This is a genomic window from Pantoea trifolii (genome assembly GCF_024506435.1).
In the GTDB taxonomy this organism is placed as follows: Bacteria; Pseudomonadota; Gammaproteobacteria; order Enterobacterales; family Enterobacteriaceae; genus Pantoea; species Pantoea trifolii.
Map to the genome: position 1 here is coordinate 1092060 of NZ_JANIET010000001.1, position 56155 is coordinate 1148214.

A 56155-nucleotide genomic window follows, 5' to 3' on the forward strand; every position below is an offset into this window, starting at 1 on the left:
GGATTGATCATCCTGTCTTTCGTACTCACCGGGGTGGGCAACTACCTGATCGGTGGCGGCGGTGATTATGCTGCCAAAGTGAACGGCCACGAGATCAGTCGTGCAGAGCTGGAGCAGGGTTTTAACAACGAGCGCAATCGTCAGCAGCAGATGCTGGGCGATCAGTTCTCGCAGTTAGCCAGCAACGAAGGCTATATGCAGCAGATGCGTCAGCAGGCGCTGTCGCAGCTGATTGATCAGGCGTTACTTGATCAGTACATCAAAGATCTGCACATCGGCATCAGCGATGATCAGGTAAAACAGGCGATCTTCAATCAGAAAGCTTTCCAGACCAACGGTAAATTCGACAACGCCAAATATAGCGGCCTGATCACCAGCATGGGCTTCACGGCTGATCAGTATGCTGAAGCGCTGCGCAAGCAGCTGGCGACGCAGCAGCTGATTAATGCGATTGCTAACACTGATTTCATGCTGAAAGGCGAAACCAGCAAGCTGGTGGATCTGGTGTCCCAGCAGCGTGAAGTGCGTCAGGCGGTGATTGATGTCAACGCGCTTGCGGCCAAACAAACGGTCAGCGACGACGAAGTCAGCCAGTATTACCAGCAGCATCAGAATAGCTTCATGGCGCCTGAGCAGTTCCGCGTGAGCTATATCAAAATGGATGCCGCAAGCATGCAGGAAACGGCCAGCGAAGCAGACATTCAGAGCTGGTACGATCAACACAAAGCGGATTATTCACAGCCACAGCGTAATCGCTACAGCGTGATTCAGACTAAGACGGAAGCCGATGCTAACGCCGTGGTTGATGCATTGAAGAAAGGCGAAGATTTCGCCGCGCTGGCGAAAAGCAAATCTATCGACCCAATCTCAGCCCGCAAAGGTGGCGATATGGGTTGGCTGGAGCCGAGCACCACGCCAGACGAGCTGAAAAACGCCAATCTGACGCAGAAAGGCCAGCTTTCCGGTGCCATCAAATCATCGGTTGGCTACCTCGTGGTGCGTCTGGATGATATTCAGCCGGAGCAGGTTAAACCGCTGGCCGATGTTCATGACATCGTTGCCGATAAAGTGAAGCAAGAGAAAGCGGTTGATGCCTTCTACAAAATTCAGCAGAAAGTGAGCGAAGCAGCCAGCAACGATAACGAATCGTTGGCCGGCGCGGCGCAGGCTTCCGGCCTGAAAGTGGTAGAAACCAATTGGATCACCCGCGATAACCTGCCAGACGAGTTGAACTTCGATCAGGTTAAGCAAGCCATCTTCAACGGTGGTTTAGTGGGCCAGAATGGTGCGCCGGGTAACAACTCCGACATCATCTCTGTGGATGGCGATCGTGCCTTTGTGCTGCGTATCAGCGAGCACAAACCGGAAGCGGTGAAGCCGTTGGATCAGGTGAAAGCGCAGATCGTCGACTCGCTGAAGCATGATAAAGCAACGCAGCAGGCAAAAGCGCAGGCAGACAAACTGCTGGCCGATTTGAAAGCCGGTAAAGCAGATGCACTGAAGGCTGCAGGCTTAACGCTCAGCGCCAGCAAATCGTTTGATCGCAATGCGCAGGATCCGGTGGCTCAGTCGGCCTTCAATCTGCCGCAACCTGCCGACAATAAACCGTCGTGGGGCGTGAGTGAAGATATGCAGGGCAATGTGGTGCTGATCGCGCTGGATAAAGTGAGCGCGGGCAACATGCCGCAGGCGCAGATCGATGAGATGGTGAAAGGCGTAACGCAAAATAACGCGCAAATTGCCTTTGAAGCGCTGCTGGAAAACCTGCGTAAAGAGGCGAAGATTAAGTACGGCGCCGCCGCACAAAACCAGTAAGCCTCACAAAAAAAGTTAAACCACTGCAATACCCGAAAGGCCGCTTATGCGGCCTTTTCCATTTCTGTGATTGTCCTTTTGAGCGTTGAATTGAGCTGTGACACCCTGCTGGTGCTGTCAAACACAAGGAGAAACACAGCATGGTGAAATCAACGTTTCAAGCTCTCTGCATTACGCTGGCGCTGGGCGGCGCAGTTTATACCACCGGACTGGCGGCTGCCGAAAGTCCCAGTGAAACGCAGGCGACGCAAGTCTCCACGCCAAACGAAGGACAGGTCAGCATCAATTCAGCCACAGCCGAACAGCTCGCAGCCGGTATGAACGGCATCGGACTGAAGAAAGCGCAGGCCATTGTCAGTTATCGCGAACAATACGGCCCGTTTACCGCCATTGAACAACTCAAGGAGGTGCCGGGTATCGGTAGCGCACTGATTGAGCGCAACAGCGCTCGGCTTAAACTGTGAAGCGTCTCGCGACTTTGAAGGATTGAAAAAGCCCGGATTCAGGCTGTGCTATGCTCAACAGGTCTTACCAGTTGTCATTCTCAGCCTGAACAGGAGCAATAATGCAAACCACAATTAAAGTGCGCGGTTATCATCTGGATGTTTATCAGCACGTGAATAACGCGCGCTATCTGGAGTTTCTGGAAGAGGCGCGCTGGCAGTGGCTGGAGGATGTCGATGCGTTTCATTGGCTGATGGAGCAGCAGCTGGCGTTTGTGGTGGTGAATATCAACATCAACTATCGTCGTCCGGCGGTATTGGGCGACGTACTGAACATTGAAAGTGAAGTATCTCAGCTCGGCGGTAAAAGCGGCATCATTACGCAGCGTGTCTTGCTGGCGAGTGATAATTCGGTGGTGTCGGATGCCGCACTGACCTTTGTCTGTATCGATTTGCGCACGCAAAAAGCGGTGCCGTTGGAAGGGGAGTTACACCAGCGTCTGGCATCGTTGATGGTCGAAAATGAATAACTGGCGCCGATGACGCCAGTTTACCCTGCGGTCTGAATCAGTTGAGGCCGCTTTTCTCTTTCATCGCTGCCATCACCGCTGACGCATTCGCCTGATAATCTGCCAGGCCACGGGCGCGTAGATGGCAGGCCGCGCATTCACCGCAACCATCACCTTTTACGCCGTTGTAGCAGGTAAGCGTTTCAGCGCGTACCAGCGGCAGCTGCTGCCAGTAATCGGCCAGCGCCCAGGTTTCGGCTTTGTTCAGCCACATCAGCGGCGTTTCAAAGCGAATATTGCGCGCCATGCCGAGGCTGACCGCGCTATTGAGTGCTTTAACAAACTCATCTCGGCAATCCGGATAGCCTGAGAAGTCGGTTTCGCATACGCCGGTGATCACCGCTTCAGCTTCCACCTGATAGGCATAAATGGATGCCAGCGTCAGGAACAGAATATTGCGGCCCGGCACAAAGGTGCTCGGCAAACCGCTGGCATTCGGATCGTAAGTTGGCACGGGAATGTTGTCGCGCGTCAGGCTGCTGACGGCTAACTCATTGAGCAGCGTAACGTCGAGCACTTTGTGCGCCCGTGCGCCAAGCTTGTGTGACAGTTCTGCCGCAACTTCGATCTCTTCACGATGGCGCTGGCCGTAATCAAAAGTAACGCAATGCACTTCATCATAGTGTTGCAGCGCCTGAATCAAACAGGTGGTGGAGTCTTGTCCGCCACTGAATACCACAACGGCTCGTTTCATTTTTTCTTCCCCAAAAATCAGTGCGCTTATGGTACTGGCTCGGACGCAGGCTGAACAGCGCTAGCTGTGGTTGGCGGCGGAATCCAGGCGCGGGTGAAATCAAACCAGCCCAGGCTATTCAGCTGGATGCCTTCCACGCCGGGCGGGGCAAATACCTGATAGCGATAGTTAAACAGCGGCAGTAAATGGCCGTCGCACATCAGCTGCTGAAACAGTTGCTGAGTCAGTTCGCTACGCTGCAATGCATCAGGCTGTTGGGCAATGGCGCTCAGCGGCGTTTGCAGGACCTGTTCGCGCAGCGGATGCCAGACCGGATCGTTCTCCAGCCAGTTCACCAGCGTAAACAGCGGTGCATCGCCAATCAGCCGATCGCCCATCACCACATCGGCCTCACTGAGATCGATATCGTCGCGCCAGCTTTTTACGTCATGGAAGACGCAGGTGAGGGTGCAGCCGTGTTGTGCCAGCAGTGGAATCAACGCCTGCGCCATCACATGCAGTTCGACCGGCAGGTGGTAATGCAGCGTTAGCGTCGGCGGCAGTGAAATTCTCTCTCTTACTGCGCGCGGTACCGGCCAGCCAGGCAGCAGTTCATGGCTCGGTGTAATCAACCCCTCATCCAGTGGCAATTGCTGAATCACGCCGCTGCGCTGAATCAGGGCAATCAGCGATTGGGCCTGTTCGGCACTGAAGTGCGCCGAGATGCGTGGCGCCAGATAGCAAAATCCCAGGCTGATACTGCGATCAACCGGACGCAGCGAACCGAGCTCGTCAGGATCGCCAATGGCGATTTGTACCGGATGGCTACAGCTGGTGCCGAGATCACGATCAAACAGCTGCGGCGTGATCCAGTATTCCATACGCTGGATCAATGGGCGCTGCAGATGCCAGCGCGCATGGCTCTCCAGCCGCACCATTTCGGCGGTGAAATGCGTGAGTTTCCACGGCCCGCTACCGACATCGGCGAATTCAGGATGAGGTAACAGACTGAATTGGTGCGCCAGCCGCTGCGGCAGCCAGTAATCGCTTTCACGCAGTTGTATGTGTATCGCCAGCGGATGCGGCGCTTCAATCCGTTCAATCGCTGCCAGCAGCCGCGAGCCGCGCGGGGATAGCATGATCTGCTGCAACTGCTCAACCAACTGCGCCGCCTGCACCGGTTCATCGTTGTGCCAGCTAAGCTGCGGGCGCAGCCAAAAGTACCAGTCACGGCCGCTGGCATCGTGCTGCCAATGGTGAGCGATATCGCCTTCAACATCGTTATCGCGAAAGCGCGTAAGCCCCGAGAAAACCTGGCGCGCCAGATGTTGCTCGGCGCGTCCGGTTAGCTGTAGCGGACGCAGCGGCTCCATCGCGCGGTAATAAGGAATGCGCAGCACCGGCGATTGATTCTGCCACTGACCGCCCATTAGCGGCCGCAACATTTTCACTAATCGCTCGGGATGCAGATCCAGCACCTGCAATGCCTGTACCGCCTCGCCAGCATCGAGTTGCTGCGTTAACAGCTGCTGGCGCAGCTGCTCCGGCGACACCAGGAAAGTCAGCTCGCCCTGTTTACCACGCCCGGATTCTCCGCGCCAGTTCAGCCAGCCGGCATCCTGCCACTGCCGCAGCAGCGTGCGCACATGGCGCTCGCTGCAAAAGCAGTGTTGCGCCATCGCAGCGACGCTGAGGCGTTGCGTTTCGCCGTGGCTAAGTTGCCACAGGCGCTGGAATTGATTAACCCGATGAAGTTCGCGCATCGCTAAACCCGGAACAGTTTTTTAAAAGTATTCACTATTAGTTCCGTAATTACCAGGCGATATTAACTGCCTCACTCAGACAGGAGAATTCGCATGGCTCGCCTCGCGGCATTTGATATGGATGGCACGCTGTTACTGCCTTCGCACCGGTTAGGAAATGAAACGCTGACAAGCCTGCATGCGTTGCATCAGCTCGGTGTTACGTTGGCGTTTGCCACCGGGCGTCATCTTATGGATATGCGGCGAGTACGCGAACAAATCACCTTGCCTGCGTGGCTGATTACCGGCAACGGCACGCGCATTCACGATCTTGTAGGCAACCAACTTTACGGCTGCGATTTATCGCCATCAGTGGCGGAAGAGGTGATTCATACCCATTGGCAAACGCCCGCCTCGATTCATATTTTCAATGATGAAGGCTGGTTTACCGATAAACCGCTGATCGGTGCGCTGGAAGCGCATGCGATGAGCGGCTTCCACTATCAGCTGCGTAATTTGCGTCAGATGTCGGCGCATGAAGTCACCAAAATCTGTTTTATTGCGCCGCATGAAATGTTGCAGGTGTTAAGAAGTGAATTGCAGGATGCGTTAGGCGATCGGGCTAACATTTGTTTCTCAGCCTGGGATTGCCTGGAAGTGTTGCCGGTTGATTGCCATAAAGGCGCGGCGTTGGGACGTCTGTGCCAGCATCTTTCGCTGTCGCTGGCGGAGTGTATGGCGTTTGGCGATGCCATGAACGATCGCGAAATGCTGGAGCGCGTTGGCAGCGGTTTCATTATGGGCAACGCCATGAATCAACTGAAAGCGTCGTTGCCCCATTTACCGATTATCGGACATTGCGAGACACAGGCGGTGTCTCACTACCTTAATCACTGGATGACCACACCACACCTCGATTATTCCCCCGAATGCTGAGGCTTACAGTGAACCGGACAGGACGTCCGGTTTTTTATTGCAGTTCCCGCACCCAAGGCGCAATTTCGCCGATATTCTGCTCTACCCACTGCGCATTGTAATAGGTGTCCGGATAGCGCTCACCGCTGTCACACAGCAATGTCACCAGAGAACCCTGCTCGCCGTTTTCCCGCATGCGTTTTGCCACTTGCATCATGCCCCAGAAGTTGGTGCCGGTTGAGGCGCCAGGACGACGTCCAAGCACCTTTTCCAACTGCAGCATCGCGGCGATGGTCGCGCCATCCGGCACTTTCATCATCTCGTCAATAACGTCGGGTAGAAACGACGGTTCGACGCGCGGACGGCCAATGCCTTCTATCAGGCTGCCGCGTTCGCTGCGCAACGTTTTGTCGCGGCTGTGCCAGTAGTCAAAGAACACCGAATGTTGCGGATCGACCACCAGCAGGCGCGTGTCATGGCCCTGATAGCGGATATAGCGGCCCAGCGTTGCCGAGGTGCCGCCGGTACCGGCGCTCATGATTACCGTATGCGGCACCGGGAACGGTTCGTGTGACATCTGGCGGAAAATGCTTTCGGCGATATTGTTGTTGCCGCGCCAGTCAGTGGCGCGCTCGGCGTAGGTGAACTGGTCCATAAAGTGGCCATTCAGCTCACGCGCTAAACGCTCGGATTCGCTGTACAGCTGGCAGGGATCGGCAACGAAATGGCACTCGCCACCGTAAAAACCAATCATCTCGATTTTGCGTTTTGCGGTGCTGGCCGGCATTACGGCGATAAACGGCAAACCAAGCAGGCGCGCGAAGTAAGCTTCCGATACCGCAGTACTGCCGGAAGAGGCTTCAATTATTGGCGTATTTTCGTGGATCCAGCCGTTCGCCAGACCATAGAGAAACAGGGAACGCGCCAGGCGATGTTTTAAGCTGCCGCTGGGATGCGTGCTTTCATCTTTGAGATAGAAGTGAATGCCAGGAAAATCATCCAGCTTAAAGCGGATCAAATGCGTATCCGCCGAGCGCTGAAAATCGGCGTTAATTTCATTGATGGCGTGGCGAACCCAGGGCGTTTGCATGTGGTATTTCCGTAATCATTATTGCGCACAGTGTAAGGCACTGGCAGGAAAAAGAGGTTGCTAAAACCGCGCTATAATGGCGAGATTAGAGAAAAATTTTCTCCCGGAGTGGCAAATGTTAGATAAAACTGACCGCACGTTGCTGGCAATACTGCAGCAGGATTGCACCTTGTCGCTGCAGACGTTGGCCGATGCGGTGAACCTCACCACCACGCCGTGCTGGAAACGCCTGAAAAAACTGGAAGATGATGGCATTATTCGTGCGCGCGTGGCGCTGGTGGACGGCGAAAAAATCGGTCTGTCTCTCACTGCCTTTATGTTTGTCAAAACCCAGCAGCACAGCAGCGAGTGGTTTAAGCAATTTGTCGCCGTGGTGCAGCAAATGCCGGAAGTGATGGCGTTTTATCGCATGGCGGGCGAGTACGATTATTTGCTGCGCATTCAGGTCGCGGACATGAAGAGTTATGACAGCTTTTATAAGCGTCTGGTGAACGGCGTGCCAGGACTGATGGATGTGACCTCCAGTTTTGCCATGGAAGAGATTAAATACACCACCGCCTTGCCGGTAGCGCCCTAGCGGGCACAGAAAGAGACACGCTTGTGCAATTATTCAGCCAGTTAAGTTGGTATTTCCTGCGCGAGTGGCGGCGATATCTGGGCGCCGTCAGCTTGCTGATCGTTATTGCCTTACTGCAATTACTGCCACCGCATGTGGTTGGCGTGATTGTCGACGGCGTTACCCAGCATGATTTAAGCGCCGGGCAGATCTTTATGTGGATCGGCGTGATGCTGGTGACGGCGGTGATCGTCTATCTGCTGCGCTATGTCTGGCGCGTGCTGCTGTTTGGCGCATCCTACCAATTAGCCGTTGAGCTACGTGAAGATTTCTATCGTCAACTTAGTCGTCAGCATCCGGCATTTTATCTGCGCCATCGCACTGGCGATCTGATTGCCCGCGCCACCAATGATGTGGATCGCGTGGTGTTTGCCGCCGGTGAAGGCGTGCTGACGTTGGTGGATTCGCTGGTGATGGGATTGGTGGTGCTGATTGTGATGAGCACCCAAATCAGCTGGGAACTGACGTTACTGGCGCTGATCCCGATGCCGATTATGGCCTTCGCCATTCAGAAAGATGGCGCACGCCTGCATCAGCGCTTCAAAGTGGCGCAGGCGGCGTTCTCCAGCCTGAACGATCAAACCCAGGAAAGCCTGACCAGCATTCGCATGATCAAAGCCTTTGGCCTCGAAGATCATCAGTCGCAGCAGTTTGCTGGCATCGCTGCCGATACCGGCAAGAAAAACCTGCATGTGGCGCGCGTGGATGCGCGTTTTGATCCGATCATTTATATCGCCGTTGGCTTCTCCAACCTGCTGGCGATTGCCGGTGGCGGCTGGATGGTGTGGAACGGCAGCTTGACGCTCGGGCAGCTTACCAGCTTTGTGATGTACCTCGGCCTGATGATTTGGCCGATGCTGGCGCTGGCGTGGATGATCAACATCGTTGAGCGCGGCAGTGCGGCGTGGAGTCGTATCCGCTCCTTGCTGGCGGAAGCACCTGCAGTTGAAGATGGCGCGCAAGTGTTGCCACCCGAACCTGGCGCAATGCAGGTTGCCATTCGTGAGTTTCGCTATCCGGCCAGTTCTGGTCCGGTGCTGAGCCATGTTAACTTCCAGCTAAAACCGGGCCAGATGCTCGGCTTATGCGGGCCAACCGGCTGCGGCAAGAGCACGCTGCTAAGCCTGATTCAGCGCCACTTCGACATCGATCAGGGCGATATTCGCTACCACAATACGCCGCTGCCGCAATTGCGACTCGATAGCTGGCGCAGTCGGTTGGCGGTGGTCAGCCAGACGCCGTTCCTGTTCTCCGACACCATCGCCGCCAATCTGGCGCTGGGTCGCCCGAATGCGACGCAGCAAGAGCTGGAGCGCGTGGCAAGCATGGCCTGCGTCCACGACGATATTCTGCGTCTGCCACAAGGTTATGAGACCGAAGTGGGCGAGCGCGGCGTGATGTTATCGGGCGGACAGAAGCAGCGCATTGCGATTGCACGCGCGCTGCTGCTGAATGCGGAAATCCTGATTCTGGATGATGCGCTGTCGGCGGTTGATGGTCGCACTGAACATGACATCCTGCATAACCTGCGCCAATGGGGCAAAGGGCGCACCTTGATTATCAGCGCGCATCGTCTTTCGGCGCTCACCGAAGCTAGCGAAATTCTGGTGCTGCAGCAGGGCGCCGTGGCGCAGCGTGGCGATCATGACACTTTGGCGGCCAAAGAGGGCTGGTATCGCGATATGTATCGTTATCAGCAGCTGGAAGCCGCGCTGGATGACGATGAAGTGGCAGAAGGAGCAAGCCGTGGCTAAATCACAACGTTTATGGCCGACGCTGAAACGTCTACTGGCGTATGGCAAACCGTGGCGTAAATCGCTGTGGCTGGCGGTCGGCATGCTGTGGATTGCTGCGGCGGCCGAAGTGACCGGGCCGGTGTTGGTGAGCTACTTCATCGATAATCTGGTGGCGAAACATCAGATGCCGTGGGGCATCGTCGCCAGCCTGCTGGTGGGCTTTATCCTGCTGCAATTGCTGGCTGCAGGTTTGCACTATTTTCAGGCATTGCTGTTTAACCGCGCGGCGATTGGCGTGGTGCAGCAATTGCGCGTAGACGTGATGAACGCGGCGTTGCGCCAGCCGCTTAGCGCCTTCGATACGCAGCCGGTCGGACAAATTATCTCGCGCGTTACCAATGACACCGAGGTGATCAAAGATCTCTACGTTACCGTGGTAGCAACGGTGTTGCGCGCCGCCGCGTTGATTGGTGCGATGCTGGTGGCGATGTTCTCCCTCGACTGGCGCATGGCGCTGGTGGCGATCGTAATTTTCCCGCTGGTGCTGACGGTGATGCTGATTTATCAGCGCTTCAGTACGCCGATTGCGCGTCGCGTGCGCAGCTATCTGGCGGACATCAACAACGGCTTTAATGAAGTGATCAACGGCATGAGCGTGATCCAGCAGTTCCGCCAGCAGGCGCGCTTTGGTGAGCGCATGGGCGAAGCCAGCCGTTCGCACTATCTGGCGCGGATGGAAACGCTGCGGCTGGATGGTTTTTTATTGCGCCCGTTGCTGAGTCTGTTTTCGGCCATGATTTTGTGCGGTTTGCTGATGCTGTTTAGCTTCGCCACGCCGGGCGTGTTTGAAGTTGGCGTGCTCTACGCCTTTATTACCTATCTTGGCCGCCTCAATGAACCGCTGATTGAACTCACCACGCAGCAGTCGATGCTGCAACAAGCGGTGGTGTCTGGCGAGCGCATCTTCGAACTGATGGATGCAGAGCAGCAAGGTTACGGCAGCGATATTCAGCCGCTGGCCTCGGGCAGCATTTCGCTGCGCGATGTGAGCTTTGCCTATCGCGATAATCGCGATGTGCTCAGCAACATCAATCTTGAAGTGCCCGCGCGTCATTTTGTTGCGCTGGTGGGGCATACCGGCAGCGGGAAAAGTACGCTGGCGAATTTGCTGATGGGCTATTACCCGGTGACGCGCGGCAGCATTGAGCTGGATGGTCGCCCGCTGCCCCAGCTGTCGCACGCCGCCTTACGTCAAAGCGTTGCGATGGTGCAACAGGATCCGGTGGTGCTGGCGGATTCGCTACTGGCCAACGTGCGCTTAGGGCGCGATATCCCGGAAGAGCAAGTGTGGCAGGCGCTGGAGACGGTACAGTTGGCACCGCTGGCGCGCAGCATGGCGGACGGCATCCATACGCGTTTAGGCGAGCAGGGCAATAATCTGTCGGTTGGGCAGAAACAGCTACTGGCGCTGGCGCGCGTGTTGGTGTCATTGCCGCAGATCCTGATCCTCGACGAAGCCACGGCCAATATCGATTCCGGTACGGAACAGGCGATTCAGCACGCGTTACGTGCACTACGCCAGCACAGCACGCTGGTGGTGATCGCGCATCGCCTTTCCACCATCACCGAAGCCGATCAGATTTTAGTGCTGCATCGCGGTCAGGTGGTGGAGCGCGGTACGCATGCTGAGCTGCTGGCCGAGCAGGGCCGCTACTGGCAGATGTATCAGCTGCAGCAGGCCGGCGATGAACTCGCGGCGGGCATCCCCGTACAAGCTGAAGGGTGAATTGCACCTTTTTTGCACAGTTTTATCGGAATGTTCTGTATTGATGCACTTCTTTGAGGCTTGAAGCACCAAAGAAGTGCAATATTGCAACACCTTTCCTACACCTCCTCCCCAATCTGCGCTCTGCTTCACATAACGAAGCGTGATGCAGCGCGCCTATGCTACTGACATTCCCCTTTTTTTACTTATGGCACAGCCTTTGCTTATATCCCTACGTGTCCGCGAAGACTCACTCAATTTCTTATCCGGAGGGGAACGTATGAAGCTGGTTACCGTGGTAATCAAACCATTTAAGCTGGAGGACGTGCGTGAAGCCTTATCCTCTATTGGCATTCAGGGACTGACAGTTACCGAGGTTAAAGGTTTCGGTCGCCAGAAAGGTCACGCAGAGCTTTATCGCGGTGCCGAGTACAGCGTTAACTTCCTGCCTAAAGTAAAAATTGATATCGCTATTGCGGACGACCAACTTGATGAAGTGGTCGATGTCATCAGCAAAGCCGCGTATACCGGCAAAATTGGCGACGGCAAGATTTTCGTCGCAGAACTGCAGCGCGTCATTCGTATTCGTACCGGCGAGACCGACGAAGCAGCACTGTAACTGGGGCTCTGAATTGTGATGGGATGGAAAGAAATGAATAAACTGATAACGAAGTTGGGCCTCACCAGCCTTGCGCTGTTACCTTCTCTGGCGATGGCGGCAGCGCCTGCCGTCGCGGATAAAGCCGATAACGCCTTTATGATGATCTGTACCGCGCTGGTACTGTTTATGTCGATTCCAGGCATTGCGCTGTTCTACGGCGGTTTGATCCGCGGTAAGAACGTGCTGTCGATGTTGACGCAGGTGGCAGTGACCTTCTCGCTGGTGTGCGTGCTGTGGGTGATTTACGGCTACTCGCTGGCCTTCAGTGAAGGCAACTCCTTCTTCGGTAGCTTCCAGTGGGCGATGCTGAAAAATATTGAGCTGAAAGCGGTGATGGGCAGCTTCTATCAGTACATTCACGTCGCGTTCCAGGCTTCCTTCGCCTGTATCACCGTCGGTCTGATTGTCGGTGCGCTGGCTGAACGTATTCGCTTCTCCGCAGTACTGATTTTCGTGGTGGTTTGGCTGACGCTGGCTTATCTGCCAATCGCACATATGGTGTGGGCAGGTGGCTTGCTGGCGCAAGATGGCGCGCTCGACTTCGCGGGCGGCACCGTGGTTCACATCAACGCCGCCGTTGCTGGCCTGGTGGGTGCTTACCTGGTGGGCAAACGTGCTGGTTTCGGCAAAGAAGCCTTCAAACCACACAACCTGCCGATGGTGTTCCTTGGTACCGCGATTCTGTATGTGGGCTGGTTCGGCTTCAACGCCGGTTCTGCTTCCTCAGCTAACGAAATCGCTGCGCTGGCGTTCCTGAATACCGTAGTGGCTACGGCGGGTGCAGTCCTGTCGTGGGTGTTCGGCGAGTGGGCGGTACGTGGTAAACCTTCTCTGCTCGGTGCGTGTTCAGGCTTCATCGCTGGTCTGGTCGCGATTACCCCAGCTTGTGGTTATGTCGGTGTCGGCGGCGCGCTGATTATCGGTCTGGCGGGTGGTTTAGCCGGTCTGTGGGGCGTAACGACCCTGAAGAAATGGCTGCGTGTTGATGACCCATGTGATGTGTTCGGAGTGCACGGCGTGTGTGGCATCCTCGGTTGTATCCTGACCGGCGTGTTCGCCTCCTCTTCACTGGGCGGCGTAGGCTACGCAGAAGGCGTGACCATGGGCCATCAGGTTTGGATTCAGCTGTTCAGCGTGGGCGTAACCATCGTCTGGACTGCGGTTGTGGCCTTCATCGGCTTCAAACTGGCGGATATGATTGTTGGCCTGCGTGTTCCGGAAGATCAGGAACGTGAAGGTCTGGATGTGAACAGCCACGGCGAGAACGCTTACAACCAGTAACAGCCGGGCTGAAGAAGAGCAGTGCGCTAAAATTATAAAAAGCAGAAGGGGCGATAATATCGCCCCTTTTTTTATGCGTCGCGTTGGCGCATCACGCCTTCCTGTACCGTAGTCGCCACCAGTCGGCCATCCTGGGCATAAAACTCGCCACGCACAAAACCGCGCGCGCCCGAGGCGGAGGTGCTCACCACGCTGTACAGCAGCCATTCAGACAAGTCGAACGGGCGATGGAACCACATTGAGTGATCGATGGTGGCAACCTGCATATCGGCTTCGAGGAAGCCTTTACCGTGCGGCTGCAGCGCCACCGGCAGAAAGTTGAGATCCGAGGCATATCCCAAAAGGTATTGATGGATACGGCGATCGGTAGGTAACTCGCCGTTTGCACGAATCCACACCTGACGCAGCGGCTCATCGACATGGCCTTTTAGCGGGTTATGAATCTGTACCGGACGAATATCCAGCGGCCGCTCGGCGAGGAATTTTTCTTTCAGTTTGAGTGGCAGATGAGCGGCCAGCTTTTTTGCCAAATCCTGTTCCGATGGCAGATTATCTGGGCCCGGCACCTGCGGCATGCTGTTCTGGTGCTCGAAGCCGCTTTCAGGTGCCTGGAACGAGGCGGTCATGTAGAAGATCGGTTGGCCATTCTGTACCGCGCTGACGCGGCGTGCGCTGAAGCTTTTGCCGTCACGCAGCGTTTCGACATCGTAAATAATGGCTTTTTGGCTATCGCCTGGACGCAGAAAGTAGCTGTGGAAAGAGTGAATGATGCGCTCTTCCGGCACCGTTTGTTTCGCCGCATACAGCGCCTGGCCAACCACCTGACCACCAAACACCTGGCGCAGACCAAGATCTTCGCTCTGACCACGAAACAGGCCTTCTTCCAGTTTTTCCAGATTTAACAAATTAAGCAGGTTGTGCAGTGCCTGACTCATAGCGGATTCCTCAGCGTGACTAATCGCGTCAGTGTGAAAGATCCGACCAGTTTCCGTCAATGATTTTGCCGCTATTTCAGCGGGCTGGCGGAGGGTTTAGGCGCAATGCCGATATTTGTGCCAGAATTAAGGTCATTCGGCGGCTGAAAAGCTAAGCAATGAATTTACCGCCGACAATCATAGTGTTCATAAGGAGACGACATCGATGAAACTCTGGCAAGTTATTAGCGGTATGACCCTGGCTGCGGCGATTACCGGTTGTGCGGACCACAGTAAGCCGGTAGCCACACCTACACTCGGCTCAGCGGTAGCGGGGCAGCAGGCCGCCATTGCGCAGCCTAATGTTAGTGGTTCGGTGTATATCCGCCAGCGCATCGCGCTGCCACCGGATTCCGTGCTAACTGTGACGCTGTCTGATGCATCGCTGGCCGATGCGCCTTCGAAAGTGCTGTCGCAGCGCGTGGTGCGTACGGAAGGGAAACAGTCACCGTTCCAGTTTGTTCTGCCGTTCAATCCGGCTGACATCCAGCCGAACGCGCGCATTCTGTTAAGTGCGGCGATTTCAATTGATGGCAAGCTGGCGTTTATCACCGATACGGTGAAACCGGTGATTAATCAGGGCGGAACAAAAGCCGAACTGCTGTTGGTTCCTGTGACTAACGTCGCGATGCAAACCCAGCCGGGTGCCGCAACAACCGTGCCTTCGACTTCACCTACGCAGGTGACGCCATCGTCTTCGGTGCCGGCACCGACGAGTATGTAACTTCGATTGATGGGACGAGAGAGCGCCGGAAGTCATCATTGTTCCGTAAAGTCGCTGTCTCGTCCCTGATCGCTCGGCACACGCCATCCATGGCGTGTGACGCTTTACTCCACAACGATGACTTCCGGCGTGTTAAGTTCAGTGCGGTTTGTGGCGGGCTTGTGCGCGACATATCGCACCGCTAAATTTCCCAACGATACTTTTCCAGCTCAATCTCGCCAGCATCGCTCACTTCAATGCCTTCCGCTTCCAGCGCATCACGCTGACGAAACAGATCGTTGCCCTGCAGCGAAATCCTGCCGTGACGATTAATAACGCGAAACCAGGGTAACTTACTGCCTTCCGGCAAACGACGTAATACGCCACCTACCTGACGCGCCGCACGTGGCGATCCGGCCAGTTGTGCAACATCACCATAAGTGGTGACCTTTCCTGGCGGAATGGCTGCGACAATTTGCCACACGCGCTCGGAGAAATTGTTTTGGTCGCTCATATGCGCACCTATTTTCAGCAGGAAAGGGCAAACTTTAGCATGCAGAAGGGTAGACATCAGCGCATTGCTGTGTGCTTGTGCAAGAAACCAACGGTTGTCGGGCCTGCGCTTGCAATTGCCAGGGGCATACTTGATAATGCCTGCGCTCTCGAAATGAGGGCTTGTCAATGGGGGCCCTGTTGGTTCTCCCGCAATGCTAACTTGTGAACTCGGTCAGATCCGGAAGGAAGCAGCCGCAGCAGGCGACGCGTGTGCCGGGATGTAGCTGGCAGGGCCCCCACCATTTTGTACCCGCCTACTACTCCACAGAATTTTACGCACAGAGAAATCTGGCAATCCTTTGCCTGTGAATCAATCCTTGATTAATACGATGATGGTGCAGATCGGCTGTTAGGGGAAAAACTTAGCGGACGAACTTCCAGACAGAAACCGGTACTTTATCGTAAAGCTTATTCATGGTCAGTTCAGCCAGACGATGATCGGCTGCCGAATAGAATACCGCGAGTTCATTATCAGGTAATTCATACTTGTTTTTTTCGATAACCCGTTCAAGGGTATCTATTGAGCGACAGCGGCGCAGTCGCATCAAATAATCTGTTTTAGTTAAGGCTTGGTTGCTCATAAATAAACCGGTCTCAGTCTGGTGCTAAAAGGAATGGCTAGGTTGTTGGAGATAAGCGCACTCTTCGGCAAACAGATTAAATAAGCGTTTTGCTGAACGCTGCCACCGTTGTAGATCCTGAGTATTGATTCCATAGCTGCTGAACAGCATAAAGGTATCGTCAAGATATTCATCGATTTGCGTAATCAGGGCTTCATCTTCAACGTGCTTAATTTTGTAATTCATCGTGAAAGAAGCGATATGCTCAATCAAATCGTTGAGCTGTAAATTGCTTTCCGAAGTAGGATCATTAACCCAACCATGATGGCTATCAGTCAATGTCGCCATACTTTCGTCGAACAAGTTCTCACACAGGTATTTAAGCTGGGCAATATCATGCCGTTTCGGTGAGTATTCGTCCATCTTTTTCCCCTCCATAGCTAGCATAGTTACCGCAGCGCGGCGAGATTAGGAAAAGCTACCAGGAAGCGATCTTGAATAAAATTGAATTCAGCGACTCCTTAAATGTAATCCACAATCATTAGCTTTGCTCACCTCAATTACCAAATATTACAATTCGTCGGCAGGAGAGGGGCGCTCATTGTCAATCACTTCAAACACCAGCACGCCGGGCTGTACCTGAAACAGCACTTCTTCACGACGCTTAAACGTTTCATTTAAATCCAGGCAAGGATTAAATAAATTCCAGCTGAAATCGTAAAGCATTTTAAATCGATTGTTGTTGGTTGGTTGAATAGAAATAATCTGGAAGCTCTCGGGAACTAATTGCGCGTTTTGAGAATACCACTGTAAATCACCGGCTAATGCCTCGGCTATTTTGAGAATATTCCCCTGGATAATTCTTAGCAACTTTTCGCAATCGTCCTCATCCACAGCAATATCACAATGAATAATAGACGGCATTTTGTATCCAGTAAAAGAATGATGTTTCTATCATTGAGCTTAATGGGTGACATTGCAAGTCGCTAATAAAAAGAAAGAGTAATCGTTGTGATGGGTTTCATAACTCAATCATGGCGAAACGGCGAATTACAGCGGCTATCTTCATGAGCGATCAACTTTTGAAACACTTTTGCGCGGGCGCAACAGAGGAAGAGTCGGGTAGTATAATTGTTATGTTATAACATTAGTTGGTCGTTGAGTATGAAACACAGCGGTTTACTTCTTTCCCTTGGCGGCCGTTTGCTGGTTGCGCTGATGCTGATTGCGTTGTTGGCAGTAGCCTTATGGTGGGGCATGCAAAAATGATGCATTTCAACCGCTTACAAGCAGGTTATCAAGGCCGTGCGGTGACGCCTGTCGTTAATGGTGAGCTGGTAACGGGTAGCATGACCGCGTTAATTGGCGCTAACGGCACCGGCAAATCGACCTTACTGAAAACCATTGCCGGCTTACTGCCGCCCATTTCCGGCCGCTGTGAATTGCAGATCCCGCGCAAAGCGCTGGGCTGGTTACCACAACGCAGTGAACTCGAAACCCGCTTTCCTCTTACTGCTTATGAACTGGTGGCGATGGGCTGCTGGCCACGCTGCGGCTGGTTTGGTGGCATTAATCGCGCCTTACGCCTGGAAATCGATGCCGCGCTGGATGCGGTGCAAATGCGTGAGTTTGCCGATGCGCAGCCAGCCACGTTATCTGGCGGACAACTGCAGCGCGTGCTGTTCGCGCGCTTAATGCTGCAGCGCAGCCAGCTCTGGCTACTGGATGAACCTTTCAACGGCATTGATAGCCAAACCGTCACTTTACTGATGTCGATCCTCGAACAGCAACAGCAGGCGGGCACAACATTATTAGTGGTGCTACACGATCGGCCGCTGGTGGCGCGCTATTTTCAGGATGTGTTATCGCTCGATGACGCTGATTCCGCACAAACGCCAACGTTGCGTAGGGTAGCGTCGTGACATTACTTCAACCCTTTATCGAATTTGGTTTCATGCGCCGTGCATTGGTGGCCTGCGTTGCATTAGCGATTAGCGCCACACCGCTGGGCGTTTTCCTCTCCCTGCGCCGCATGAGTCTGGTCGGCGATGCGCTATCACATGCGGTATTACCCGGTGCGGCGATTGGATATCTGGTGTCGGGATTATCGCTGGTGGCGATGGGCATTGGCGGCCTGATTGCCGGTTTGGCGGTGGCGCTGCTCTCAGGCGCGGTCAGCCGTTACACGCACCTCAAAGAGGATGCCAGTTTCTCGGGCTTCTACCTGGGCTCTCTCGCACTCGGCGTCACGCTGGTATCATTGCGCGGTTCCAGCGTCGATCTACTCCACGTGTTATTTGGATCGCTGCTAGCCGTGGATAACGCGGCAATTCTGTTGGTTGGCGGCATTGCCGCTACCACTCTGCTGCTGCTGGCGGTGATCTTCCGTCCGCTAGTGATCGATGCCTTCGATCCCGATTTTCTGCGCGCACAGGGCAAATGGAGCGCACCGCTGGTGCACGGTCTGTTCCTGATGCTGGTGGTGCTAAATCTGGTGGCGGGCTTTCAGGTGCTGGGCACGCTGATGTCGGTGGGATTGATGATGTTGCCGGCCACCAGCGCACGCTTCTGGAGTCGCCATCTGGCTTGCATGCTCGGCATCGCCATGTTGCTGGCTATCGTCTCTGCGTTAATCGGCCTAATTCTTTCGTGGCATTTCTCGCTGCCGGCTGGACCGGCGGTGGTGCTGAGTGCTGCGGTGCTGTTTCTGCTTTCTGTTTTGACAGGACCATGTGGCGGCCTGTTGCGCCGTCGATAACGAAACCAATAAGGGGATATGAATGAAAAAGTTACCGCTGAGTCTGGCGATTGGCGCCATGCTGATTAGCCCACTGTCGCTGGCGAAGAGTGTTGATGTTGTGGCGAGCTTCACCGTGCTGGCGGATATCGTTAAACAGGTCGGTGGCGATCACGTCAACGTGAAATCGCTGGTCGGGCCGAATGGCGATCCGCACACCTTCGAACCGACGCCGCAGGATAGCCAGGCGCTGTCGAAAGCGGATGTGGTGTTTGTAAGCGGTTTGGGCATGGAAGGTTGGATGGATCGCCTGATCAGCGCGTCAGGTTATAAAGGCACCCTCGTCGTGGCCTCGAACGGCGTCAACACACGCAAGATGGAAGAGGACGGTAAAAGCGTCACCGATCCCCACGCGTGGAACAGCATGCAAAACGGTGTGATCTACGCCACCAATGTGATGAATGCGCTGATCAAAGCCGATCCTGAAGATGCGGCGGATATTCGTAAAAGCGGTGAAAGTTACATTCAGCAGCTGCAGAAGCTGGATAGCTGGGCGAAAACCGCCTTTGCTGAAGTACCGAAGAACAAGCGTAAGGTGCTGACCAGCCACGATGCCTTTGGCTACTTTGGCCAACGTTATGGCGTTAGTTTCCTTGCGCCAGTGGGCTTCTCGACTGAAGCGGAAGCCAGCGCCAGCGATGTGGCTTCGATCATCAAACAGCTGAAGGCCGAGCACATCAAAACCTACTTCATGGAGAATCAAACCGATCCGCGTCTGGTAAAACAGATTGCCAGCGAAACCGGCGCACAGCCGGGCGGGGAACTCTATCCGGAGGCCTTGTCGGAAGCGAATGGCCCGGCAGCGACCTATGTGGCCGCGTTCAAACATAATGTGGACGCCATTCTGCATAGCATGAAGTAAAAAAAGGCCGGGGAGCATCCCGGCCAATTATCACGACACTTTCCTACCTTTTTTTCTTTCTTCCCTGAACCGCCTTAAAGCGCGGGTTGGTTTTGCAAATCACATAGATGCGACCTTTACGACGCACGACTTTGCAATCTTTATGGCGCGTCTTGGCAGAGCGCAATGAACTCAATACCTGCATCTCTTCTCTCCAGCCTTACTTGTTGCGCGACAGGAAGCTGCCAAAACGCTGATTGAAGCGCGCGGTGCTGCCTTCTTTGGCGAAATCTTTCTGCTTGCCGGTGTAAAACACGTGAGATTTTGACGAGACATCCAGCGTGACATACGGCAGCACTTCACCTTCAAACTCAATGGTGCGCTCAGTCTTAATCGTGGAGCCGACTTTGAAGTATTCGTTGGCCGAGGTGTCGTGGAACACCACTGGGCGATAAAGGGGATGGATATTCGGTTTCATAGTCACCTCGTTATGTAATGTTATACTATAACAACATTATGAGCCCGAAAATGGCTGATTGCAACCGTGAAAAACACAGGGATTTTGGCGGGGCAGGGAAGCAGCAATAAAAAAGGCCGCATCAGCGGCCTTTTAGGGAAGGGTAGAACTTAGTGTTTGTGCTCTACCGGATGACCTTGTTCCAGGTCACCTTTGTTCTTACTGAAGCGGCGACGTACCACCACGAAGAACACCGGAACGAAGAAGATAGCCAGCGCGGTCGCTGTGACCATCCCGCCCATTACGCCGGTACCTACCGCGTTCTGTGCGCCAGAGCCCGCACCGGTGCTGATCGCCAGCGGCATTACGCCGAGGATAAAGGCGAGCGAGGTCATCAGAATCGGACGCAGACGCATACGGGATGCTTCCAGCGTTGATTCCACCAGCCCTTTGCCTTCCTTCTCCATCAAATCCTTGGCGAATTCGACGATCAGGATGGCGTTCTTCGCCGACAATCCTATGGTGGTCAACAAGCCCACCACAAAGTAGACGTCGTTACTCAAGCCACGCGCCGTGGTGAAGATCAGTGCGCCGACCACACCCAGCGGTACCACCAACATCACCGAGAACGGAATCGACCAGCTCTCATACAGCGCGGCCAGACACAGGAACACCACAATCAGCGAGATAGCGTACAGCGCCGGTGCCTGGTTACCTGACAAGCGTTCCTGATAGGACATGCCGGTCCAGTCGTAACCGATACCCGCAGGCAGTTTTCCTGCCAACTCCTCCATCAGGTTCATGGCATCACCGGAGCTCTTGCCCGGTGCTGCCTGGCCGAGAATCTCCATTGATGGCAAGCCGTTGTAACGCTCCAGACGTGGCGAGCCGTACTGCCACTTCGCCGAAGAGAAGGCGGAGAACGGAACCATGGTGCCGCCGCTGTTGCGCACGAACCACTTACTGATATCGTCCGGCAACATACGTGAATCGGCCTGGCCCATTACGTACACTTTCTTCACGCGACCGCGGTCGATGAAGTCGTTGACGTAAGAACCGCCCCATGCGGCGCCCAGCGTGGTGTTAATGTCTGACAGCGACACACCCAGCGCCTGCGCTTTTTCCTGATCGATAATCAGTTTGTACTGCGGCGTATCTTCCATACCGTTTGGACGCACGCCCACCAGCGTATCCGGATGCTGGGCAATCATGCCAAACAGCTGGTTACGCGCGGCGGTCAGCTTCTCGTGACCCAGGTTGCCCTGATCGGTCAGCATGAAGTCGAAGCCGGTGGCGTTACCCAGTTCGATAATCGCTGGCAGGTTGAACGGGAACACCATCGCATCTTTGATTTGACCGAGCGCCTGCATGGCACGACCGGCAATCGCAGGGACTTTCAGACTGGCATCGCCACGCTCATCCCACGGCTTGAGGCTGACGAACGCGATACCGGTGTTCTGTCCACGACCGGCAAAGCCGAAGCCGTTGACGGTAAACACCGAATTCACGCTGTCTTTCTCTTTAGTCAGGAAGTAATCCGTCACCTGATCCAGCACTTTCTGGGTACGTTCCTGGGTAGCACCAGCCGGCAGCTGCGCCTGCGCCAGTAACAGACCCTGATCCTCTTCCGGCAAGAATGAGGTCGGCAGTTTCAGGAACAGATACGCCATGCCGACCACGATCACCAGATAAATCAGCAGGTAACGACCGGTGCTGCGCACGATATGGCCCACACTATCAACATAGTGGTTGGTGCTCTTATCGAACACGCGGTTAAACCAACCGAAGAAACCGGTGGTTTTACCGTGAGTGCCTTTCGGAACGGGTTTCAGCAAGGTGGCACAAAGCGCAGGTGTCAGAATCAATGCCACCAGCACCGACAGCGCCATCGCGGAAACGATGGTGATCGAGAACTGGCGATAGATGACACCGGTTGAACCGCCGAAGAATGCCATCGGGATAAATACCGCAGACAGCACCAACGCGATACCGACCAACGCGCCCTGGATCTGCTCCATCGAACGTTTGGTGGCCTCTTTCGGCGGCAAGCCTTCTTCCGCCATCACACGCTCAACGTTCTCGACCACCACGATGGCGTCATCCACCAGCAGGCCGATGGCGAGCACCATCCCGAACATCGTCAGGGTGTTTATCGAGTAGCCAAAGGCACTGATGATCGCAAAGGTTCCGAGTAAAACTACCGGCACGGCAATGGTAGGAATCAGCGTTGCGCGGAAGTTTTGCAGGAACAGATACATCACCAGGAACACCAGCACGATCGCTTCAAACAGCGTTTTCACCACTTCGAAAATCGAAATTTTCACGAACGGCGTGGTGTCGTACGGATAAACCGTTTTCATGCCTGACGGGAAGAACGGTTGCAGTTTTGCCAGCTCAGCTTTTACCGCATCGGCGGTATCCAGCGCGTTAGCGCCCGTTGCCAGTTTGATACCGATACCAGAAGCGGGCTTGCCATTATAACGCGCGATGATCTCGTAGTTTTCACCACCGAGTTCAATCTTCGCCACGTCACGCAGGCGCACCTGAGAACCATCCTGATTCACTTTCAACAAGATCTTACCGAACTCATCTGTTGAAGTCAGACGGGTTTGCGCAATGATCGAGGCATTAAGCTGTTGACCGGGCACAGGTGGCGTACCACCCAGTTGGCCAGCAGCAATTTGGGTGTTCTGGACTTTCAACGCGCTGATGACATCCACTGGCGTCAGTGAATAGTTATTCAGCTTGTGCGGGTCCAGCCAGATACGCATGGCATATTGCGCACCAAACACCTGTGTATCACCCACGCCCGGCATACGGCTGACCGGATCTTTGATGTTAGAGGCAACATAGTCAGAAATATCATTCTGCGTCATGGTGCCGTCATCGCTGACGAAACCCGCCACCATCAGGAAGCTACTGGAAGATTTCTTAACCTGAATCCCCTGTTGCTGCACTTCTTGTGGCAATAACGGCGTGGCCAGCTGCAGTTTGTTCTGCACCTGAACCTGCGCGATATCTGCGTCAGTACCGGATTGGAAGGTCAGTGTCAGCGTCAATGTGCCCGACGAATCACTGCTCGATGACATATACATCAGGCCATCGATACCGTTCATGTTTTGCTCGATGACCTGCGTCACCGAATCTTGCAGCGTTTTCGCATCAGCACCCGGATAGGTCGCCTGGATTTCAACTGCCGGCGGCGCAACATTGGGATATTGCTCAATCGGCAGACTGATAATCGATAGCACACCAACCAACATGATGATGATGGCGAGCACCCACGCAAAAATGGGGCGATCAATAAAGAACTTAGCCATGTATCAGTGGCTCCTGTTATGACGATGATTTAGCAGACGGTGATTCTGGTGCAGCTTTGGCATCATCGGAGACTTCTTGTGGCGTCACCTGCGCACCCGGTTTGGCGCGCTGGATACCGGTGGTGATCACCCGATCGCCTGCTTTAAGACCTTCCGTTACCAGCCATTTGTCACCAAATGCCTGATTAGCGGTAATATTGCGAGATTCCACTTTATTATCCGCGCCTACGACCATCGCCGTTGCCTGACCGGTTGGGGTACGCGTTACGCCCTGTTGCGGTACCAGCAATGCGGTTGGATTGGTGCCTTCATCCAGACGTGCGCGCACAAACATACCTGGCAGCAGGCGATTGTCCGGATTCGGGAAGATGGCACGCAGCGTGATTGAACCGGTGGTTTCATCCACGCTCACATCAGAGAATTCCAATGTGCCTGTTTGCGGGTATGCGTTACCGTTTTGCATTAGCAGGGTGACGTTGGCCTTACCGTCGTTCTGTTTCAGCTGACCGGATTCCAGTTCTGCGCGCAAACGCAGGAATTCATCACTGGATTGGGTCACGTCGACATACATAGGATCGAGCTGTTGCACGGTGGCCAGCGCGGTAGTTTGCCCATTTGAAACCAGCGCACCTTCGGTGACTGACGATTTACCAATACGACCGCTGATGGGCGAGGTCACTTTGGTATACGCCAGATTGATGCGCGCGGTTTCGACGTTGGCACGCGCAGCCTGAGCGGCTGCAGCCGTTTGGGCTGCTGTGCCTGCGGCGGTGTCGTAATCCTGCTGACTGATGTACTTAGTACCCAGCAGCGGCTTGTAGCGCGTGATGGTTAACTGCGCCACACGAGCATTGGCTTCAGCCTGGGCTAAATCCGCTTTAGCACTGTCGTAGGCCGCCTGATAGGTGGCAGGATCGATCTGATACAGCGACTGACCGGCTTTTACATCACTACCTTCAACAAAATTACGTTTGAGAATAATCCCTGACACCTGAGGGCGAACTTCCGCAACGCGGAAAGCCGAGGTACGGCCCGGCAGCTCAGTGGTAATTTGCAATGGTTCGTTTTTTAACGTCACAACACCCACTTCTGGGGGCTGCTGCTGGGCGGCTTGCTGGGATTTATTATCATCACATCCTGTTAACAAAAAGCTGCCTGAAAGCATCAGGACGGCCGCCAGAGGCGCTAATCCTCTGTTTTTATTCATAAATAAACCTCTAGTGTCCGATATCAAATGATCAATGGATCACAAACCGATAAACCCATTGCTGCGTTAAAACACGGGTCGTGCTATGGTACATACATTCACAAATGTATGTAAACTTACAAGTTTGTAAAAAAAGCCCAGCATGGCACGAAAAACCAAAGCGCAAGCTCTTGAAACACGGCATCAAATTCTTGACGCCGCATTAGCACACTTTTCCGAACATGGTGTGGCCGCCACGTCTCTGGCGGATATCGCAACAGCGGCCGGCGTCACGCGCGGGGCTATCTACTGGCATTTCAAAAACAAAGCCGATCTCTTACATGAAATCTGGCTACGTTGTGACGCTGGGCTGGACGATGTGGAACTTGAGTATCAGACAAAATACCCGGGTGATCCACTTTCTGTTGTACGTTCAATGTTGATCTATATCCTTGACGCCACAGCAAAGGATCCGCAAAGACGCGCATTAATGGAGATTATCTTCCACAAGTGTGAATTTGTTGGCGAAATGTCGACGTTACAGGATATGCGCCAAAGCTTACTGCTGGAGTGTTACGACCGCATTGAAGTGGTGTTGAAAGAGTGTATTGAGGTCGGTCAGCTGCCCAGCAACATCAACACGCGGCAGTCTGCACGCCTGATGTGCGGCTACATCAACGGCATGATGGAAAACTGGTTATTCAATCCGCAGGCTTATGATTTGGCTGCCGATGCGCCGCAGCTGGTGGATGCATTTTTGGATATGTTGCGCCTTAGTCCAACACTTACCACCGGGCCACGTTAAGCAGTATCTTCCGCCGCTTTCTTTTGTTGATAATCCCGCTGAACAATTGCCAGCGCGGCCAGCACGGTGGCGGTGGGAACACCATTCTCTTCAAGCAGTTGAATCAGATCGACGGCAAGCTTGATTTCGTCGGGTGCGCTGTCCAGTGACATGGTTTCTCCTAAATACGTAATTTCGACGCGACCAGCAGCATTAACAGTGCGCCCAGCAGCGCGCTGGCGAAACCGGCTGGATGTAAGGCGGCAAGATCGCCGGTGGTGAAGTAGGTGGCGATATAGCCGCCAATCAGCGCGCCAATCACCGCCAACACCAGCGTAGGCACAAAACCTCCCGGACGACCGGGAAAAATCACCCGCTTAAGCCAGCCTGCCGCTAAACCCATTACAATCCAAAAAACCAGCGTCATGATTTTTCTCCTTTTTTCACCGCTATGAGTATAGAGGAAAAAGCGCCGCGTTTAGCGTGGCATAGCCGGCAACTCCAGTTTGTAGATAGCGGCGCGGCAGCGTGCCAGGCGCTCCTGCAATTGATCAACTTCACGAATTAGCTGCTGCTGAACGCTGAGGGTTTCGGCGCGTGCCAGATGCAGCTCTCGCTCTTGAATCATCGCCAGTAAGCGCTTTTCGTAGCCTTGATACTCTTCACGTTTGGTCTGGCGTGCATCGACGCTTGGCCGCTCGCGCTTCACCCGCAGCTGTTGGCTTTGGCATTCGCGTTGCAGCGCGGCAATCTGATCCAGCACTTTCTCCGCCAGCCATTGACGCCGTGCCACATCGGTATCGGCTGCGGTTAACTGCGTAATATTGCCTTCCAGTTCGCGCAGATAATCCGCCAGACGCGTGCCGCTAGTGCGAAACAGTTGGGAATCAAAGCGCGGCTGACGACAGGCACCATCCGGCTGCTGTGCAATCTGCTGGCGCAGTAGATCTAACATGGCGTGGAGACGCTGCTGTGCGGGCGGTTGGGGCATCACTCTGTTTCCGACTGTGTTAACGTAAACGCTGTTTTGACTCATTCAGGCATCAGGCATGCAGCGCATTTTACTACTGAGCCTTGGCTGGCTGGCGATTGTGCTAGGCACGCTGGGCATTGTATTACCTTTATTACCCACGACGCCATTTGTGTTGCTGGCGGCCTGGTGTTTTGCCCGCTCGTCGCCGCGTTTCCACGATTGGCTGCTGTGGAAATCGCCGTTTGGCCGCTACATTCGTCACTGGCAGCAGCATCGTGCTATGCCACCCGGTGCCAAAATGCGCGCCATGCTGCTGATTGTGATTACCTTTTCGATCTCGATTTATCTGGTGAACCTGCTGTGGGTACGCATTCTGTTAGGCGCGATGCTGTGCATGCTGCTGCTTTATATGTGGCGCATTCCGGTCGTGGCCGAGGATATCAGCCCGCCACAACAGTAGCGTGAGGGTTGCATTTAGCCGGGTATTTGCATAGATTTGGGCATCTTCGTGCGTGGCTTCCCTTATAAACGACTTCGCTCAACCCGGTTTCCGGGGTTTGGCGCTAGAGAAGCTGCGCGTATTAGATATTTTCTCCAGGCGTAACATTTATGACCGCAACTGCGCAGCAGCTTGAACTCATCAAAAACAGCATTAAAAGCATTCCTGACTATCCGAAGCCGGGCATTCTGTTCCGTGACGTGACCAGTCTGATGGAAGATCCGCAGGCGTATGCCGCGTCGATCGCCATTCTGGTTGAGCGTTATCGTAACAAAGGCATCACCAAGGTGGTGGGAACGGAAGCGCGTGGCTTCCTGTTTGGCGCGCCGGTGGCGCTGGGTTTGGGCGTGGGTTTTGTGCCGGTGCGTAAGCCAGGCAAACTGCCGCGTGAAACCTTCAGCGAAAGCTATGAGCTGGAGTACGGCACCGATGCGCTGGAACTGCACAAAGATGCCATTAAGCCAGGCGATGTGGTGCTGGTGGTGGACGATCTGCTGGCAACCGGCGGTACGCTGGAAGCAACCGTGAAACTGATCCGCCGCGCCGGTGGTGAAGTGAAAGACGCCGCATTCGTGATTAATCTGTTTGACCTGACCGGCGAAGCCCGCCTGACCGCCATGGGCGTCGAGTGCTTCAGCCTGGTGAATTTCCCCGGCCACTAAGGCCTGCGCGCTCCGCTGTACGGCGGGGCGCCACCTCTGCAAAGTTAGTGGTTGCTGATCCGCTGGTGGCTGTTAAACTACTGCCAAAATAAACAGGGTTTGCGAAGCTGCATTTTCTCCCTTCTCCCTAAATTCCAGTGATTGAATCCACATGAGCTATCAGGTACTTGCGCGAAAATGGCGTCCCCAGGCCTTCGCTGACGTAGTCGGTCAGGAACATGTGCTGACTGCGCTGGCCAACGGGTTGTCACTGGGACGAATCCATCATGCTTATCTCTTTTCTGGCACCCGCGGCGTGGGGAAAACCTCGATCGCCCGTCTGCTGGCGAAGGGCCTTAACTGTGAAACCGGCATCACCTCAACGCCGTGCGGACAATGCGACAACTGCCGCGAAATCGAGCAGGGCCGTTTTGTCGATCTGATTGAGATCGATGCCGCCTCACGCACCAAAGTTGAAGACACGCGCGATCTGCTCGATAACGTGCAGTACGCGCCGGCGCGCGGTCGCTTCAAGGTCTATCTGATCGATGAAGTGCACATGCTGTCGCGCCACAGCTTCAACGCGCTGCTGAAAACGCTGGAAGAGCCGCCATCACACGTTAAATTCCTATTGGCGACCACCGATCCGCAGAAGCTGCCGGTGACGATTCTGTCACGTTGCCTGCAATTCCATCTCAAGGCGCTCGACGTTGAGCAAATCCAGCAGCAGCTGGCGCATGTGTTGCAGCTGGAGCAGATTGCTGCCGAACCGCGTGCGCTGCATCTGTTGGCGCGCGCCGCTGACGGCAGTATGCGCGATGCGCTCAGCCTGACCGACCAGGCGATTGCCATGGGGCAGGGCAGCGTAACGCGTGACACCGTGGCACAAATGCTCGGCACGCTCGACGACGAACAGCCATTGGCGCTGATCGAAGCGCTGGTGGATGGCCAGGGCGAACAGGTAATGGCGCTGCTGAATCAGGCCGCGTCGCGCGGGGTGGAGTGGGAAGCGCTGTTGGTCGAGATGCTGCGTTTGCTGCACCGCATTGCGATGGTGCAGCTGTTACCGAGCTCGCTCAGCGAGGACGATCTTAGCCAGGCCGATCGCCTGCGCGAGTTAGCGCGCGTGCTGCCACCGGCTGACGTACAACTCTATTACCAAACGCTGTTGATGGGACGTAAAGATCTGCCGCTGGCACCGGATCGGCGCTTAGGCGTGGAGATGACGCTGCTGCGTGCGCTGGCCTTCCATCCGCAGGCGACGATTGCCGAGCCGGTGGCGCGTCCCACCTTGACGCCACAAGCTGCTCCGCAGGTTGCTGCACCACAAGCCGCACCAAAAACCGCGCCCGCACCGGCTGCGCAGCCGCAGATGGCACCGCCGAACCATGACGCGCCGCCAATGTCGGATGATTATCCGGATATGCAGCCAGCGCCCGACCCGTTACCTGACGCCACCAGCCAGTTGTTACAGGCGCGAACGCAGTTGCTGCGTCAGGGAGCCGGCAAAGCAAAAAAGAGTGAGCCGGCAGCGCGTTCCGCGCGGCCGGCGAATCCGGCGCTGGAACGACTCGCTAGCGTCACTGAACGTGTGCAACAACGTGCATCTGAACCCACGGTAAAAGCCCCGGCCAAACCGGAAGCCTATCGCTGGAAAACGCAGTTGCCGGTTGAGGTTAAAGCGGAGCCGGTGGCGACGCCAAAAGCCTTGCGTTCGGCACTTGAGCATGAGAAAACGCCAGAGCTGGCGCTACGTCTGGCGGAAGAAGCCCAGCAGCGCGATGCGTGGGCCGCAGAAATCGCCGGGCTGACGCTGCCGAAACTGGTGCAGCAAGTGGCGCTCAACGCGTGGAAAGAGGTGGGCGCAAATGGCATTACGCTGCATTTGCGCAGCAGCCAGCGCCATCTGAATTCTGCGTCGGCAAAGCAAGCGCTGGCGGACGCGCTGAGTCAGTCTGCCGGTCAGCCGGTTGAATTGACCATTATTGAAGACGATAATCCTACGGTATTGACGCCACTGGAGTGGCGTCAGGCCATTTATGAAGAGAAGCTGTCGCAGGCGCGGCAGTCGATCAGTAGCGATACCCATATTCAGACATTGCGTCGATTCTTCGATGCCGATTTGGATGAAGAGAGTATTCGACCGGTGTGAACATGCTGCCGCGCGTCAACTGCGCGCAGCCCCAGCAGAGAGAGAAAACTATGTTTGGTAAAGGCGGATTGGGCAACCTGATGAAACAGGCCCAGCAGATGCAAGACAAAATGGCCAAAGTTCAGGAAGAGATCGCCGCGATCGAAGTGACCGGTGAATCAGGTGCTGGCTTGGTTAAAGTAACCATCAACGGTGCGCACAACTGCCGTCGTGTCGAAGTCGATCCTAGCTTGCTGGAAGATGACAAAGACATGCTGGAAGATCTTATTGCAGCGGCCTTCAACGATGCGGCACGCCGTATCGACGAAACGCAGAAAGAGAAGATGGCTGCGGTCTCTTCAGGTATGCAGCTGCCACCTGGCTTCAAGATGCCGTTCTGATGCAAACCAGTCCACTGCTTGAATCTTTGATGGAGTCGTTGCGCTGCCTGCCGGGCGTTGGCCCGAAGTCGGCGCAGCGCATGGCTTTTCAGCTGTTGCAGCGCGATCGTAGCGGTGGCATGCGTCTGGCGCAGGCGTTGACCCGCGCCATGTCGGAAATTGGCCACTGCGCTGATTGCCGTACCTTCACCGAGCAGGAAATCTGCACCATCTGCGCCAATCCGCGTCGTCAGCAAAACGGCCAGATTTGCGTGGTGGAAAGCCCGGCAGATATCCACGCCATTGAGCAGACCGGCCAGTTTGGCGGCCGCTACTTTGTGCTGATGGGCCACTTGTCACCGCTGGATGGCATTGGTCCACAGGATATCGGCCTGGATCGGCTGGAGCAGCGTCTCGAGCGCGAAACCTTAACCGAAGTGATCCTCGCCACCAATCCCACGGTGGAAGGGGAAGCCACGGCCAACTACATCGCCGAGCTGTGCGGACAATATGGCGTTGATGCCAGCCGCATTGCACACGGTGTGCCGGTGGGTGGTGAGCTGGAAATGGTCGATGGCACCACGCTGTCGCACTCGCTCGCTGGACGCCACAAGATTAATTTCTAATCACTTGCCGATGTCTTCGCAGACATCGGCTTGAAATCCTCTCCTTCATCCCCATTTCTCCTTCAACGTATCATCAACCCCGATTCAGTTGAGGTAGCAATGACCATGAAAGGACAAGAGACGCGTGGCTTCCAGTCAGAGGTAAAACAACTTCTGCACCTGATGATCCATTCGCTCTATTCAAATAAAGAGATTTTCCTGCGCGAGCTGATTTCCAACGCTTCAGATGCCGCCGACAAACTGCGCTTCCGCGCGCTGTCGACGCCCGATCTGTATGAAGGCGACGGCGACCTGCGCGTACGTATCTCGGTCAATCCGGAAAATCGCACGCTGACGCTCAGCGATAACGGCATCGGTATGCGCCGTGATGAGGTGATTGAGAACCTCGGCACCATCGCCAAATCCGGCACCAAATCCTTCCTCGAATCCATGGGCTCCGACCAGGCGAAAGACAGCCAGCTTATCGGCCAGTTCGGCGTGGGCTTCTACTCGGCGTTTATCGTGGCGGACAAAGTCACCGTGCGCACCCGCGCCGCAGGCGCGAAAGCGGATGAAGCGGTGTTCTGGGAATCGGCCGGCGAAGGCGAGTACACATTGGCGGAGATTGAGAAAGCCGATCGCGGTACCGAAATCACGCTGCACTTCCGTGAAGGCGAAGATGATTTCCTCGATGCGTGGCGCGTACGTAACGTGATCAGCAAATACTCCGATCACATCGCGCTGCCGGTTGAAATTGAAAACAAAGACGAAGAGAGCGACACCACCACCTGGGAAAAGATCAACAAAGCCCAGGCGCTGTGGACGCGTAACAAGTCAGAGATCAGCGACGACGAGTACAACGAGTTCTACAAACATATCGCCCATGATTTCAGCGATCCGGCGATCTGGAGCCACAACCGCGTGGAAGGTAAGCAGGAATACACCAGCTTGCTGTATCTGCCATCACGCGCGCCGTTTGACATGTTCAACCGCGACAGCAAGCACGGCCTGAAACTTTACGTGCAACGCGTGTTCATCATGGATGACGCTGAGCAGTTCATGCCGAACTACCTGCGCTTCGTGCGCGGCCTGATAGATTCCAACGATCTGCCGCTGAACGTATCGCGTGAAATCCTGCAGGACAGCCGCGTGACCCAGAGCCTGCGCGCCGCGCTGACCAAGCGTAGCCTGCAGATGCTGGAAAAACTGGCGAAAGACGACGCAGAGAAATATCAGCAGTTCTGGAAAGAGTTCGGTCTGGTGCTGAAAGAGGGCCCGGCGGAAGACAACGCTAACCAGCAACAGATTGCCAAGCTGCTGCGCTTTGCCACCAGCCAGAGCGAAGGCGCCGAGCAGAACGTTTCGCTCGACGACTACCTGACGCGCATGGTGGAAGGTCAGGATAAGATTTACTACATCACCGCCGACAGCTATGCCGCCGCGAAGAGCAGCCCGCATCTGGAACTGTTCCGCAAGAAAGGCATCGAGGTGCTGCTGCTCTCCGATCGCATCGACGAATGGATGATGAGCTACCTCACCGAGTTCGACGGCAAAACTTTCCAGTCAGTCAGCAAAGCGGATGATTCGCTGAGCAAACTGGCCGACGAAGAGACCGAAGAGCAGAAAGAAGCGGAGAAGGCGCTGGAGCCGTTTGTTGAGCGCGTGAAAACGCTGCTGGGCGAGCGTGTGAAAGAGGTGCGTCTGACGCATCGTCTCACCGATACGCCAGCGATCGTCACCACCGATGCCAACGAAATGACCACGCAGATGGCGAAGCTGTTTGCTGCTGCCGGTCAGGACGTGCCGGACGTGAAGTACATCTTCGAGATCAATCCGGATCACACGCTGGTGAAACGCGTGGCTGATACCCAGGACGAAACGCGCTTTGCCGAGTGGGTTGAGCTGCTGCTGGATCAGGCGCTGCTCGCCGAACGCGGTACGCTGGACGATCCCAACCAGTTCATCCGTCGCATGAACCAGTTGCTGACGGCGTAATCGCACCAAACCCGAAAGGTCGCCATTCATGGCGACCTTTTTTATATCTGCTGTTAAATCTGCGCCTGATCCCGCAACCAATCGCGAAACAACGTAATCTCCGCATCGTGCTGACGCGAAGTCTTGGTCATCATCAACGTGGCGCGATCGACGCGCACAAAGCCCAGCGGCGCGATCAAAGTGCCATCACTCAACTCCTGACGCACCAGCAAGCGTGGCGCCATAATCACGCCCAATCCGTTTCTCGCCGCCTGAATGGCTAACGTCAAATTATCGAAATGCTTGCCGATCCAGTAATTGCCGCGTACGCCGCTGGTTTTCGCCCATTCGGCCCACGCATGCAGCCGCGTATCGGCGTGCAGCAGCGGCAGCGAGGCGAGATCCTGCTCGCTCTGAAAACGGGCCGCAAACTGCGGGGCGCACAGCGGGCCGATGTAATCATCGCTGATCAAAGTGGTATCAATATCGTCATCCGGCGACTGCTCGGCGCTGAGAATCAGCACATCGGTGTGTTCGCTGCGCAGCTGGTCGATCTCCACCAGCGACTGAAACTGCACTTCGATATCGGGATAGCGCTGATAAAAGCTGGCAATACGCGGAATCAGCCATTGCGAGAGAAAGCTGGGCGCGCAGGAGACGTTAAGGTGATGGCGCATGCCGGTACGGATGCTTTCGCAGGTAGTGGAGAGTTCGCTAAAGGCTTTCTGACAGCTCACCAGCAAACGTTCACCGTGTGAGGTTAATTTGACGCGTCCATTGGTGCGCACAAACAGCGGCTTCCCCATCCAGCTCTCCAGCTGTCGAACCTGATGGCTAATGGCGCTATGGGTGACATGCAGACGTTCGGCCGCCAAGCTAAAACTGCTATACAGTGCCGCCTGGTGGAAATAGTGCAGTGCACGTAACGATGGAAGCGCGGTCATACTCGTCCCCTGTGTAAAAACCTAACAGGGATTGTCAGTTTATATCATTTTAATGTCCAGCCGCATTGGCCTAACCTTTCCCCCAGATTCTGGCGGGTTGACGGCTCCGGCTCTCTGTGTTTCACGCCGACTATCACCGCAGGCTTCACCTCCCACACACAGCACAATAATAAGAGACCTATCACGCGATGGCTCCACAACTTGCTATTGCCAGGACGGCGGCGGCGCGCGATAAGCTTCGCGGCTTGCTTTCCCGCCATTACCGGCTTGAAAATTACGATCTCTTCTTCGCTCCGTCTTTGCATATCTCACGGGTGCTGCTTTCCCAGCTGTTTCTCCGTCAGGAACAGTCGCGCAATCAAACGCGCTATGCCTCGCACCATCCGGTCAGCGAACTCAGCATACTGCCCACCTTGCCGATGACGGCGGGCAACATTGCATTGGTGGATCATGTCGATATGCAGCAAGGTCGGGTGCGGGCGCTAAGCGAATGCCAAAGCCACGGCGTTACCGATGCGTCGGAGTCATTTGCCACGCAGCTACATAAGCGGTTGGTGAGCGATGCGCGCCTGTTTGTTGCTCGCCTCGATCGCCACGCGGCGTTATGCGGCGATCTGGTGTTGATCGCGTTGCGCACCGCCGATTTCAGCACGTTGGTGCGCAGTGAACTGCGGCTGTTTGAGCAAGGATTGGCGCTCCGTGACGCACCCGAACAGGCACTGACGATGATCGGGGACAGCGAATGGCGTCCGTTCAATATTGCGATGGTGGAAAATATCGCACTCGACTCGCCCTTTATCCTGCACTCCATTCAGCAACCGGGTTTACCCTTCGCGCTTTTTCCGCTGCCGAACGGCCTGAATGCCAGTGAATTGCCGCAGGATATTCAGGTGCTGCCGCAACAGGCGCGTTTACGCTTGCGCGCCGACGTGCGTGGCGGCGTCAACAAACAGCAGAACGTCACGCTAACACTGAAAAAACGGCTCAAAGACGCGCTCATGCTTAGCCGTAATTCCTAAAAACAGGCACTCTGCTGGTATTTGCTGACAAAGCAGGTCAAAGTAGACCTTTCGTGACGAGCGCGCCCGTTTCCTTGTGGTGCGCGGGCCATAATGGTATGTTCTTCGCCTTCTCAGATTGAACAATGCGATTCGCAAGGGGAATTACGCAATGCGTATTATTCTGCTCGGAGCTCCGGGCGCAGGTAAAGGCACTCAGGCTCAATTCATCATGGAGAAATACGGTATTCCGCAAATCTCCACCGGTGACATGTTACGTGCGGCAGTCAAAGCAGGTACGGAACTGGGCCAACAGGCAAAAGCGATCATGGATGCCGGTAAACTGGTGACTGACGAGCTGGTGATTGCGCTGGTAAAAGAGCGTATCACTCAGGAAGACTGTAAAAACGGTTTTCTGCTCGATGGCTTCCCACGCACTATCCCGCAGGCTGACGCCATGAAAGAAGCGGGCATCAAGGTTGACTACGTGCTGGAGTTCGCTGTACCGGACGAGCTGATTGTGGATCGTATTGTTGGTCGTCGCGTTCATACGCCATCGGGCCGCGTGTATCACGTCACTTACAATCCACCGAAAGTGGAAGGTAAAGATGACCTGACCGGCGAAGAGCTGACCACACGTAAAGATGACCAGGAAGAGACCGTGCGTAAGCGTCTGGTGGAATACCATCAGCTGACCGCGCCGCTGATTGCCTACTATGGCAAAGAAGCGCAAGACGGCAACACCGAATATCACAAAATCGACGGCACGCGTCCTGTCGCTGAAGTGAGCACGCAATTGGCCACGATTCTCGGTTAATGCGTTGATGGGGCCGGTTGTCCGGCCCTTTTGCAGCAATTGCTTTCCCCTCCCTCGATTTCCGCTACAATTTCCCCCTGATTTTGCATTCGACCCATTCGTTTCGACATCAAGGAAATACCATGAGGCAAGAAAAGCCCGGGGTTTTGCTGGTTAACTTAGGCACACCAGACGCACCCACAACACCTGCGGTTAAACGCTATCTGAAACAATTCCTCGGCGATCCACGAGTGGTTGATACACCGCGCTTATTGTGGTGGCCGATTCTCAATTTCATCATCGTGCCTTTCCGCTCGCCACGCGTATCGAAACTTTATGCTTCCGTGTGGATGGATGAAGGTTCACCGCTGATGGTCTTCAGCAAGCGTCAGCGTGACGCATTGGCGCAGCGCCTCGATATGCCGGTTGAACTCGGTATGAGCTACGGCCAGCCAAGCCTCGACAGCGCGTTAAAACGCTTGCTGGATCAGGGCGTGACCAAACTCATCGTGCTGCCGCTCTATCCGCAGTTCTCCTGCTCGACGGTAGCCGCAGTCTGGGACGGCTTAGCCACCAGCTTCAAACCGTTGCGTTCGCTGCCGGAAGTGGCGTTTATCCGCGATTATGCGGAGCATCCGGCTTACATCGCCGCGCTGAAAGCCTCGGTTGAGCGCTCGTTTGCACTGCATGGCGAACCGGATCTGCTGGTGCTGTCGTATCACGGCATTCCACAGCGTTTCGCCAATGAAGGCGATGATTATCCGCTGCGCTGCAAAGACACCACCGATGCGCTGGCCGCGGCATTGGGTATTGCGCCGCACAAGATCATGATGACCTTCCAGTCGCGCTTTGGTCGCGAGCCGTGGCTGACGCCGTATACCGACGAAACCATGAAGAGTTTGCCGGCCAAAGGCATCAAGCACGTGCAGGTGATGAGTCCGGGCTTTGCGGCGGATTGCCTCGAAACGCTCGAGGAGATCAGCGGTGAAAACTGCGAGATTTTCCTGCATGCCGGCGGCGAAAAGTTCGAGTACATTCCAGCGCTCAACGACGATGCTGAGCACATTGAAATGATGGTGCAGCTGGTCAACGCGCGCCGTTAAGGGTGTGGCAGAGAGTGTGATATCATTCTCTGCCTGATTTTCCCTGACGGCACTCTCGATGAAATTTCCCGGCAAACGCAAATCCAAACACTATTTTCCCGTCAACGCGCGCGATCCGCTGCTGCAAGCCACGCAGCAAGAGCAGGAAGAGGGCAGTTGGGTGGTGGGTATCGACCAGACGCTGGTGGATATTGAAGCCAAAGTTGATGACGACTTTCTGCAGCGTTACGGCTTAAGCGCCGGTCACTCGCTGGTGATCGATGATGCTACCGCCGAAGCGCTCTACAACGAGCTGATGCGCGAAGCGCTTATCAGCCATCAATTTGCCGGTGGCACCATCGGAAATACCCTGCATAACTACTCGGTGCTGGCGGATGATCGCTCGGTGCTGCTCGGCGTGATGTGCAATAACATCCAGATCGGCGGCTACGCCTATCGCTACCTGTGCAACACCTCCAGCCGTATGGATCTGAACTTCCTGCAGGGCGTTGATGGCGCGATTGGCCGCTGCTTCACGCTGATTGGCGAGCAGGGCGAACGTACCTTCGCCATCAGCCCTGGCTTAATGAACCAGCTGCAGGCCAACAGCATTCCGGAAGAGGTGATTGCGGGCGCCTCGGCGCTGGTGCTGACTTCCTATCTGGTGCGCTGCCAGCCGGGCGAACCGATGCCGGAAGCCACCTTGCGCGCCATCGAATACGCCAAAAAACACAATGTGCCGGTGGTATTGACGCTCGGCACCAAATACGTGATTCAGGATAACCCGCAGTTCTGGCGCGATTTCCTGCGCGACCACGTCTCGATTGTGGCGATGAACGAAGAGGAAGCCTATGCGCTGACCGGTGAACAGGATCCGCTGCTGGCGTCAAATATGGCGCTGGATTGGGTGGATTTGGTGCTGTGTACCGCCGGGCCAACCGGTTTGTACATGGCCGGTTTCACCGAAGAAGAGTACAAACGCAAAACCAATCATCCGCTGCTGCCGGGCGCGCTGGCTGAGTTCAACCAATATGAATTTAGCCGCGCGATGCGCCACAAGGATTGCGATCAGCCGCTGCGCATCTTCTCGCATATCGCGCCTTATATGGGCGGACCAGAGAAGATCATGAACACCAACGGCGCGGGCGATGGTGCGCTGGCGGCGCTGCTGCACGACATCACCGCCAACAACTTCCACCGCCAAAAAGTACCTAACTCCAGCAAACACGGCCGCGCCTACCTGACCTATTCGTCACTGGCACAGGTGTGTAAATACGCGAACCGGGTAAGTTATCAGGTGCTGAACCAGCATTCCCCGCGTCTGACGCGCGGCCTGCCGGAGCGGGAAGACAGCTTAGAAGAGTCTTACTGGGACCGATAAAACGGAAGGTCGCCATTCATGGCGACCTTCTCAATGACCGCACTCACTTAAATCGGGCACTCACGCACAATCGGGTTCTGCGCAATCTCCTCTTCCAGCACATGCAACATGCTGTTGGCAATCTCACGCTCGCCCATCACCACGCGATTTGCGCCGCGCTCCATAATGTAGGTCACTTCGTCGTCATAATGCGCACGCGCAATAATCTCAATATCCGGGCGCTTCTCGCGCGCCGCCGTCACTACTTCACCGGCTTCGTAACCATTTGGAATAGTCAGCAGCAGCCAGCGGGCGCAGTCGAGGCGCGCTAATTCCATGGTATCAACGCGTGCTGCATTGCCCAGCACGGCTTTGATTCCCTGCTCGCGTAGTGCTTCAACGCGCGGGCGCGAGTTCTCCACCACCACCAGCGGTACATCCGCTTCCATCAGCTTTTGCCCCAGCAGGCTGCCGACGCGACCATAACCAACCAGCACCGCGTGATTGCAGATATCCACCGGAATCTGTTTCTCTTCTTCGATCGCTTCTTCCAGCGTCTGCTCTTCGATGGTCTCGGTTTTGTCGAGGTAGCGTTCCAGCATGCTAAACAGAATCGGATTAAGCATGATGGAGAGAATCGCCGCCGCCAGCACCAGATTGCGGCCTTCCTCGCTCAGCATGCCAAGCGAGATGCCGAGACCGGCCAGAATAAAGGCGAATTCACCAATCTGCGCCAGGCTCACCGAAATGGTCATCGCGGTACGACGTGAATGGCCAAGCAGCGTTACCAGTAGCCAGGCGGCGATGGATTTACCCAGTACGATAATCGCCAGCGCGCCCAATACAGCCAGCGGCTGCTCAATCAGGATCATCGGGTCAAACAGCATGCCGACGGATACAAAGAACAGTACCGCGAACGCATCGCGCAGCGGCAAGGTATCGTGCGCCGCGCGGTGGCTGAGTTCGGATTCGTTCAGCACCATGCCAGCAAAGAAAGCGCCGAGGGCGAAGGAGACATCAAAGAATTCAACGGCGCCAAAGGCGATACCGAGCGCCAGCGCTAACACCGCAAGGGTAAACAGCTCACGCGAACCGGTTGCGGCACTTTTTGCCAGAATCCACGGTACCACGCGACGGCCTACCACCATCATCAGCACCATAAAGGCGACGACTTTACCGATGGTCAGCAGCAGATCCCACAACAGCAGCGTTGGGCTGGCGTTGCCTTGTTCCAGCATGCCCGCAATCGCTGGCAGCAGCACCAGCGTTAGCACCATCACCAAATCTTCCACAATCAACCAGCCAATGGCGATTTGCCCGCGCTGGCTATCAATCAGCTGACGCTCTTCCAGCGCGCGCAGCAGCACCACAGTACTGGCGGTGGAAAGACACAGACCAAATACCAGACCGGTCATCCACGACCAGCCCATCGTCCAGGAAAGTCCCATTCCCAGCAGCGTGGCCACGGCGATTTGCGCGATGGCGCCAGGAATGGCGATGGACTTTACCGACATCAAATCCTTCAGCGAGAAGTGCAAACCGACACCAAACATCAGCAGAATAACGCCGAGTTCAGCCAGTTCTGGAGCAAGGTTGGTATCCGCGACAAAGCCTGGCGTGAAAGGGCCGGCCAATACGCCAGCTAATAGATAACCAACCAGCGGTGAGATGCGCAGGCGGTTTGCCAGCATACCAAGGAGAAATGCGAGGACCAGCCCCCCGACAATGGTAGTGATCAACGGTGTGGTGTGATGCATGCCTGTCTCCTTGTGTGCAAATGTATCCGCTTGTAACAACCTAGTGTAATGCACAATCACTGACCGCGTTTAAACATTTGAGCGGTAAAAACGCACTAAATTGAAAAAATGAGACTAAAACGCAGCTGAAGCTCCATTTTCGTCAGTTATCTCACTATATCGGCTGGAAATACGCAGAATGAAGAGTGGCGCGGAAAAATAGTTGCGACGGGAAACTGGCTTCGCAGCAGGTGTTGTTGCGGTTAAAGCGGTCCTAAGTCGATAAAGTCGCCGCCAGGCGTAGAATTGGGTTATCCAATGAAGCGCCTGACGGTTATGCAGCTTGTTTGATTGATGCTTTGCCAGTTTCATCTTGAGTTAGCCAGCCATCTGTGCGAAACAGAAGGGCGATAACGCACATTAAGTCCACCGCAAAGTGGAAAAACGCAGAATAAGGAGATCGGCTTTGTTTTTATCACCGCGAAAGGGGCGCTGGCTGGCGCTGACAGTGTTACTGCTGCCGATGCTGGCGCAGGCGTGGCAAACGGATCGCAGTTATCGTTTTAGTATTCTGCATACCAACGATCATCACGGTCGCTACTGGACCAACGCGCAGGGCGAATATGGCCTCGCCGCGCAGAAAACCCTGATGGATCAACAGCGCTACGATGTGCAGGCCAAAGGCGGCGGCGCGCTGATCCTGTCGGCAGGCGATGTGAACACCGGTGTACCCGAGTCAGACATGCTGGATGCTGAACCCGATATTCGCGGCATGAACCTGGTGGGTTATGACGCCATGGCGCTGGGCAATCACGAATTCGACAAACCACTTAGCGTGCTGCAAAAGCAGCAGAAGTGGGCCAAATTCCCTTTCCTTTCGGCCAACATCTATCAAAAAGGCACCGACACACGCTTATTTAAGCCGTGGGCGACCTTTAACCGCATGGGGCTGAAGATTGCGGTGATCGGCCTGACCACCACCGACACGCTACGTATCGCCAATCCAGAAAATATTGCGACCATTGATATTCGCGATCCGGTGAAAGAGACCGAGAAAGCGGTGGCGGAATTACGCGCCAGCGAAAAGCCTGACGTGATCATCGCGCTGACGCACATGGGCCATTACGACGATGGCAAGCACGGCAGCAATGCGCCGGGTGACGTGGAGCTGGCGCGCAGCCTGCCGCCGGGCACCATCAACGTGATCATTGGTGGCCATTCACAGGATGCGGTGTGCATGGAGAAAGAGAACGTCAGCGTAAAAGATTATCAGCCGGGCCAGCCTTGCCAGCCGGATCGTCAAAACGGTGTGTGGATCATGCAGGCGAAAGAGTGGGGCAAATTTGTTGGACGCGGCGACTTCACCTTCCGCAATGGCGAGCTGACGCTGGAGAATTACCAGCTAATCCCGGTTAACCTCAAGCACAAAGTGAAGAATCTTGATGGCAGCGAATCCTGGCTCACCTGGCAGGAAGAGATCCCGCCGAACAGCGCGATGATGAAGCTGTTAACGCCTTTCCAGCTGCGTGCCGGCAAGCAGCTGGACGTCAAAGTCGGCAGCAGCGATGGCGTGTTTGTTGGCGAGCGCGACAAAGTACGCTTCGAGCAGACCAATCTTGGGCAGCTGATTTTGCGCGCGCAAATGGCGGCGACCAAAGCGGACTTTGCGGTGATGAGCGGCGGCGGCATTCGTACGTCGCTGGCGCAGGGCAATCTCAGCTGGCGCGATTTGCTGCAGGTGCAGCCGTTCGGCAATCAGGTGGTCTCTGTTACGCTGAGCGGCAATGAGCTGCTGAGTTATCTGGCGACGGTAGCCAATATCAAAGTGGATTCCGGCGGCTTCGCGCAGTTCAGCAACATCAGTCTGGTGGCGGATGGCAAGGGCGTCAGCGACGTGAAGATTAATGGCGAACCGCTGCAAAAGGATAAAACCTACCGCATGGCGACCAACAGCTTTAACGCCAGCGGCGGCGACGGCTATCCGAATATTGAAACCCATGCTGGCTTCAGCAACAGCGGGCAGCGCGATGCGGATGTGCTGCGTGACTATGTCAGCCAGCATTCACCGTTAAAGGTGAGTGATTATCAACCGAGTAGGATTGTGCACCTGACGGCGGCGCAAATTGAAGAGCGCAACAAAGCGCAGGAGAAGCAACGCAAGCCAAGCTATCCACAAATGATTCTGGCATGGATCTGGCCGCGCGCTGCACAGCAACATTGAACTCTGCGCACGTAGGGTCGCCATTCATGGCGACCTCTTTCGAAATGAGCGCCTCAAGCCTGACAGGATTTCTGCGTCACCCAACGGTGGCGCAACTTATCCCACATCCAGTTGTAAACCATGGTGTAGGGCAGGAAGAACAGGAAGAACGCCACTTCCAGCACAAAGGCTTCCAGCAACGAAATATTCAGCATCCAGGCGGCAATCGGCAAGCCAATCAGGATAAACCCGCCTTCAAAGCCCAGCGCATGCATCGCGCGCAAACCGAATCCGCGTTTAACCTGCGGCGGCCAGATGCGATCAAAACCGCTGTTATAGATCATGTTCCACAGCATGGCGACGGTCGACAGCATAATCGCCAGCGCGCCCATCTGAAACAGCGGTTTCTCCATGATCCAGGCAGCCAGCGGTGCAACAGTGATAAGTGCCAACCCCTCAAAGCCTGCGGCATGACAAAAACGTTCTTTCAGCGAACGGGTACGCATATAAACCTCCTTATTGGTGACAACACGCATTTTCGCACTGTGTGATGCTAAGATAAAATGATCACCTATCGATAAAAGCGATGGTTCACCATGAAGTATTCCCCGGAATCCCTTGAGGCATTTGTGCAAACCGTGGCCAGCGGATCCTTTTCAGCGGCAGCGCGTGCGTTGGGCAAAAGCCAGTCCACCATCAGTAGCGCGATCGCGAATCTGGAAGATGATCTCGGTTTCACGCTGTTTGATCGCAGCGGCCGTCAGCCGGTACTGACTGAGCAAGGTCAACGTGCGCTGGCGCAGGTGCAGCAGATTTTGGCGGCGAGCCAGCGGCTGGATGAGCTGGCAGTGCGCTTGTCGCAGGGTGTTGAGCCGCGTCTCAGCATGGCGATTTCCGATTTTTGGCAGGCCGATCACCATGAAAATCTCCTTAACCGGTTTGAGGCTCGTTATCCAGATATCGAGTTCGAGTGCATGATCGCCGAGGATGCGGATGCATTAGATTTGATACAAGCCGGACGCGTGCATCTTGGTGTGGTGCGTGCGCAGCCGCAACTGCCGCCGGATTTGGCAGTGGCGCGCTTGCAGGTTGGCGCGCAGATGGCGATCTATCTGCATCAGAATCATGCTTTTTCCCAGCTGGATCAGGTCAGTGAAGGGCAGTTGGGCGAGCTACGGCATCTGCGGCTTAATACCTGGGTACAAAACCACGATCCGCTGCCAGCGGGACGCGTGTGGGCCGCTCCGTCTTACTTACTTTTACTTGAGATGGCGGAGCAGGGTTTTGGCTGGAGTATATTGCCGCGCTGGCTGGTGGAGCAGTTTGGGCATCAGGTGCTAAAGGAGTTGCCGGTGCCGGGCTGGCCGCAGCGTATTGCGGTTGATGTGGTGTGGTCGCGACGTAATCCGCCGGGACCGGCCGGGCGCTGGATGATCGATCAACTTTGCGCTCAGCAGCCCGATTAATCGCGCCGCGCGATGTCGGCCAGCGGCGCGTCCAGCAGGCGAGACAAATCGTGTGCGGCCAACTCCAGATCCAAGCCGCGTTTGCCGCCGGAGATAAAGATGGTGGCAAATTCGGCCGCTTGCTGATCGATCACCGTTGGCAGACGTTTTTTCTGTCCTAACGGGCTGATGCCGCCCACCAGATAACCGGTCACGCGCTGTGCCAGCTGCGGATCGGCCATATCCGCTTTCTTCGCGCCCAGCGCTTTGGCGACCTTTTTGAGATCCAGCTGGGTTGAGACTGGCGTCACCGCAACCGCCAGCGCTTTGGCATCGCCGTTGAGCGACACCAGCAAGGTTTTGAACACCTGACGTGCATCGAGATTCAGCTTACGTACTGCTTCGTCACCAAAATTGGTTTCATGGCTATCGTGGTCGTACGGATGCAGGGTAAAGGTGACTTTTTGTTTTTCCAGAAGTTTTACCGCAGGCGTCATGATCGGTCCTTGTTAGGAAAATTCTTATTTCCGTTTTAATGGAAAAACAGTGGCGAAATTCTGAACTTTGCGCGAGAATTGGCCCGCGCCAGCAAGAGATTGTTGGTGATAACCAAAATCATAAACAAATTCCTCTTTGACGGGCCAATATAATTATTGGCCTTCTTTTTTTGTATTTTGAGCACATCTGGAATGTAGGTCGCCATTAATGGCGACCCTACGGATGTTTGGTGCGTTTTTGTAGGGCCGCCATTTATGGCGACCAATACGTTAACCCCTAAGCAAATCCGGCAAATTATCATCGCCATACAGGTGCAGCGCACCCACCGCCACCACATAACGTCCTTTCGGTAACGCCAGCAGCAACTCGCGCCAGTGCTGATTTCGGTTGCGCATCAATGTGTCGTTCAATTCACTGCTAAAAGTGGTGGGCAACGCCACGGGTTGCTGGGTGGGCGGCGCATCCAGCCACCAGCTGATCATGGTTTGCAGCAGACGTGCGTTGGTATGCCAGTGCTCCAGCGTATCCAGCAACAGCGGCAAACCATCCTGCGGCAGCGATTTCAGCAGGGCGATCTGCGTTTCCGGACCTTCCAGCTCGATAACGCGTTTGTTGGCTGCTTTGGCCGCCTGCAACAGCTGATAATCGATACCAAACTGCGGACGCAATCCCAGCCGCTGCGCCTGTTGCGCCTGCAACATCAGCGCGATCTGCCAGAACGGCAGCGTATCGAACAGGCTCAATGACAGCGAAAGTTCATCGCATAAGGCCTGCAGACGCTGTAGCACCTCGTCGTCGAGCCGCATGGCCAGCGGCGGATGTTCATCATCATTGCTGAACGGCGATCCGCCTTGTGTGATATCGGCTTCGACAATCAGCGCATCGGCTTTATGCAGCTGGCGCAACAGCCCGGCAGGCAGCGGCTGCATATCGCGCGTGCCCATGTGAATGCTGCCCGCCAGATGCAAACGACGATCGCCCAGCTGAATATCCATCGCCGGCCAGCTGTAGCTGGCCGGGAAAAGGGTCGCGATCCGTTGTTGGATGCTGTGCCACAGACCGTGTCTCATTCCCTGTCCTTTTTAAGGCAAAAAACCATGCTAGCGATTTCATCCGATGAAAAACAGGGCTGTAATGGCTATTGCCGTTGCGCGGGCTTGAAGCGCAACAAACGGTTAGCGTTGCTCACCACGGTAATTGATGACAGCGCCATCGCCGCGCCCGCGACAATCGGGCTCAGCAGCATGCCGGTAAATGGATAGAGCACGCCCGCCGCAATTGGAATCCCCAGGCTGTTATAAATAAAGGCACCCAACAGGTTTTGCCGCATATTGCGCAGTGTGGCGCTGGAGATCGACAGCGCATCGGCGACGCAGTGCAGATCGTTTCGCATCAACGTCATGGCGGCGGTTTCTACTGCCACATCGCTGCCGCCGCCCATGGCAATGCCGACATCGGCTTGTGCCAGCGCGGGCGCATCATTGATGCCATCGCCGACCATCACCACTTTGCGACCTTGCTGCTGCAATTTCGTAATCGCCTGCGCTTTGCCATCCGGCAACACGCCGGCAATCACTTCATCAATACCGGCTTCGGCGGCAATCGCCTGCGCGGTTTTCTGGTGATCGCCGGTCAGCATAATCAGGAGATAACCTTGCTGATGCAGACGCTGCAGCGCCGCTTTGCTCTCCGGACGCAAGCTGTCACGCAGCGCGATCAATCCCAGTAGCTGCTGATTATCGGCCAGCAGCACCGGCGTTGCGCCTTGTGCCGCGAAGCGTTCGATGTCGGCCTGCGCGGCGCGATAATCAATCTGCTGCTCATCCAGCAGCGCCTGATTTCCCAGCAGTAGCGTTCTGTCGGCCACTGTAGCGCTGATGCCTTTGCCGCGTATTGTACGAAATTGCTTAACCGCTTCGGCGTTCACCGCGGGCGCAGCATCGAGAATGGCTTTAGCCAGCGGATGGCTGGAGCCTTGCTCCATCTGCGCCGCCGCGCTCAGCACCTGTTCTCGATTCCAGTCACCATACAGCACTACATCGCTAACCTGCGGCGTGCCGCGCGTCAGGGTGCCGGTTTTATCAAACACAATGGTATCGACTTCGCTGGCCCGCTGAAGCGCATCGGCGTCACGCACCAGCACGCCCAGCTCTGCGGCGCGTCCGACGCCCGCAATCACCGACATCGGCGTGGCTAAACCCAAAGCGCAAGGGCAGGCGATGATCAGTACCGTCGTGACAATCACCAGCATGTAAGCCAGCTGCGGCTGCGGACCCGCCAGATACCAAATCAAACCACTTAGCAGCGCGATCGCCACCACCACCGGTACAAACACCGCGGAGATACGGTCGGCCAGCCGGCCAATATCCGGTTTGCTGCTTTGCGCCTGACGCACCAAATTGATGATGCGCGCCAGCGTGGTGTGGCTGCCGGTGGCGCGCGCCACAAAGTGCAGCGTGCCGTCTTGCACCAGCGTACCGGCAAAAATTTTATCGCCCGGTTGTTTGGCCTGCGGTACCGCTTCACCGGTCAGCATCGCTTCATCCAGCCAGGCTTCGCCGCTGGCAACGTTACCGTCCACCGGTACGCGATCGCCGGTGACCAGTTTCAGCGTCATGCCGGACTCAACCTCGCTAAGTGGCAGCAGCGTTTCACCCTGATCGCTGATGACCCGCGCCTGCGCCGGGGTTAAATCCAGCAGACGTTCCAGCGCCTTCGAGGCGCGCTGGCGTGCGCGCTGCTCCAGCGCGTGGCCAAGATTGATCAGGCCAACGATCATCACGCTGGCTTCGAAATAGAGATGACGCGCCTGATGCGGGAAGAATTCGGGCCACAGGGCGACGCTCATCGAGTAGAGCCACGCCGCGCCGGTTCCCAGCGACACCAGCGTGTCCATGGTGGCGGTGCCGTGACGCAAACTGCGCCATGCGCTGCGGTAGAAATGCCCACCGGCAATCACCATCACCAGCAAGGTGATGACGCCGAGCGTGCGCCACAGCGTTTGGTTATCTGCGCTCAGCATCATGTTGTCGCCGAGCATGCCCCAAATCATCATCGGCACGCCGAGCAGCAACGCCAGCGCCGATTGCCAGCTAAAGCGGCGCATGGCGTGCTGCGCGCTGACCTGCTGGCGCTCGCGCCGGGTTTGTTCATCATCGATCACTTCGGCGGAATAACCGGCTTGATCGACAGCGTTCACCAACGCTTCAGCGCTTGCATCGCCCAATATTAGCGCGCTGCGTTCACCGAGATTGACGCGTGCCTGGCTGACGCCCGGCACCTTTTGCAGCGCCTGTTCCACGCGACTCACACAGCTGGCGCAGCTCATGCCGCCAATCAGTAAGTGATGCACCGCTTCAGTGGAGGGTGCCGGTTGCGACTCCGTTGTCAGCGCCTCCGGCGGCGGCTCTGTAGCTGTCAACGGATCAGGCTTTGGGCTGGTTGCGTCGTCTTTCAGTACGGCGTGATAACCGGCTTGTTCAACCGTGGCGATCAAATCGCTGGCGCTCGCTGCGCCGGTGACGCGCGCTTCTTGCTGCGTGACGTCGGCTTGTTCAACATCGCTGCGCTGCTCCAGCGCTTCTTTTACGCGTTTAACACAGTGGCCGCAGGACAAGCCGTCCAGCGCCAGCAATTGGGTGTGTGACATAGTGAACTCCTCAGGTAATGATTTTGACTGCATGCAAAATTTGCATTAGAACTAAAGCCTAAACCTTCCCCTGAATGGAAGGTCAAGGGGGAAAAATGAACATCAGCGATGTGGCAAAAAAAACCGGACTCACCAGCAAAGCGATTCGCTTCTACGAAGAGAAGGGCGTAGTGACGCCGCCCTCGCGCAGTGACAATGGTTATCGTCATTACGCAGCGCACCATATTGATGAGCTGAATCTGCTGCGTCAGGCGCGTCAGGTGGGATTTACGCTGGAAGAGTGCCGTGAACTGGTGACGCTGTTCAACGATCCCGCGCGCCACAGCGCCGATGTGAAAGCGCGCACCTTGCAGAAAGCCGACGAGATTGCTGCGCACATCGAAGAGTTACATGCGATGCGCGCGCGCTTACTGGAGCTGGCGGAGGCTTGCCCGGGCGATGACAGCGCCGAGTGCCCAATCATCAATCACCTTGCCGCTTGCTGCCATCACGCCGATGGAAAGCGCGGCTGAATCATCAGCGTAATGCCGACCACGCCGGTGACAATCACTGGCGTACCTGCCGGCAGATCGCTATCCGCCTGCACGCGCCAGCTGCTGTCGCCGATGCGCACGTGACCAAGGCCATTTTTCAGCGCGTTATCCAGCGTCAGCTGCATGCCCATTAACTGATTGCCGCGTTGGTTAAGCGTGTTGGCGACCTGCGACGATTCGCGATAGCGCATCCAGCGATGCCAGAAAAACGCGCTGAGCAGCGTCATCACCGCAAACACAATGCCCTGGCTGGTCCATGAAATGGGAAACAACCATTCGATCAGCGCCACCGCGACGGCGGCCAAGCCACTCCACAGCAGATAACCGCTGGTGCCGAGCATTTCGGCGGCCAGCAGCAGGCCGCCCAACGTCAGCCAGAACCAGTGTGGATGCGCAATCAACTCCATCAGGATCATGGTCGGCGCTCCGTTCGGCTCTCCTTCAGTAACTCACTGATACCGGCAATTGAACCGAGCAGGCTGCTCGCATCCAGCGGCATCATCACCACTTTGCTGTTGTTGGCTTCGCCAATTTTTTGCAGCGCGTCGGTGTATTTCTGCGCCACGAAGTAGTTCACCGCCTGAATATCGCCGGCGGCTATAGCCTCAGAAACCATGCGCGTCGCCGTGGCTTCCGCTTCCGCCTGACGCTCACGGGCTTCGGCTTGCAGGAAGGCGGAGGTGCGTTCACCTTCGGCTTTGAGGATCTGCGACTGCTTTTCACCTTCGGCGCGCAAAATCGCCGCCTGACGTACGCCTTCGGCGGCAAGGATATCGGCGCGTTTGGTACGTTCCGCCTTCATCTGCGCGTTCATCGCGGCGATCAATTCCTGCGGCGGGCGCACGTCACGAATTTCGATACGGGTAATTTTCACGCCCCACGGATTGGTGGCTTCATCGACGATATGCAGCAGACGCGTGTTGATGTTGTCGCGCTGCGACAGCATCTCATCCAGCTCCATGCTGCCGAGCACGGTGCGGATGTTGGTCATGGTCAGATTGAGGATCGAGAGTTCAAGATTGCTGACTTCATAGGCGGCGCGCGCCGGATCGACAACCTGGATAAAGCACACTGCATCAATAGTGACGTTGGCGTTGTCTTTAGAGATGATTTCCTGGGAAGGGATGTCGAGTACCTGCTCCATCATATTGATTTTGCGACCAATACGATCCATGAACGGTACAAGCAGATTGAGGCCGGGCTCCAGCGTTTTGGTATAACGGCCAAAGCGTTCTACCGTCCACTGATAGCCTTGTGGAACAATTTTTACACCGGCCCACACGGTAACGAGTGCGAGCACAATGATGACGGGAATGACCGTTAACATATAACCTCCTGGCTGTCAGATTGTCGGGCCGAGTCGTTCGGCCCGTTTAACGCGCGGTACCGATCAGTACAGCAGCGAGTAAAGCTGGCGGCGATAGCGCGTGGCGAGGGTGTCGCCGGTGCCGAGTGCGGCCAAAATCTCCTGGAACATTTTACGCACCTGGCCGTCACCGACGCTGAGATCGCTTTTCAGGAAGCTGAACAACAACTCCAGCGCTTCCTCATTGCGGCCAACCTGATGCAGCTGTAACGACAGTTTAGCAGCCAGCTCGGCATTGGTTGGATCGCTGGCTAACTGCTCCTGCAACAGCTGAATTTCTGGTGTATCGGCGGCCTGTTTTAACAGGTCGATTTGTGAAACCAGGCTCTGATAGCGCGTGTCCTGATCCTGCAACGGCACCGCATCCAGCACGGTTTCTGCTTCGTCGCTGCGGTTCAGGGTGATCAGCACTTCCGCCAGCAGGAAACCAATTTCGCTGTTTTTGTTGCTCAGCTGCCAGGCATCTTTCAGCAGCGGCAGCGCTTCCAGCGGCTTGCCTTCGTGCATCAGCTGCATCGCCTGCTGCGCTTTAACTTCTTCTTCACGCGGCAACACTTTTTGCAGCAGGGCGCGAATCGCCTCTTCCGGCTGTGGTCCCTGGAAGCCGTCCACCGGCTGACCGTTCTGGAACAGGTAAACGGTTGGAATGGAGCGCAGGCCAAACTGCGATGCCACCATCTGCTCTTTATCGCAATCCAGCTTCGCCAAAATAAATTGACCCGCATACTCCTGCGCCAGGCGATCCAGCACCGGCGTCAGTTCCAGACAGTGCTGACTGCGTTCGGACCAGAAATAAAACAGCACCGGCAGCTGCATCGACTGTTCTAAGGTCTGCTGCAGGTTGGATTCGTTGATGTCGATAATCAAAGCGTGTGACATGAATACGTCTCTTGTCAGAAAGTGTGTTGAGGATATGGGGGCAAGCTGCCCCGGTTCAAGTTTGATTCTGCGTTGCAGCTTAGTTGCTGCGCAAAATGCGATCCAGTATCCAACCTGGCAGCAGGCGTTTCAGCAGACTCATCGCCCAGGCCACCAGTGTCACCGGATAGCGCAGACGCGGATGTTTGCTCTCTAACGCGTGGCGCAGCTTCGGCAAAATCGCTTCCGGCGGCAGAGTAAAACGCGCGGCGATGCCCGGATTGCGCACCGGTTTATCCTGCTGGCCCTGATGCACGTTATCGGTGAAACGGGTGCTGATCGGGCCCGGCTCAATCAGGCTGACGCGCACGCCTGAGTCGCGCACTTCGAGACGCAGCGCATCGCTCCAGGCTTCCAGCGCCCACTTGCTGGCGGCATAAGCGCCGCGTCCTGGCGTGGAGATCAGTCCCAGCACCGAGCTGGTATTGACGATGCGTCCGTTGCCGCTGGCTTGCAGCGCAGGCAGCAGGCGCATGGTCAGTTGATGAGTGCCAAACAGGTTGGTGGAAAATTGCTTCTCTAACTGCTGACGCGTAACGCTGCTGAGCGGCCCATATTGACCAAAACCGCCGTTGTTAAACAGCGCGTGCAGGCGATGATCGGTGATTTCCAGCACGCGATCGGCGGCGGCATCGACGCTGGCGGCATCATCCAAATCCAGCTGCACGCCAATAAATCCCAGCGCTTCCATACGTGCCACATCGTCGGCGCGGCGACAGGCGGCCAGCACGCGATAGCCGCGCGATAAAAGGTCGTTCGCGGCGACCAATCCAATGCCGCTCGAGCAGCCGGTGATGAGAATTGTTCTTTGCATTTTTTTACCCGTTAAAAATCACACGTCTGCATTAATCATGCTTTACTAACGGAGCCAGTTCGGTCGCCATCAGGTTGGCGATAAACGGCTGTGCATCCGGATTGGGGTGAATTCCATCCTGCTGCATCCACTCCGGCTTCAGGTAGACCTGCTCCATAAAGAAGGGCACCAGAGGAATGTCGTACTGCTGTGCCAGGCGCGGATAGATCGCGCTAAACGCCTCCGTATAACGACGTCCATAATTAGCCGGCAGACGAATCTGCATCAGCAGCGGCTGCGCTTTAGCGGCTTTCACTTCGTCGATCACTTTGGTCAGATCGGCGGCGATATTCTGCGGCGGGAAACCACGCAGGCCATCGTTACCGCCCAATTCGATTAACACCCAGCGGGGTTGATGCTGTTTTAATAGGCCCGGTAAACGCGCCAGCCCCTGTCCTGCGGTATCTCCGCTGATGCTGGCGTTCACCACTTTGGGCTGCTGTTGCCACTCTTTATTCAGCAGGTTCGGCCAGGCCGCCGTGGCCGACATGCGATACCCGGCGCTCAGGCTGTCGCCCAGTACCAGCAAGGTATCGGCGGCGGCGAGTCGGGACACCAGCAGAAGCAATAACAACAGGAAGGGATAATGCCAGCGGAAAACATTGTTGAAGTTCATCATCTTACTAAGTCCGTCGGTCAGGGAGAGCATCAGCTGACCATCCTTACCGGAGTTGAGCTGGTTGTCAAACCAGCTGAGACCATCGCCCTGATTGGCGAGTCCGGCTCTGGCAAATCCACGCTGCTGGGCATTCTGGCCGGACTGGATGACGGCAGCAGCGGCGAAGTGCATCTGCTTGGCCAGCCGCTGCACAGCATGAACGAAGAGCAGCGTGCGGCACTGCGCGCGCGCGAAGTGGGCTTTGTATTTCAATCATTTATGCTGGTGCCGACGCTGAACGCGCTGGAAAACGTGCAACTTCCGGCGCTGTTGCGTGGCGACAGCGATCGCGAAAGCCGTGCGCAATCGGTGGAGTTGCTTACTTTATTGGGCTTGAAAGATCGTCTGCATCATCTGCCGGCCCAACTTTCTGGCGGCGAGCAGCAGCGTGTGGCGCTGGCGCGTGCCTTTAGTGGTCGTCCCGGTTTGCTGTTTGCCGATGAACCCACAGGCAACCTTGATCGTAAAACCGGCGATCGCATTGCCGATCTGCTGTTCTCCCTTAACCGCGATTTTGCCACCACGCTGATTCTGGTGACGCACGATGAACAACTGGCGGCGCGCTGCGACCGTCGCTTACGGCTGCGTGACGGCAAGTTGTGGGAGGAGTCATGATTTGGCGCTGGTTCTGGCGCGAGTGGCGTTCGCCCTCGCTACTGATTGTCTGGATGGCGCTCACGCTTGCGGTGGCCTGCGTGCTGGCGCTGGGATCGATCAGCGATCGCATGGAAAAAGGCTTGAGCCAGCAGAGCCGCGACTTTATGGCGGGCGATCGTACGCTGCGAACAACTTCTCCCGCTCCGGAAGCGTGGCTTAACAAAGCGCGTGACGAAGGTCTCTCGGTCAGCAGCCAGCTGCACTTTATGACCATGACCTTCGCGCAAGAGACGCCGCAGCTGGCGGACGTTAAAGCGGTGGATAACGCCTATCCGATGTTTGGTACGCTGCAAACCGATCCGCCGGGCTTACGTCCACAAGCGGGCACCGTGTTAGCTGCGCCGCGTTTGCTGGCGCTGCTGAATCTGAAAGTGGGCGACAGCGTGGATGTCGGCGACACCACGCTGCGCATTGCCGGTGAAGTGATTCAGGAGCCGGATGGTGGCTTTAATCCGTTCCAGACCGCGCCGCGTCTTCTGATGAATCTGGCTGACGTGGAGAAAACCGGCGCAGTGCAGCCGGGCAGTCGTCTGAGCTGGCGCTATAAATTCTCCGGCGATCCGGCACCCCTGGCGCGCTATGACAGCTGGATCGCGCCGCAGCTAAAAGCCGATCAGCGCTGGATCAGCGTGGAGAATTCGGAAGATGCGCTGGGCCGCTCAATGCAGCGTGCGCAGCAGTTTTTACTGCTTTCCGCCTTGCTGACGCTGATGCTGGCGATTGCTGCGGTGGCGGTGGCGATGAGTCATTACTGCCGCAGCCGCTACGATTTGGTGGCGGTGCTGAAAACGCTGGGCGCAACGCGCAAGGCGCTGCAGCGGCTGATCATCGGTCAATGGCTGGCGGTGCTGCTGCTGGCGGCGATAGTCGGTAGCGCCCTGGGGCAGGGCATTGAAGTGATCCTGCTGCTGATGCTGAAACCGGTGCTGCCGGGCGCGCTGCCAGCGGCGAGTTTCTGGCCGTGGCTGTGGGCGATTGGCGCGATGTTTGTGATTTCGCTGCTGGTGGGTTTGCGTCCGTATCGCTTGCTGATGGCGACGCAACCGCTGCGCGTGCTGCGCCGGGATGCGGTGGCGAACGTCTGGCCGCTGCGAATCTATCTACCCGCGATGGCGCTGGTGGTGATTGTATTGCTGGCGTTGCTGATGGGCGGCAGCAAAATGCTGTGGGCGCTGTTGGCGGGTGTAGTGATGCTTGCGCTGCTGCTGGCGTTACTCGGCTGGGGCACCTTGCTGCTGCTGCGTCGGCTGGTGGTGCGCAATCTGGCGCTGCGGCTGGCGATTAACCGTCTGCTGCGTCAACCGGCGATGACGCTCAGCCAACTGGCGGCGTTTTCGCTGTCATTTATGTTGCTGGCGCTGCTGCTGGTGATGCGCGGCGATCTGCTGGATCGCTGGCAACAACAATTGCCGCCGGATAGCCCGAACTATTTCCTGCTGAACATCACCAAAGAGCAGGTGCCGCTGGTGCGTGACTTCCTGAGCGAGCATCAGCTTAAGCCGGAAACCTTCTATCCGATTGTGCGTGCGCGCCTGACCGAACTGAACGGCAAAGAGGCCGATCCTAAGCTGGATAACGCGCTAAATCGCGAACTCAATCTGACGTGGCAAGCTGAGCGCCCGGATCACAATCCGCTGATCTCCGGCAACTGGCCGCCGCAGGCCGGTGAAGTGTCGATGGAAGTGGAGCTGGCGGATCGTCTGGGCGTGAAGCTCGGCGATACCTTAACCTTCAGCGGCGACACCCAGCAGTTCAGCGCCAAAATCACCAGCTTGCGTAAGGTAGATTGGGAAAGTCTGCGGCCGAATTTCTTCTTTATCTTCCCGCCGGGCGCGCTTGATCAACAGCCACAAACCTGGCTCACCAGCTTCCGCATGGCGAGCAATCCGGCACTGCTGGCGCAACTTAATCGCGCATTCCCGACGCTGAGCCTGTTGGATATCGGCAGCATGATGCGCCAGATCGGCCAGGTGTTGACGCAGGTGAGTCAGGCGCTGGAAGTGATGGTGGTGCTGGTCACGGTGTGTGGCGTGCTGCTGCTGCTGGCGCAGATTCAGGTCGGCATGCGTCAGCGTCGGCAGGAGTTGGTGGTCTATCGCACGCTCGGTGCCAGCAAGCGCCTGCTGCGCGGCACCTTATGGTGTGAGTTTGCGCTGCTTGGCGTGGTGTCGGGGATTGCGGCGGCGCTGGGCGCGGAAGCGGCGCTGTGGGGCTTGCAGCGCAAGATCTTCGATTTCCCGTGGCAGCCAGACTGGACGCTGTGGATCGCCTTGCCGATCGGCGGCGCGCTGCTGCTCTCGCTGTGCGGTGCCTGGCTGGGCATTCGTTTATTAAAACAGAAGGCGCTGTTTAGAAGCTTTAGCGCCGGATAAGCAAAACGATTTGTCTTAATTTAAGTTCTGGTCTGTGTGAGTCGACTCATGAAAGCAGACCAGACTTATTTAAGGCTCAACATGTCATCTCCACTTATCGTCAAATCCGTTGTTGAAATCGGCTGCTGTAAAGTCTGCCAGGGCGAAGCCACGCTGTATGGTGTGACCGATTTCAATACCATCTGTCATTCGGAAAATGCCAGTCGTTACACTTATCCGCTCACCGGCGTGGCGATTTATTATCATCAATGTCAGACCTGTGGTTTGGTTTATACCCATGCGTGCGATGACTGGACGCCAGCGGATTATGCACAGCACATGTATAACGAGGATTACGGGCAGTTTGATCCTAACTATGAGATCAATCGACCGATGAGAAATCGCGATCTGATTTTGACGTTATTCAAAAAATATCACGGCAAAAAAATGCTGGATTACGGTGGAGGCACCGGCACGCTGGCGCGCTTAATGCAGGAAGTGGGCATTGATATGGTGGCGTGGGATCCATTTGTGCCCGGCGATTATCCAGAACTGAATTCGTATGAATTTATGACCAGTTTTGAGGTGTTTGAGCACACGCCCGATCCACATAAAACGCTGGCAGAGGTTTCAGGCTTTATGAAACAAGGCGGCGTGTTTTTCTTCAGCACAGCGACCACCGACGAAGTGAGCCACCTTGGTATGACGGACTGGTATATTTCGCCGCGCACCGGACATATTACGATTCATTCGGAAGCGTCGCTGAATGCATTGTTCAGTGCGCATGGGTTCCAGATTACGCATCTGAATCGCTGGAGCCATGTGGCGATGAAGATGGTGGGGTAAAGGGGGCCTGATGCCCTCACCCCGGCCCTCTCCCACAGGGAGAGGGAGATGTTCGCTCGATCGGTTCCCTCTCCCTTCGGGAGAGGGCTAGGGTGAGGGAAAAACAGCTGCACTATAACTTCTCAACCGCCCACGCAATCCCGCTCGCATACGCTTCCGGCAACAACGGCACCAGCGCATTCAAGGCTGACGCAAGGCGCCCACGATCGCTATCGGTCAGATTAAGATGCCCAACCTTGCGGCCTTCGCGCACCTCTTTGTCGTACCAATGCAGATGCACCAGCGGCTGTTGCAGCCACGCCAGATTCACATCGGTACCAATCAGATTCACCATCACCGACGGCGCAAACATCACCGGCTGGGGAAGCGCCAGACCCAGCACCGCACGCAGATGCAGCTCGAACTGGCTGATGGACGCGCCATTCTGCGTCCAGTGACCGCTGTTGTGCACGCGCGGGGCCAGCTCGTTGATCAGCAGACCCTCTGGCGTAATGAAACACTCCATCGCCATCACGCCAACATACTTCAGCTCATGCATGATGGCGCTGAGCATCACTTCCGCCTGCTGTTGCTGTCTGG

Annotated in this window: 57 protein-coding genes, 1 other RNA gene and 1 other annotated feature (2 of these 59 only partly in view); of the genes, 31 read left to right on the top strand and 27 right to left on the bottom strand. The window is 55.9% G+C overall.

What is annotated here, in order from left to right:
• The 3 genes from ppiD to NQH49_RS04960 all read left to right on the top strand — a co-directional run.
• Positions 1-1815, top strand: the 3' portion of a protein-coding gene (gene ppiD, locus NQH49_RS04950) for a peptidylprolyl isomerase (protein ID WP_154191760.1). Its footprint begins 54 nt before the window's first position; only the last 1815 of its 1869 coding nucleotides appear in the window; its start codon lies beyond the left edge, outside the window; its stop codon occupies positions 1813-1815.
• Positions 1816-1955: 140 nt separating this feature from the next.
• A complete protein-coding gene (locus NQH49_RS04955) occupies positions 1956-2279 on the top strand; it encodes a ComEA family DNA-binding protein (RefSeq protein WP_008103924.1) in 324 nt (107 codons plus the stop codon).
• A 101-nt stretch (positions 2280-2380) separates the two neighbouring features.
• Complete coding sequence (locus tag NQH49_RS04960; protein ID WP_256695802.1) at positions 2381-2788, top strand: YbgC/FadM family acyl-CoA thioesterase; 408 nt, start codon at positions 2381-2383, stop codon at positions 2786-2788.
• A gap of 37 nt (positions 2789-2825) precedes the next feature.
• Here the strand turns inward: NQH49_RS04960 and queC are convergent, their stop codons facing one another.
• Positions 2826-3521: a 7-cyano-7-deazaguanine synthase QueC gene (gene queC / locus NQH49_RS04965; protein ID WP_256695804.1), complete on the bottom strand. Its 696-nt coding sequence runs from the start codon at positions 3519-3521 to the stop codon at positions 2826-2828.
• Between the two features lie 26 nt (positions 3522-3547).
• Positions 3548-5263 (bottom strand): SgrR family transcriptional regulator, encoded by a 1716-nt coding sequence (locus NQH49_RS04970; protein ID WP_256695805.1) that lies wholly within the window; start codon positions 5261-5263, stop codon positions 3548-3550.
• A 93-nt stretch (positions 5264-5356) separates the two neighbouring features.
• On the opposite strand from NQH49_RS04970, the gene cof reads away from it, so the two are divergent.
• Positions 5357-6178 carry an HMP-PP phosphatase gene (cof, locus tag NQH49_RS04975; protein WP_256695806.1) on the top strand — a complete coding sequence of 274 codons (822 nt, stop codon included), beginning with the start codon at positions 5357-5359 and terminating at the stop codon, positions 6176-6178.
• A 34-nt stretch (positions 6179-6212) separates the two neighbouring features.
• Here the strand turns inward: cof and NQH49_RS04980 are convergent, their stop codons facing one another.
• A complete protein-coding gene (locus tag NQH49_RS04980; RefSeq protein WP_256695807.1) occupies positions 6213-7247 on the bottom strand; it encodes a PLP-dependent cysteine synthase family protein in 1035 nt (344 codons plus the stop codon).
• 115 nt (positions 7248-7362) lie between these two features.
• Between NQH49_RS04980 and NQH49_RS04985 the strand changes: the two genes are divergently transcribed.
• The 5 genes from NQH49_RS04985 (at position 7363) to amtB (ending at position 13306) form a co-directional block, all read left to right on the top strand.
• Positions 7363-7824 (top strand): Lrp/AsnC family transcriptional regulator, encoded by a 462-nt coding sequence (locus tag NQH49_RS04985; RefSeq protein WP_256695808.1) that lies wholly within the window; start codon positions 7363-7365, stop codon positions 7822-7824.
• Between the two features lie 23 nt (positions 7825-7847).
• Positions 7848-9617 (top strand): SmdA family multidrug ABC transporter permease/ATP-binding protein, encoded by a 1770-nt coding sequence (locus tag NQH49_RS04990; protein ID WP_256695809.1) that lies wholly within the window; start codon positions 7848-7850, stop codon positions 9615-9617.
• Positions 9610-11385: a SmdB family multidrug efflux ABC transporter permease/ATP-binding protein gene (locus NQH49_RS04995; RefSeq protein WP_256695810.1), complete on the top strand. Its 1776-nt coding sequence runs from the start codon at positions 9610-9612 to the stop codon at positions 11383-11385. Before NQH49_RS04990 ends, NQH49_RS04995 begins: the two co-directional genes overlap by 8 nt.
• Positions 11386-11644: 259 nt before the next feature.
• Complete coding sequence (gene glnK / locus NQH49_RS05000) at positions 11645-11983, top strand: P-II family nitrogen regulator (protein ID WP_007886947.1); 339 nt, start codon at positions 11645-11647, stop codon at positions 11981-11983.
• A gap of 33 nt (positions 11984-12016) precedes the next feature.
• Positions 12017-13306 carry an ammonium transporter AmtB gene (amtB, locus tag NQH49_RS05005; RefSeq protein WP_008103907.1) on the top strand — a complete coding sequence of 430 codons (1290 nt, stop codon included), beginning with the start codon at positions 12017-12019 and terminating at the stop codon, positions 13304-13306.
• Between the two features lie 71 nt (positions 13307-13377).
• Here the strand turns inward: amtB and tesB are convergent, their stop codons facing one another.
• Entirely contained in the window at positions 13378-14241 is an 864-nt protein-coding gene (tesB, locus tag NQH49_RS05010; RefSeq protein WP_256695811.1) for an acyl-CoA thioesterase II, read from the bottom strand.
• Between the two features lie 205 nt (positions 14242-14446).
• On the opposite strand from tesB, the gene NQH49_RS05015 reads away from it, so the two are divergent.
• Positions 14447-15004: a YbaY family lipoprotein gene (locus NQH49_RS05015; protein WP_256695812.1), complete on the top strand. Its 558-nt coding sequence runs from the start codon at positions 14447-14449 to the stop codon at positions 15002-15004.
• A 181-nt stretch (positions 15005-15185) separates the two neighbouring features.
• On the opposite strand, the gene NQH49_RS05020 is transcribed toward NQH49_RS05015, so the two are convergent.
• Positions 15186-15497 (bottom strand): MGMT family protein, encoded by a 312-nt coding sequence (locus NQH49_RS05020; protein ID WP_256695813.1) that lies wholly within the window; start codon positions 15495-15497, stop codon positions 15186-15188.
• Positions 15498-15674: 177 nt separating this feature from the next.
• Here NQH49_RS05020 and ffs point away from each other — a divergent pair.
• Positions 15675-15771, top strand: an RNA gene (ffs, locus tag NQH49_RS05025) — signal recognition particle sRNA small type.
• 129 nt (positions 15772-15900) lie between these two features.
• Here ffs and NQH49_RS05030 read toward each other — a convergent pair.
• The 3 genes from NQH49_RS05030 to NQH49_RS05040 form a co-directional block, all read right to left on the bottom strand.
• Entirely contained in the window at positions 15901-16119 is a 219-nt protein-coding gene (locus tag NQH49_RS05030) for a hemolysin expression-modulating protein Hha (RefSeq protein WP_007886938.1), read from the bottom strand.
• 24 nt (positions 16120-16143) lie between these two features.
• Complete coding sequence (gene tomB / locus NQH49_RS05035) at positions 16144-16521, bottom strand: Hha toxicity modulator TomB (RefSeq protein WP_007886936.1); 378 nt, start codon at positions 16519-16521, stop codon at positions 16144-16146.
• 147 nt (positions 16522-16668) lie between these two features.
• On the bottom strand, positions 16669-17022 hold the full coding sequence (locus NQH49_RS05040) for a hypothetical protein (RefSeq protein ID WP_256695814.1): 354 nt from the start codon (positions 17020-17022) through the stop codon (positions 16669-16671).
• 341 nt (positions 17023-17363) lie between these two features.
• On the opposite strand from NQH49_RS05040, the gene NQH49_RS05045 reads away from it, so the two are divergent.
• From NQH49_RS05045 to NQH49_RS05055, 3 genes are read left to right on the top strand one after another with little or no spacing between them, the layout of a single operon-like run.
• On the top strand, positions 17364-18020 hold the full coding sequence (locus NQH49_RS05045; protein ID WP_256695815.1) for a metal ABC transporter ATP-binding protein: 657 nt from the start codon (positions 17364-17366) through the stop codon (positions 18018-18020).
• On the top strand, positions 18017-18856 hold the full coding sequence (locus NQH49_RS05050) for a metal ABC transporter permease (protein WP_256695816.1): 840 nt from the start codon (positions 18017-18019) through the stop codon (positions 18854-18856). Before NQH49_RS05045 ends, NQH49_RS05050 begins: the two co-directional genes overlap by 4 nt.
• A gap of 22 nt (positions 18857-18878) precedes the next feature.
• Positions 18879-19757 (top strand): metal ABC transporter substrate-binding protein, encoded by an 879-nt coding sequence (locus tag NQH49_RS05055; protein WP_256695817.1) that lies wholly within the window; start codon positions 18879-18881, stop codon positions 19755-19757.
• 43 nt (positions 19758-19800) lie between these two features.
• Here NQH49_RS05055 and ykgO read toward each other — a convergent pair whose 3' ends face one another.
• The 4 genes from ykgO to NQH49_RS05075 all read right to left on the bottom strand — a co-directional run bounded on the left by ykgO (position 19801) and on the right by NQH49_RS05075 (position 24720).
• On the bottom strand, positions 19801-19941 hold the full coding sequence (gene ykgO, locus NQH49_RS05060) for a type B 50S ribosomal protein L36 (RefSeq protein ID WP_008103894.1): 141 nt from the start codon (positions 19939-19941) through the stop codon (positions 19801-19803).
• A 15-nt stretch (positions 19942-19956) separates the two neighbouring features.
• Positions 19957-20214, bottom strand: a complete 258-nt coding sequence (locus NQH49_RS05065) for a type B 50S ribosomal protein L31 (RefSeq protein WP_008103892.1) — start codon at positions 20212-20214, stop codon at positions 19957-19959.
• Positions 20215-20363: 149 nt separating this feature from the next.
• Positions 20364-23513, bottom strand: a complete 3150-nt coding sequence (locus NQH49_RS05070; protein ID WP_256695818.1) for an efflux RND transporter permease subunit — start codon at positions 23511-23513, stop codon at positions 20364-20366.
• Positions 23514-23529: 16 nt separating this feature from the next.
• A complete protein-coding gene (locus NQH49_RS05075) occupies positions 23530-24720 on the bottom strand; it encodes an efflux RND transporter periplasmic adaptor subunit (protein ID WP_008103889.1) in 1191 nt (396 codons plus the stop codon).
• A 142-nt stretch (positions 24721-24862) separates the two neighbouring features.
• Between NQH49_RS05075 and acrR the strand changes: the two genes are divergently transcribed.
• Positions 24863-25504 carry a multidrug efflux transporter transcriptional repressor AcrR gene (acrR, locus tag NQH49_RS05080; protein ID WP_061717444.1) on the top strand — a complete coding sequence of 214 codons (642 nt, stop codon included), beginning with the start codon at positions 24863-24865 and terminating at the stop codon, positions 25502-25504.
• On the opposite strand, the gene rsmS is transcribed toward acrR, so the two are convergent.
• The 3 genes from rsmS to priC are packed head-to-tail and all read right to left on the bottom strand — an operon-like array spanning position 25501 to position 26474.
• The gene (gene rsmS, locus NQH49_RS05085) at positions 25501-25656 is read right to left on the bottom strand and encodes a pleiotropic regulatory protein RsmS (protein ID WP_256695819.1); all 156 of its coding nucleotides are present in this window, start codon (positions 25654-25656) and stop codon (positions 25501-25503) included. The two genes, acrR and rsmS, sit on opposite strands and share 4 nt — an antisense overlap.
• Positions 25657-25664: 8 nt before the next feature.
• The gene (locus NQH49_RS05090; RefSeq protein WP_256695820.1) at positions 25665-25910 is read right to left on the bottom strand and encodes a GlsB/YeaQ/YmgE family stress response membrane protein; all 246 of its coding nucleotides are present in this window, start codon (positions 25908-25910) and stop codon (positions 25665-25667) included.
• Positions 25911-25961: 51 nt separating this feature from the next.
• Positions 25962-26474: a primosomal replication protein PriC gene (gene priC, locus NQH49_RS05095; RefSeq protein ID WP_256695821.1), complete on the bottom strand. Its 513-nt coding sequence runs from the start codon at positions 26472-26474 to the stop codon at positions 25962-25964.
• Positions 26475-26532: 58 nt separating this feature from the next.
• On the opposite strand from priC, the gene NQH49_RS05100 reads away from it, so the two are divergent.
• The 6 genes from NQH49_RS05100 to htpG all read left to right on the top strand — a co-directional run bounded on the left by NQH49_RS05100 (position 26533) and on the right by htpG (position 32707).
• Positions 26533-26916: a DUF454 family protein gene (locus tag NQH49_RS05100; protein WP_256695822.1), complete on the top strand. Its 384-nt coding sequence runs from the start codon at positions 26533-26535 to the stop codon at positions 26914-26916.
• Between the two features lie 149 nt (positions 26917-27065).
• Entirely contained in the window at positions 27066-27617 is a 552-nt protein-coding gene (gene apt, locus NQH49_RS05105) for an adenine phosphoribosyltransferase (protein ID WP_008103878.1), read from the top strand.
• A gap of 151 nt (positions 27618-27768) precedes the next feature.
• Complete coding sequence (gene dnaX, locus NQH49_RS05110; protein WP_256695823.1) at positions 27769-29748, top strand: DNA polymerase III subunit gamma/tau; 1980 nt, start codon at positions 27769-27771, stop codon at positions 29746-29748.
• Positions 29090-29151, top strand: a sequence feature (DnaX frameshifting element). It overlaps the preceding gene by 62 nt.
• 50 nt (positions 29749-29798) lie before the next feature.
• Positions 29799-30128 (top strand): YbaB/EbfC family nucleoid-associated protein, encoded by a 330-nt coding sequence (locus NQH49_RS05115; protein WP_008103874.1) that lies wholly within the window; start codon positions 29799-29801, stop codon positions 30126-30128.
• A complete protein-coding gene (gene recR / locus NQH49_RS05120) occupies positions 30128-30733 on the top strand; it encodes a recombination mediator RecR (RefSeq protein WP_008103873.1) in 606 nt (201 codons plus the stop codon). The genes NQH49_RS05115 and recR overlap by 1 nt, the downstream gene beginning before the upstream one ends.
• Before the next feature lie 99 nt (positions 30734-30832).
• On the top strand, positions 30833-32707 hold the full coding sequence (gene htpG / locus NQH49_RS05125; RefSeq protein WP_256695824.1) for a molecular chaperone HtpG: 1875 nt from the start codon (positions 30833-30835) through the stop codon (positions 32705-32707).
• Positions 32708-32760: 53 nt separating this feature from the next.
• Here htpG and NQH49_RS05130 read toward each other — a convergent pair whose 3' ends face one another.
• Positions 32761-33630, bottom strand: coding sequence for a LysR substrate-binding domain-containing protein (locus NQH49_RS05130; RefSeq protein WP_256695826.1), 870 nt, complete (start codon positions 33628-33630; stop codon positions 32761-32763).
• Between the two features lie 188 nt (positions 33631-33818).
• On the opposite strand from NQH49_RS05130, the gene NQH49_RS05135 reads away from it, so the two are divergent.
• The 4 genes from NQH49_RS05135 to NQH49_RS05150 all read left to right on the top strand — a co-directional run bounded on the left by NQH49_RS05135 (position 33819) and on the right by NQH49_RS05150 (position 37887).
• Positions 33819-34649, top strand: coding sequence for a DUF6024 family protein (locus tag NQH49_RS05135; protein ID WP_256695827.1), 831 nt, complete (start codon positions 33819-33821; stop codon positions 34647-34649).
• A gap of 151 nt (positions 34650-34800) precedes the next feature.
• Positions 34801-35445 carry an adenylate kinase gene (adk, locus tag NQH49_RS05140; protein ID WP_061717437.1) on the top strand — a complete coding sequence of 215 codons (645 nt, stop codon included), beginning with the start codon at positions 34801-34803 and terminating at the stop codon, positions 35443-35445.
• 122 nt (positions 35446-35567) lie between these two features.
• A complete protein-coding gene (gene hemH, locus NQH49_RS05145; RefSeq protein WP_154153565.1) occupies positions 35568-36527 on the top strand; it encodes a ferrochelatase in 960 nt (319 codons plus the stop codon).
• A gap of 58 nt (positions 36528-36585) precedes the next feature.
• On the top strand, positions 36586-37887 hold the full coding sequence (locus NQH49_RS05150; protein WP_256695828.1) for an inosine/guanosine kinase: 1302 nt from the start codon (positions 36586-36588) through the stop codon (positions 37885-37887).
• Positions 37888-37934: 47 nt separating this feature from the next.
• Here NQH49_RS05150 and ybaL read toward each other — a convergent pair whose 3' ends face one another.
• Entirely contained in the window at positions 37935-39623 is a 1689-nt protein-coding gene (gene ybaL / locus NQH49_RS05155; RefSeq protein WP_256695829.1) for a YbaL family putative K(+) efflux transporter, read from the bottom strand.
• Positions 39624-40068: 445 nt separating this feature from the next.
• Between ybaL and ushA the strand changes: the two genes are divergently transcribed.
• Positions 40069-41823, top strand: coding sequence for a bifunctional UDP-sugar hydrolase/5'-nucleotidase UshA (gene ushA, locus NQH49_RS05160; RefSeq protein WP_305961166.1), 1755 nt, complete (start codon positions 40069-40071; stop codon positions 41821-41823).
• Positions 41824-41876: 53 nt separating this feature from the next.
• Here the strand turns inward: ushA and NQH49_RS05165 are convergent, their stop codons facing one another.
• Entirely contained in the window at positions 41877-42308 is a 432-nt protein-coding gene (locus NQH49_RS05165; RefSeq protein ID WP_008103853.1) for a multidrug/biocide efflux PACE transporter, read from the bottom strand.
• Positions 42309-42398: 90 nt separating this feature from the next.
• Here NQH49_RS05165 and NQH49_RS05170 point away from each other — a divergent pair, with 90 nt between their 5' ends.
• The gene (locus NQH49_RS05170; RefSeq protein WP_256695830.1) at positions 42399-43268 is read left to right on the top strand and encodes a LysR family transcriptional regulator; all 870 of its coding nucleotides are present in this window, start codon (positions 42399-42401) and stop codon (positions 43266-43268) included.
• On the opposite strand, the gene ybaK is transcribed toward NQH49_RS05170, so the two are convergent.
• The 3 genes from ybaK to copA form a co-directional block, all read right to left on the bottom strand.
• Complete coding sequence (gene ybaK / locus NQH49_RS05175; protein WP_256695831.1) at positions 43265-43744, bottom strand: Cys-tRNA(Pro)/Cys-tRNA(Cys) deacylase YbaK; 480 nt, start codon at positions 43742-43744, stop codon at positions 43265-43267. The genes NQH49_RS05170 and ybaK overlap by 4 nt on opposite strands.
• Before the next feature lie 270 nt (positions 43745-44014).
• Positions 44015-44815, bottom strand: a complete 801-nt coding sequence (locus tag NQH49_RS05180) for a TraB/GumN family protein (protein ID WP_256695832.1) — start codon at positions 44813-44815, stop codon at positions 44015-44017.
• A gap of 68 nt (positions 44816-44883) precedes the next feature.
• Complete coding sequence (copA, locus tag NQH49_RS05185) at positions 44884-47394, bottom strand: copper-exporting P-type ATPase CopA (RefSeq protein ID WP_256695833.1); 2511 nt, start codon at positions 47392-47394, stop codon at positions 44884-44886.
• A 95-nt stretch (positions 47395-47489) separates the two neighbouring features.
• Here copA and cueR point away from each other — a divergent pair, with 95 nt between their 5' ends.
• The gene (gene cueR / locus NQH49_RS05190) at positions 47490-47906 is read left to right on the top strand and encodes a Cu(I)-responsive transcriptional regulator (protein ID WP_256695834.1); all 417 of its coding nucleotides are present in this window, start codon (positions 47490-47492) and stop codon (positions 47904-47906) included.
• Here cueR and NQH49_RS05195 read toward each other — a convergent pair.
• The 5 genes from NQH49_RS05195 to tesA form a co-directional block, all read right to left on the bottom strand.
• Positions 47882-48343 carry an NfeD family protein gene (locus NQH49_RS05195; RefSeq protein ID WP_008103840.1) on the bottom strand — a complete coding sequence of 154 codons (462 nt, stop codon included), beginning with the start codon at positions 48341-48343 and terminating at the stop codon, positions 47882-47884. The genes cueR and NQH49_RS05195 overlap by 25 nt on opposite strands.
• Positions 48340-49254, bottom strand: a complete 915-nt coding sequence (locus NQH49_RS05200; protein ID WP_256695835.1) for an SPFH domain-containing protein — start codon at positions 49252-49254, stop codon at positions 48340-48342. The genes NQH49_RS05195 and NQH49_RS05200 overlap by 4 nt, the downstream gene beginning before the upstream one ends.
• 63 nt (positions 49255-49317) lie before the next feature.
• Positions 49318-50172 (bottom strand): co-chaperone YbbN, encoded by an 855-nt coding sequence (locus NQH49_RS05205; protein WP_008103837.1) that lies wholly within the window; start codon positions 50170-50172, stop codon positions 49318-49320.
• A 79-nt stretch (positions 50173-50251) separates the two neighbouring features.
• The gene (locus NQH49_RS05210) at positions 50252-51025 is read right to left on the bottom strand and encodes an SDR family oxidoreductase (protein ID WP_256695836.1); all 774 of its coding nucleotides are present in this window, start codon (positions 51023-51025) and stop codon (positions 50252-50254) included.
• 31 nt (positions 51026-51056) lie between these two features.
• On the bottom strand, positions 51057-51683 hold the full coding sequence (tesA, locus tag NQH49_RS05215) for a multifunctional acyl-CoA thioesterase I/protease I/lysophospholipase L1 (protein ID WP_256695837.1): 627 nt from the start codon (positions 51681-51683) through the stop codon (positions 51057-51059).
• Between tesA and ybbA the strand changes: the two genes are divergently transcribed.
• The 3 genes from ybbA to NQH49_RS05230 all read left to right on the top strand — a co-directional run bounded on the left by ybbA (position 51651) and on the right by NQH49_RS05230 (position 55576).
• Positions 51651-52337, top strand: coding sequence for a putative ABC transporter ATP-binding protein YbbA (gene ybbA / locus NQH49_RS05220; RefSeq protein WP_256695838.1), 687 nt, complete (start codon positions 51651-51653; stop codon positions 52335-52337). The genes tesA and ybbA overlap by 33 nt on opposite strands.
• Positions 52334-54751, top strand: coding sequence for a putative ABC transporter permease subunit YbbP (gene ybbP / locus NQH49_RS05225; protein ID WP_256695839.1), 2418 nt, complete (start codon positions 52334-52336; stop codon positions 54749-54751). Before ybbA ends, ybbP begins: the two co-directional genes overlap by 4 nt.
• A gap of 81 nt (positions 54752-54832) precedes the next feature.
• Entirely contained in the window at positions 54833-55576 is a 744-nt protein-coding gene (locus NQH49_RS05230; protein ID WP_256695841.1) for a class I SAM-dependent methyltransferase, read from the top strand.
• A gap of 112 nt (positions 55577-55688) precedes the next feature.
• On the opposite strand, the gene purK is transcribed toward NQH49_RS05230, so the two are convergent.
• Positions 55689-56155 carry the 3' end of a 5-(carboxyamino)imidazole ribonucleotide synthase gene (gene purK / locus NQH49_RS05235; protein WP_256695843.1) on the bottom strand. It continues 598 nt past the right edge of the window, so 467 of the gene's 1065 nt are visible here — the last part of the coding sequence; its start codon lies off the right edge, out of view; it ends in the stop codon at positions 55689-55691.

Coding starts and splice junctions, on each gene's coding strand:
- NQH49_RS05115 (WP_008103874.1), top strand. CDS start 29,799: ATGTTTGGTAAAGGCGGATTGGGCAACCTGATGAAACAGGCCCAGCAG.
- tomB (WP_007886936.1), bottom strand. CDS start 16,521: ATGGACGAATACTCACCGAAACGGCATGATATTGCCCAGCTTAAATAC.
- NQH49_RS04955 (WP_008103924.1), top strand. CDS start 1,956: ATGGTGAAATCAACGTTTCAAGCTCTCTGCATTACGCTGGCGCTGGGC.
- NQH49_RS05230 (WP_256695841.1), top strand. CDS start 54,833: ATGTCATCTCCACTTATCGTCAAATCCGTTGTTGAAATCGGCTGCTGT.
- NQH49_RS05200 (WP_256695835.1), bottom strand. CDS start 49,254: ATGTTAACGGTCATTCCCGTCATCATTGTGCTCGCACTCGTTACCGTG.
- NQH49_RS04970 (WP_256695805.1), bottom strand. CDS start 5,263: ATGCGCGAACTTCATCGGGTTAATCAATTCCAGCGCCTGTGGCAACTT.
- apt (WP_008103878.1), top strand. CDS start 27,066: ATGACCGCAACTGCGCAGCAGCTTGAACTCATCAAAAACAGCATTAAA.
- htpG (WP_256695824.1), top strand. CDS start 30,833: ATGACCATGAAAGGACAAGAGACGCGTGGCTTCCAGTCAGAGGTAAAA.
- NQH49_RS05030 (WP_007886938.1), bottom strand. CDS start 16,119: ATGAGCAACCAAGCCTTAACTAAAACAGATTATTTGATGCGACTGCGC.
- ybbP (WP_256695839.1), top strand. CDS start 52,334: ATGATTTGGCGCTGGTTCTGGCGCGAGTGGCGTTCGCCCTCGCTACTG.
- ybaL (WP_256695829.1), bottom strand. CDS start 39,623: ATGCATCACACCACACCGTTGATCACTACCATTGTCGGGGGGCTGGTC.
- hemH (WP_154153565.1), top strand. CDS start 35,568: ATGAGGCAAGAAAAGCCCGGGGTTTTGCTGGTTAACTTAGGCACACCA.
- rsmS (WP_256695819.1), bottom strand. CDS start 25,656: ATGTCACTGGACAGCGCACCCGACGAAATCAAGCTTGCCGTCGATCTG.
- NQH49_RS05135 (WP_256695827.1), top strand. CDS start 33,819: ATGGCTCCACAACTTGCTATTGCCAGGACGGCGGCGGCGCGCGATAAG.
- NQH49_RS05205 (WP_008103837.1), bottom strand. CDS start 50,172: ATGTCACACGCTTTGATTATCGACATCAACGAATCCAACCTGCAGCAG.
- ybaK (WP_256695831.1), bottom strand. CDS start 43,744: ATGACGCCTGCGGTAAAACTTCTGGAAAAACAAAAAGTCACCTTTACC.
- NQH49_RS04960 (WP_256695802.1), top strand. CDS start 2,381: ATGCAAACCACAATTAAAGTGCGCGGTTATCATCTGGATGTTTATCAG.
- adk (WP_061717437.1), top strand. CDS start 34,801: ATGCGTATTATTCTGCTCGGAGCTCCGGGCGCAGGTAAAGGCACTCAG.
- glnK (WP_007886947.1), top strand. CDS start 11,645: ATGAAGCTGGTTACCGTGGTAATCAAACCATTTAAGCTGGAGGACGTG.
- priC (WP_256695821.1), bottom strand. CDS start 26,474: ATGCCCCAACCGCCCGCACAGCAGCGTCTCCACGCCATGTTAGATCTA.
- recR (WP_008103873.1), top strand. CDS start 30,128: ATGCAAACCAGTCCACTGCTTGAATCTTTGATGGAGTCGTTGCGCTGC.
- NQH49_RS05150 (WP_256695828.1), top strand. CDS start 36,586: ATGAAATTTCCCGGCAAACGCAAATCCAAACACTATTTTCCCGTCAAC.
- ybbA (WP_256695838.1), top strand. CDS start 51,651: ATGCCAGCGGAAAACATTGTTGAAGTTCATCATCTTACTAAGTCCGTC.
- cueR (WP_256695834.1), top strand. CDS start 47,490: ATGAACATCAGCGATGTGGCAAAAAAAACCGGACTCACCAGCAAAGCG.
- NQH49_RS05045 (WP_256695815.1), top strand. CDS start 17,364: ATGATGCATTTCAACCGCTTACAAGCAGGTTATCAAGGCCGTGCGGTG.
- NQH49_RS05210 (WP_256695836.1), bottom strand. CDS start 51,025: ATGCAAAGAACAATTCTCATCACCGGCTGCTCGAGCGGCATTGGATTG.
- NQH49_RS05065 (WP_008103892.1), bottom strand. CDS start 20,214: ATGAAACCGAATATCCATCCCCTTTATCGCCCAGTGGTGTTCCACGAC.
- tesB (WP_256695811.1), bottom strand. CDS start 14,241: ATGAGTCAGGCACTGCACAACCTGCTTAATTTGTTAAATCTGGAAAAA.
- NQH49_RS05020 (WP_256695813.1), bottom strand. CDS start 15,497: ATGAGCGACCAAAACAATTTCTCCGAGCGCGTGTGGCAAATTGTCGCA.
- NQH49_RS04980 (WP_256695807.1), bottom strand. CDS start 7,247: ATGCAAACGCCCTGGGTTCGCCACGCCATCAATGAAATTAACGCCGAT.
- NQH49_RS05180 (WP_256695832.1), bottom strand. CDS start 44,815: ATGAGACACGGTCTGTGGCACAGCATCCAACAACGGATCGCGACCCTT.
- NQH49_RS05070 (WP_256695818.1), bottom strand. CDS start 23,513: ATGGCTAAGTTCTTTATTGATCGCCCCATTTTTGCGTGGGTGCTCGCC.
- NQH49_RS05090 (WP_256695820.1), bottom strand. CDS start 25,910: ATGACGCTGGTTTTTTGGATTGTAATGGGTTTAGCGGCAGGCTGGCTT.
- NQH49_RS05170 (WP_256695830.1), top strand. CDS start 42,399: ATGAAGTATTCCCCGGAATCCCTTGAGGCATTTGTGCAAACCGTGGCC.
- NQH49_RS05100 (WP_256695822.1), top strand. CDS start 26,533: ATGCAGCGCATTTTACTACTGAGCCTTGGCTGGCTGGCGATTGTGCTA.
- copA (WP_256695833.1), bottom strand. CDS start 47,394: ATGTCACACACCCAATTGCTGGCGCTGGACGGCTTGTCCTGCGGCCAC.
- queC (WP_256695804.1), bottom strand. CDS start 3,521: ATGAAACGAGCCGTTGTGGTATTCAGTGGCGGACAAGACTCCACCACC.
- NQH49_RS05075 (WP_008103889.1), bottom strand. CDS start 24,720: ATGAATAAAAACAGAGGATTAGCGCCTCTGGCGGCCGTCCTGATGCTT.
- NQH49_RS05130 (WP_256695826.1), bottom strand. CDS start 33,630: ATGACCGCGCTTCCATCGTTACGTGCACTGCACTATTTCCACCAGGCG.
- NQH49_RS05040 (WP_256695814.1), bottom strand. CDS start 17,022: ATGCCGTCTATTATTCATTGTGATATTGCTGTGGATGAGGACGATTGC.
- dnaX (WP_256695823.1), top strand. CDS start 27,769: ATGAGCTATCAGGTACTTGCGCGAAAATGGCGTCCCCAGGCCTTCGCT.
- NQH49_RS04985 (WP_256695808.1), top strand. CDS start 7,363: ATGTTAGATAAAACTGACCGCACGTTGCTGGCAATACTGCAGCAGGAT.
- cof (WP_256695806.1), top strand. CDS start 5,357: ATGGCTCGCCTCGCGGCATTTGATATGGATGGCACGCTGTTACTGCCT.
- NQH49_RS05195 (WP_008103840.1), bottom strand. CDS start 48,343: ATGATCCTGATGGAGTTGATTGCGCATCCACACTGGTTCTGGCTGACG.
- NQH49_RS05165 (WP_008103853.1), bottom strand. CDS start 42,308: ATGCGTACCCGTTCGCTGAAAGAACGTTTTTGTCATGCCGCAGGCTTT.
- ykgO (WP_008103894.1), bottom strand. CDS start 19,941: ATGCAGGTATTGAGTTCATTGCGCTCTGCCAAGACGCGCCATAAAGAT.
- NQH49_RS05015 (WP_256695812.1), top strand. CDS start 14,447: ATGAAACTCTGGCAAGTTATTAGCGGTATGACCCTGGCTGCGGCGATT.
- amtB (WP_008103907.1), top strand. CDS start 12,017: ATGAATAAACTGATAACGAAGTTGGGCCTCACCAGCCTTGCGCTGTTA.
- acrR (WP_061717444.1), top strand. CDS start 24,863: ATGGCACGAAAAACCAAAGCGCAAGCTCTTGAAACACGGCATCAAATT.
- NQH49_RS05055 (WP_256695817.1), top strand. CDS start 18,879: ATGAAAAAGTTACCGCTGAGTCTGGCGATTGGCGCCATGCTGATTAGC.
- tesA (WP_256695837.1), bottom strand. CDS start 51,683: ATGATGAACTTCAACAATGTTTTCCGCTGGCATTATCCCTTCCTGTTG.